The organism is Nocardiopsis sp. L17-MgMaSL7, from assembly GCF_003182025.1.
Classification (GTDB): domain Bacteria; phylum Actinomycetota; class Actinomycetes; order Streptosporangiales; family Streptosporangiaceae; genus Nocardiopsis; species Nocardiopsis prasina.
The window spans coordinates 1-54559 of the sequence record NZ_QGTF01000022.1; the positions used below are offsets into that span (position 1 = coordinate 1).

At 70.1% G+C, this 54559-nt stretch carries 56 protein-coding genes (1 of these 56 cut by a window edge); 33 read left to right on the forward strand and 23 right to left on the reverse strand.

All coding sequences use genetic code 11. The annotated features are described in order from the left end of the window. Nucleotides 1-272: 272 nt before the first annotated feature. From serB to BDW27_RS25340, 3 genes are all read right to left on the reverse strand, one after another. The gene (serB, locus tag BDW27_RS25330; protein ID WP_026129457.1) at nucleotides 273-1484 is read right to left on the reverse strand and encodes a phosphoserine phosphatase SerB; all 1212 of its coding nucleotides are present in this window, start codon (nucleotides 1482-1484) and stop codon (nucleotides 273-275) included. A 91-nt stretch (nucleotides 1485-1575) separates the two neighbouring features. Next, a complete protein-coding gene (locus BDW27_RS25335) occupies nucleotides 1576-2232 on the reverse strand; it encodes a DUF1707 domain-containing protein (protein ID WP_017545655.1) in 657 nt (218 codons plus the stop codon). Between the two features lie 138 nt (nucleotides 2233-2370). After that, nucleotides 2371-3141: a hypothetical protein gene (locus BDW27_RS25340; RefSeq protein ID WP_017545654.1), complete on the reverse strand. Its 771-nt coding sequence runs from the start codon at nucleotides 3139-3141 to the stop codon at nucleotides 2371-2373. 55 nt (nucleotides 3142-3196) lie between these two features. Between BDW27_RS25340 and BDW27_RS25345 the strand changes: the two genes are divergently transcribed. From BDW27_RS25345 to BDW27_RS25355, 3 genes are all read left to right on the forward strand, one after another. Further along, the gene (locus BDW27_RS25345) at nucleotides 3197-3982 is read left to right on the forward strand and encodes an ABC transporter ATP-binding protein (protein ID WP_110052119.1); all 786 of its coding nucleotides are present in this window, start codon (nucleotides 3197-3199) and stop codon (nucleotides 3980-3982) included. A gap of 271 nt (nucleotides 3983-4253) precedes the next feature. Next, on the forward strand, nucleotides 4254-5180 hold the full coding sequence (locus BDW27_RS25350) for an SPFH domain-containing protein (protein WP_017545652.1): 927 nt from the start codon (nucleotides 4254-4256) through the stop codon (nucleotides 5178-5180). Between the two features lie 179 nt (nucleotides 5181-5359). Beyond that, a complete protein-coding gene (locus BDW27_RS25355; protein WP_110052121.1) occupies nucleotides 5360-6118 on the forward strand; it encodes a sulfite exporter TauE/SafE family protein in 759 nt (252 codons plus the stop codon). Between the two features lie 43 nt (nucleotides 6119-6161). Here the strand turns inward: BDW27_RS25355 and BDW27_RS25360 are convergent, their stop codons facing one another. The 3 genes from BDW27_RS25360 to BDW27_RS25370 form a co-directional block, all read right to left on the reverse strand. Then, nucleotides 6162-6785, reverse strand: a complete 624-nt coding sequence (locus BDW27_RS25360; RefSeq protein WP_017545650.1) for an HD family hydrolase — start codon at nucleotides 6783-6785, stop codon at nucleotides 6162-6164. A gap of 205 nt (nucleotides 6786-6990) precedes the next feature. Beyond that, complete coding sequence (locus tag BDW27_RS25365; protein ID WP_110052123.1) at nucleotides 6991-7887, reverse strand: S9 family peptidase; 897 nt, start codon at nucleotides 7885-7887, stop codon at nucleotides 6991-6993. Next, nucleotides 7881-8471, reverse strand: a complete 591-nt coding sequence (locus BDW27_RS25370; protein WP_026129456.1) for a TetR/AcrR family transcriptional regulator — start codon at nucleotides 8469-8471, stop codon at nucleotides 7881-7883. The genes BDW27_RS25365 and BDW27_RS25370 overlap by 7 nt, the downstream gene beginning before the upstream one ends. Nucleotides 8472-8930: 459 nt before the next feature. Between BDW27_RS25370 and BDW27_RS25375 the strand changes: the two genes are divergently transcribed. Beyond that, nucleotides 8931-10391 carry an aldehyde dehydrogenase (NADP(+)) gene (locus tag BDW27_RS25375; RefSeq protein WP_110052124.1) on the forward strand — a complete coding sequence of 487 codons (1461 nt, stop codon included), beginning with the start codon at nucleotides 8931-8933 and terminating at the stop codon, nucleotides 10389-10391. 55 nt (nucleotides 10392-10446) lie between these two features. Here BDW27_RS25375 and BDW27_RS25380 read toward each other — a convergent pair whose 3' ends face one another. Then, nucleotides 10447-11076, reverse strand: coding sequence for a hypothetical protein (locus BDW27_RS25380; protein ID WP_110052126.1), 630 nt, complete (start codon nucleotides 11074-11076; stop codon nucleotides 10447-10449). Between the two features lie 164 nt (nucleotides 11077-11240). Here BDW27_RS25380 and add point away from each other — a divergent pair, with 164 nt between their 5' ends. Further along, nucleotides 11241-12269: an adenosine deaminase gene (add, locus tag BDW27_RS25385; RefSeq protein WP_110052128.1), complete on the forward strand. Its 1029-nt coding sequence runs from the start codon at nucleotides 11241-11243 to the stop codon at nucleotides 12267-12269. Nucleotides 12270-12344: 75 nt separating this feature from the next. On the opposite strand, the gene BDW27_RS25390 is transcribed toward add, so the two are convergent. Beyond that, a complete protein-coding gene (locus BDW27_RS25390; RefSeq protein WP_110052130.1) occupies nucleotides 12345-13517 on the reverse strand; it encodes a DUF418 domain-containing protein in 1173 nt (390 codons plus the stop codon). Between the two features lie 287 nt (nucleotides 13518-13804). Here BDW27_RS25390 and BDW27_RS25395 point away from each other — a divergent pair, with 287 nt between their 5' ends. Beyond that, on the forward strand, nucleotides 13805-14884 hold the full coding sequence (locus BDW27_RS25395) for a GntR family transcriptional regulator (protein ID WP_110052131.1): 1080 nt from the start codon (nucleotides 13805-13807) through the stop codon (nucleotides 14882-14884). A 199-nt stretch (nucleotides 14885-15083) separates the two neighbouring features. Continuing rightward, nucleotides 15084-16970 (forward strand): amino acid transporter, encoded by a 1887-nt coding sequence (locus BDW27_RS25400; RefSeq protein ID WP_233515928.1) that lies wholly within the window; start codon nucleotides 15084-15086, stop codon nucleotides 16968-16970. An 86-nt stretch (nucleotides 16971-17056) separates the two neighbouring features. On the opposite strand, the gene BDW27_RS25405 is transcribed toward BDW27_RS25400, so the two are convergent. Continuing rightward, entirely contained in the window at nucleotides 17057-18205 is a 1149-nt protein-coding gene (locus tag BDW27_RS25405) for a CapA family protein (protein ID WP_110052135.1), read from the reverse strand. 854 nt (nucleotides 18206-19059) lie between these two features. Between BDW27_RS25405 and BDW27_RS25410 the strand changes: the two genes are divergently transcribed. The 3 genes from BDW27_RS25410 (at nucleotide 19060) to BDW27_RS25420 (ending at nucleotide 21934) form a co-directional block, all read left to right on the forward strand. Continuing rightward, entirely contained in the window at nucleotides 19060-20091 is a 1032-nt protein-coding gene (locus BDW27_RS25410) for a chaplin (RefSeq protein WP_110052136.1), read from the forward strand. A 137-nt stretch (nucleotides 20092-20228) separates the two neighbouring features. Next, nucleotides 20229-21083, forward strand: coding sequence for an SURF1 family protein (locus BDW27_RS25415; RefSeq protein WP_199560765.1), 855 nt, complete (start codon nucleotides 20229-20231; stop codon nucleotides 21081-21083). A gap of 26 nt (nucleotides 21084-21109) precedes the next feature. Beyond that, the gene (locus BDW27_RS25420) at nucleotides 21110-21934 is read left to right on the forward strand and encodes a class I SAM-dependent methyltransferase (protein ID WP_199560766.1); all 825 of its coding nucleotides are present in this window, start codon (nucleotides 21110-21112) and stop codon (nucleotides 21932-21934) included. A 127-nt stretch (nucleotides 21935-22061) separates the two neighbouring features. Here the strand turns inward: BDW27_RS25420 and BDW27_RS25425 are convergent, their stop codons facing one another. After that, entirely contained in the window at nucleotides 22062-22961 is a 900-nt protein-coding gene (locus BDW27_RS25425) for a virginiamycin B lyase (RefSeq protein WP_110052138.1), read from the reverse strand. Next, nucleotides 22958-23866 carry an alpha/beta fold hydrolase gene (locus tag BDW27_RS25430; RefSeq protein ID WP_110052140.1) on the reverse strand — a complete coding sequence of 303 codons (909 nt, stop codon included), beginning with the start codon at nucleotides 23864-23866 and terminating at the stop codon, nucleotides 22958-22960. The genes BDW27_RS25425 and BDW27_RS25430 overlap by 4 nt, the downstream gene beginning before the upstream one ends. A 69-nt stretch (nucleotides 23867-23935) precedes the next feature. Between BDW27_RS25430 and BDW27_RS27930 the strand changes: the two genes are divergently transcribed. The 13 genes from BDW27_RS27930 (at nucleotide 23936) to BDW27_RS25495 (ending at nucleotide 31227) form a co-directional block, all read left to right on the forward strand. Further along, nucleotides 23936-24058, forward strand: coding sequence for a PARG family protein (locus BDW27_RS27930; RefSeq protein WP_233515929.1), 123 nt, complete (start codon nucleotides 23936-23938; stop codon nucleotides 24056-24058). Next, nucleotides 24055-24357 carry a hypothetical protein gene (locus BDW27_RS25435; RefSeq protein WP_233515930.1) on the forward strand — a complete coding sequence of 101 codons (303 nt, stop codon included), beginning with the start codon at nucleotides 24055-24057 and terminating at the stop codon, nucleotides 24355-24357. The genes BDW27_RS27930 and BDW27_RS25435 overlap by 4 nt, the downstream gene beginning before the upstream one ends. Continuing rightward, complete coding sequence (locus tag BDW27_RS25440; RefSeq protein WP_110052142.1) at nucleotides 24338-24823, forward strand: GNAT family N-acetyltransferase; 486 nt, start codon at nucleotides 24338-24340, stop codon at nucleotides 24821-24823. Before BDW27_RS25435 ends, BDW27_RS25440 begins: the two co-directional genes overlap by 20 nt. Nucleotides 24824-25406: 583 nt before the next feature. Further along, a complete protein-coding gene (locus tag BDW27_RS25445) occupies nucleotides 25407-26018 on the forward strand; it encodes a hypothetical protein (RefSeq protein ID WP_110052144.1) in 612 nt (203 codons plus the stop codon). 655 nt (nucleotides 26019-26673) lie between these two features. Next, a complete protein-coding gene (locus BDW27_RS25450) occupies nucleotides 26674-26925 on the forward strand; it encodes a Smr/MutS family protein (protein WP_110052146.1) in 252 nt (83 codons plus the stop codon). Between the two features lie 210 nt (nucleotides 26926-27135). After that, nucleotides 27136-27414 (forward strand): type II toxin-antitoxin system prevent-host-death family antitoxin, encoded by a 279-nt coding sequence (locus BDW27_RS25455; protein WP_026129452.1) that lies wholly within the window; start codon nucleotides 27136-27138, stop codon nucleotides 27412-27414. Next, nucleotides 27414-27692, forward strand: coding sequence for a type II toxin-antitoxin system RelE/ParE family toxin (locus BDW27_RS25460; RefSeq protein ID WP_233515931.1), 279 nt, complete (start codon nucleotides 27414-27416; stop codon nucleotides 27690-27692). The genes BDW27_RS25455 and BDW27_RS25460 overlap by 1 nt, the downstream gene beginning before the upstream one ends. 248 nt (nucleotides 27693-27940) lie before the next feature. Beyond that, the gene (locus BDW27_RS25465) at nucleotides 27941-28849 is read left to right on the forward strand and encodes a MerR family transcriptional regulator (protein ID WP_110052148.1); all 909 of its coding nucleotides are present in this window, start codon (nucleotides 27941-27943) and stop codon (nucleotides 28847-28849) included. Between the two features lie 337 nt (nucleotides 28850-29186). Beyond that, a complete protein-coding gene (locus BDW27_RS25475; RefSeq protein WP_110052149.1) occupies nucleotides 29187-29891 on the forward strand; it encodes a DUF5753 domain-containing protein in 705 nt (234 codons plus the stop codon). Between the two features lie 12 nt (nucleotides 29892-29903). Next, nucleotides 29904-30092, forward strand: a complete 189-nt coding sequence (locus tag BDW27_RS25480) for a DUF397 domain-containing protein (protein ID WP_110052151.1) — start codon at nucleotides 29904-29906, stop codon at nucleotides 30090-30092. A 216-nt stretch (nucleotides 30093-30308) separates the two neighbouring features. Further along, nucleotides 30309-30554, forward strand: coding sequence for a DUF397 domain-containing protein (locus BDW27_RS25485; protein ID WP_110052153.1), 246 nt, complete (start codon nucleotides 30309-30311; stop codon nucleotides 30552-30554). A gap of 49 nt (nucleotides 30555-30603) precedes the next feature. Further along, entirely contained in the window at nucleotides 30604-30789 is a 186-nt protein-coding gene (locus BDW27_RS25490; protein WP_110052155.1) for a DUF397 domain-containing protein, read from the forward strand. A gap of 201 nt (nucleotides 30790-30990) precedes the next feature. After that, nucleotides 30991-31227 carry a DUF397 domain-containing protein gene (locus BDW27_RS25495; RefSeq protein WP_017545625.1) on the forward strand — a complete coding sequence of 79 codons (237 nt, stop codon included), beginning with the start codon at nucleotides 30991-30993 and terminating at the stop codon, nucleotides 31225-31227. A gap of 42 nt (nucleotides 31228-31269) precedes the next feature. Here BDW27_RS25495 and BDW27_RS25500 read toward each other — a convergent pair whose 3' ends face one another. Beyond that, on the reverse strand, nucleotides 31270-32196 hold the full coding sequence (locus BDW27_RS25500) for a PfkB family carbohydrate kinase (RefSeq protein ID WP_110052156.1): 927 nt from the start codon (nucleotides 32194-32196) through the stop codon (nucleotides 31270-31272). A gap of 104 nt (nucleotides 32197-32300) precedes the next feature. On the opposite strand from BDW27_RS25500, the gene BDW27_RS25505 reads away from it, so the two are divergent. After that, a complete protein-coding gene (locus BDW27_RS25505) occupies nucleotides 32301-33092 on the forward strand; it encodes a VOC family protein (protein ID WP_110052158.1) in 792 nt (263 codons plus the stop codon). A 42-nt stretch (nucleotides 33093-33134) separates the two neighbouring features. On the opposite strand, the gene BDW27_RS25510 is transcribed toward BDW27_RS25505, so the two are convergent. From BDW27_RS25510 to BDW27_RS25525, 4 genes are all read right to left on the reverse strand, one after another. Next, nucleotides 33135-34706 (reverse strand): long-chain-fatty-acid--CoA ligase, encoded by a 1572-nt coding sequence (locus tag BDW27_RS25510; protein WP_110052160.1) that lies wholly within the window; start codon nucleotides 34704-34706, stop codon nucleotides 33135-33137. Beyond that, nucleotides 34691-35665, reverse strand: coding sequence for an amidohydrolase family protein (locus BDW27_RS25515; protein ID WP_110052161.1), 975 nt, complete (start codon nucleotides 35663-35665; stop codon nucleotides 34691-34693). The genes BDW27_RS25510 and BDW27_RS25515 overlap by 16 nt, the downstream gene beginning before the upstream one ends. 80 nt (nucleotides 35666-35745) lie before the next feature. Next, nucleotides 35746-36585, reverse strand: a complete 840-nt coding sequence (locus BDW27_RS25520) for an EamA family transporter (protein WP_017545620.1) — start codon at nucleotides 36583-36585, stop codon at nucleotides 35746-35748. A gap of 258 nt (nucleotides 36586-36843) precedes the next feature. Then, nucleotides 36844-37329 (reverse strand): Lrp/AsnC family transcriptional regulator, encoded by a 486-nt coding sequence (locus BDW27_RS25525; protein WP_026129451.1) that lies wholly within the window; start codon nucleotides 37327-37329, stop codon nucleotides 36844-36846. 185 nt (nucleotides 37330-37514) lie between these two features. Between BDW27_RS25525 and BDW27_RS25530 the strand changes: the two genes are divergently transcribed. Next, complete coding sequence (locus tag BDW27_RS25530; protein WP_110052163.1) at nucleotides 37515-38792, forward strand: CynX/NimT family MFS transporter; 1278 nt, start codon at nucleotides 37515-37517, stop codon at nucleotides 38790-38792. 256 nt (nucleotides 38793-39048) lie between these two features. Then, the gene (locus BDW27_RS25535; protein WP_199560767.1) at nucleotides 39049-40353 is read left to right on the forward strand and encodes an MFS transporter; all 1305 of its coding nucleotides are present in this window, start codon (nucleotides 39049-39051) and stop codon (nucleotides 40351-40353) included. A 426-nt stretch (nucleotides 40354-40779) separates the two neighbouring features. Here BDW27_RS25535 and BDW27_RS25540 read toward each other — a convergent pair whose 3' ends face one another. The 5 genes from BDW27_RS25540 to BDW27_RS25560 all read right to left on the reverse strand — a co-directional run bounded on the left by BDW27_RS25540 (nucleotide 40780) and on the right by BDW27_RS25560 (nucleotide 45502). Further along, a complete protein-coding gene (locus BDW27_RS25540; RefSeq protein ID WP_017545616.1) occupies nucleotides 40780-41508 on the reverse strand; it encodes an anti-sigma factor domain-containing protein in 729 nt (242 codons plus the stop codon). A gap of 8 nt (nucleotides 41509-41516) precedes the next feature. Then, nucleotides 41517-42110: a sigma-70 family RNA polymerase sigma factor gene (locus BDW27_RS25545; RefSeq protein WP_017545615.1), complete on the reverse strand. Its 594-nt coding sequence runs from the start codon at nucleotides 42108-42110 to the stop codon at nucleotides 41517-41519. A gap of 149 nt (nucleotides 42111-42259) precedes the next feature. Continuing rightward, the gene (locus BDW27_RS25550; protein ID WP_017545614.1) at nucleotides 42260-42925 is read right to left on the reverse strand and encodes a fasciclin domain-containing protein; all 666 of its coding nucleotides are present in this window, start codon (nucleotides 42923-42925) and stop codon (nucleotides 42260-42262) included. Nucleotides 42926-43021: 96 nt separating this feature from the next. Then, nucleotides 43022-44725, reverse strand: coding sequence for a molybdopterin-dependent oxidoreductase (locus BDW27_RS25555; protein WP_110052165.1), 1704 nt, complete (start codon nucleotides 44723-44725; stop codon nucleotides 43022-43024). Nucleotides 44726-44872: 147 nt separating this feature from the next. Next, nucleotides 44873-45502, reverse strand: coding sequence for a fasciclin domain-containing protein (locus tag BDW27_RS25560; protein ID WP_110052166.1), 630 nt, complete (start codon nucleotides 45500-45502; stop codon nucleotides 44873-44875). A gap of 272 nt (nucleotides 45503-45774) precedes the next feature. On the opposite strand from BDW27_RS25560, the gene BDW27_RS25565 reads away from it, so the two are divergent. Beyond that, nucleotides 45775-47367, forward strand: a complete 1593-nt coding sequence (locus BDW27_RS25565; protein ID WP_017545611.1) for an OmpA family protein — start codon at nucleotides 45775-45777, stop codon at nucleotides 47365-47367. A 69-nt stretch (nucleotides 47368-47436) separates the two neighbouring features. Here BDW27_RS25565 and BDW27_RS25570 read toward each other — a convergent pair whose 3' ends face one another. Beyond that, nucleotides 47437-48318, reverse strand: a complete 882-nt coding sequence (locus BDW27_RS25570) for an aldo/keto reductase (protein WP_110052168.1) — start codon at nucleotides 48316-48318, stop codon at nucleotides 47437-47439. Nucleotides 48319-48625: 307 nt separating this feature from the next. After that, nucleotides 48626-49309: a hypothetical protein gene (locus tag BDW27_RS25575; protein WP_110052170.1), complete on the reverse strand. Its 684-nt coding sequence runs from the start codon at nucleotides 49307-49309 to the stop codon at nucleotides 48626-48628. A gap of 295 nt (nucleotides 49310-49604) precedes the next feature. Here BDW27_RS25575 and BDW27_RS25580 point away from each other — a divergent pair, with 295 nt between their 5' ends. From BDW27_RS25580 to BDW27_RS25605, 6 genes are all read left to right on the forward strand, one after another. Next, a complete protein-coding gene (locus BDW27_RS25580) occupies nucleotides 49605-50603 on the forward strand; it encodes a LysR family transcriptional regulator (protein WP_017545608.1) in 999 nt (332 codons plus the stop codon). A 226-nt stretch (nucleotides 50604-50829) separates the two neighbouring features. Next, a complete protein-coding gene (locus BDW27_RS25585) occupies nucleotides 50830-51963 on the forward strand; it encodes an ABC transporter substrate-binding protein (RefSeq protein ID WP_110052171.1) in 1134 nt (377 codons plus the stop codon). Further along, entirely contained in the window at nucleotides 51960-52808 is an 849-nt protein-coding gene (locus BDW27_RS25590; RefSeq protein WP_017545606.1) for an ABC transporter permease, read from the forward strand. The genes BDW27_RS25585 and BDW27_RS25590 overlap by 4 nt, the downstream gene beginning before the upstream one ends. After that, nucleotides 52808-53707: an ABC transporter permease gene (locus BDW27_RS25595; RefSeq protein ID WP_233515932.1), complete on the forward strand. Its 900-nt coding sequence runs from the start codon at nucleotides 52808-52810 to the stop codon at nucleotides 53705-53707. The genes BDW27_RS25590 and BDW27_RS25595 overlap by 1 nt, the downstream gene beginning before the upstream one ends. Continuing rightward, on the forward strand, nucleotides 53704-54531 hold the full coding sequence (locus tag BDW27_RS25600; RefSeq protein ID WP_017545604.1) for an ABC transporter ATP-binding protein: 828 nt from the start codon (nucleotides 53704-53706) through the stop codon (nucleotides 54529-54531). Before BDW27_RS25595 ends, BDW27_RS25600 begins: the two co-directional genes overlap by 4 nt. Beyond that, nucleotides 54521-54559: the beginning of a hypothetical protein gene (locus BDW27_RS25605; RefSeq protein ID WP_110052173.1), read on the forward strand. 312 nt of this gene lie beyond the right edge of the window; only the first 39 of its 351 coding nucleotides appear in the window; it begins with the start codon at nucleotides 54521-54523; the stop codon falls past the right edge of the window. The genes BDW27_RS25600 and BDW27_RS25605 overlap by 11 nt, the downstream gene beginning before the upstream one ends.

Genomic DNA, 54559 nt, shown 5'->3' on the forward strand with positions numbered 1-54559 from the left:
TCCTTGCGCTGATGGTACTGCCCTGTTGTGGGGTGGGAGAGTAGGTCGCTGCCACGGTTTTTCTTGGTAGGGAGGGGAAGGGCTTGTCCTTTGGGACGGGTTCTTCCTCTCCTTTTTTGTTGGGGTTGTTTGTGCGTTTGTGAATTGTGGTTTTGGGGGTCGTGGTTTTCGGGTGTGGGTTGGGGTTATGAGGGATCTCCTGGGGTGGAGGTCGTGAGAGAACCCCCGGGGCCGAAGGCCACCGGGGGTCCGTGAGCGTTGACGCTCCCTGTTCAGCCGTGGAGGTCGGCGGCCTCGATCTCCTCGCGGGTGATGCCCAGGATGAACGCGATCGTGTCCAAGTAGGGGACGTTCACCGACGTGTCCGCCTGCTGGCGGACCACCGGCTTGGCGTTGAAGGCCACGCCCAGGCCCGCGGTCTGGAGCATGTCCAGGTCGTTGGCGCCGTCGCCCACGGCCACGGTCTGCTCAAGCGGGACCCCGGCCTCCTCGGCGAAGCGTTGCAGCGTGGTCGCCTTGCCCTTGCGGTCGATGATGGGGCCGAGCAGCTCACCGGTGAGCTCGCCGTCGACGATCTCCAGTGTGTTCGCGGCCGAGTAGTCCAGGCCGAGCCGCTCCACCAGGACGTCGGTGATCTGGGTGAAGCCACCGCTCACGATGCCGCACTCGTAGCCCAGCCGCTTCAGGGTGCGGACCAAGGTGCGGGCGCCCGGGGTCAGCTGGATCTCGTCCCGGACCCGGTCGATCGCGGAGGCGTCCAGGCCCTTCAGGAGGGACACACGCCGACGGAGCGACTCCTCGAAGTCCAGCTCCCCGCGCATGGCCTCCTCCGTCACCCGGGCCACCTCCTCCTCACAGCCGGCGTGGGCCGCGAGGAGTTCGATGACCTCGCCCTGGATCAGGGTCGAGTCGACGTCCATGACGATGAGGTGCTTGCCGCGGCGGTGCAGCCCGCTGGACTGCACGGCGACGTCCACACCCTGGGTGGCGGACTCCATCGCCAGCTCCGCTCGGAGCTGGTCCGGGTCGCCTCCGGAGATCTCCATCTCCACGGAGGTCACCGGGTAGCCGGAGAGCCGCTCGATCCGGTCGATGTTGGCGCCGGACCGGGCCACGCACGAGGTGATCGCGCCCAGGGCTCCGGGTCGCAGGGGTGCGGCGAGGACGGTGACGTGGAGCCGCTCCGAGGCGAACTCGTTCACGCGGCCGTTCCCACCGCCGTACTCGACCTCCATGTCGAGGTCGATCGCGGTCTTGTCCAGGGCGGAGCGGATCTCCTCGAAGACCCGCTGTCCGCTGACCCCGGGGGCGACCCGTTCGTCGACCTCGAGAACCGAGCCCAGGACCAGTCGGCCGCCCAGGACGACCTGCTCGAGGTCGACGATGGTGACGGGAAAGACGGAGAGGGTGCTCAGAAGGCGTGCGCTGATGCCAGGGCGATCGCGCCCTGTCATCGTGACCAACAACGTGGATTCATCACTCATGGCACCACCCACGGTACTCGGCCGTGGGGCGGAAGTGACGGGCAGGGTCTGGGGTTTTCGCAGCTAGTTCACTATGTGGACACCTTGGCGCCTACTTCTCGCGGCGACCCTTGCGCTTCTTCTTGACCTTCTTGGCCTTCACGTCCACCCCGCCCAGCATGCACGTCCCGGTCAGACGCACGACCGGCGCGTTCGGGTCCGTGACCTGGTCCGTTCCGTGGAGGTCGGTGCCGCCCAGAATCGCCGACGTGTTGTTGATCACCCGGACTCCGTGGGGCACCGTGATGTCCACCCCGCCCATGATGACGGCGATCTGGATGGTGACCTCGTGCTGGCTCAGCACCGCCTCGCGAAGGTCCAGTTCCACCCCGCCGCACAGCACCGACACGTTGGTGCGGGGCTCCACCAGCCACCGTCCCCGGCGCTCGCAGCCGCCGAAGACCGCCACCAGGTTCTCCGAGCCCTTGCTCTGTCCGGCCAGGTCACGGGCCTCGCTGCCGAGGATCTCCATACCGCTGTCGGGGTCGCTGCGGTCCAGGGAGGTGAAGCCGGGGTGGGAGATCCCTCCGGGGCCGGGCAGGTCGGAGATGATCGGGGACAGCTCCCCGATGGTCTTGGCCCTGTACAGGGTGTCCAGCCGCTCCTCGTGCTCGACCGGGCTGAGTCGTCCCTCGGCGAGGGCTTCACGGAGCCGTTCGGCAACCTGGTCCCGGTCCGCGTCCGAGGCTCGGATGTGCTCGGGTTGCATGATGACGGCTCTCCTCCTCAGTGGGTCGGCCACGAACGGCCTCTCCCCTTCAGTATCCGGCTGGTCGGTCCCGCCGTGGATCAGGTGAATCCCCTGGCTTCACCCCGAGAAATCCCGACACTCCTCCCAGGGTCCCATCTACGACGGGGACGAGCCATACCCGTGGTCGAGGGCCGCGTGGGCGGCCACCAGGGCGCGGCGGACCGCGGCGTCCAGCTCGCGCAGCGCCTGCGCTCGTGTGTCGGCCTGGTGGGCGTTGAGGCCGCGGCCGGACCCGGGTTCGGCCAGTTCCACGATCTTCGAGAGCCGCACTGCCTGCGCCGCGACCCGGTGCGCCCGCGCGGGGTAGCCGTGGGCGAGCAGCGGGGGACCCGAGTCGCCCAGGGCCCCTTGCACGGTGGGCGAGAAGCCAGCGACGTCGTCCACGGACTCCATCTGTTGGACCACGCGGAGCAGGGTGAGTTTCAGCTGCCGCTCGGCGTCGGGCAGGTCCGGTACCTGGGGAACGGTGGCGTTCGCCGGATACGGGGCCCACGAGACGCCCACGTAGGATGAACCACGCCGGTCGGCGGAGGGCACCAGCCCCACCTGCCGTTCGGCGAGCCGCACCAGCACCCCCTCCTGTGCCTCGATGGCGGCCTGGTTGAGTTCGGCCGGGCCCACCAGCCCGAACGGGTCACCCCAGGTGGGCAGCGCCAACCGGAACCCGGAAAGGCCCAGTCCTCGCAGGCGTACCAGTGCGGTCCGCAGCGGTACGCCGCTGTCGAACGGCAGGTCGCCTGGGGGTACTGTCCCGATCAGGTTGGGGCCGCTCCGGCGCTCGACGGCGTCGACGGCGTCGTCCAGGCCGACGTGTCCGGACAGCCAGGCGTTGCCCCAGGCGACGAGCGGTGCGGACGTCAGATGCATTACTTCAGGGTAGGGCGGCCCGTGCACCGGCGTGGGACGTGACGATAGGAGGATGATGGACGGGCGTGTTCTGGGCCTGAGCGGGGTCACGGTACGACGGGGTGGCGAGAGGCTTCTCGACGGCGTCGACTGGTCGGTGCTGGAGGGTGAGCGCTGGGTGGTGCTCGGCCCGAACGGGGCGGGCAAGACCACGCTCTTGAACGTGGCCGCCAGCCAGCTGCACCCCACTGAGGGCGGGGTGGAGATCCTGGGGGAGCGGCTCGGTGCGGTGGACGTGTTCGAGCTGCGGCCGCTGATCGGTTACGCGGGCGCGTCCGTGTCCGGCCGGATCGAGCCGGGGACCCCGGTCCTGGATCTGGTGGTCAGCGCCGCCTACGGCTACCTGGGGCGGTTCCGTGAGGAGTACGGGACGCCCGACTACGGGCGGGCGCGTGCTCTGCTGGGCCACTGGGGCGTGGCCGACCTCGCGGACCGGGTGTTCCACACGCTGTCCGAGGGCGAGCGCAAGCGGGTGCTGATCGCCCGTGCGCTGATGTCCGACCCGGAGCTGCTGCTCCTGGACGAGCCCGCGGCCGGTCTGGACCTGGGGGGCCGTGAGGACCTGGTGCGTCGGCTGAGCAAGCTGGCGGCCAACGAGATGGCGCCCGCGCTGGTGGTGGTCTCCCACCACGTGGAGGAGATCCCACCGAGCTTCACGCACGGACTGCTGGTCCGAGATGGACGGGTCGTGCAGGCCGGTCCGTTGGACGAGGTCATGAACGCGGAGAACCTGGGTGAGACGTTCGGTCTCCCGTTGAAGGTGGAGCGTGACGGAGACCGTTGGACGGCGAAGGCCGTCTAGCAAATAGGGGGCGTTTATATGCGCGGAATGTATTGTCCGTAAATCCTATTTCCGTCCGGATGTGGTCGGCCCGGAGGGGTATGGGGTAGCGTCAACGTTCAGTGAGCGGATCGCTCTATTTCGGCGCGCTTTGAACATCCCCCGGGGCGAGCCGCGAGGGTGCGGTCCGCTCGCACGCTGCCTGTCACCCCCGTCAGGAGATCCGGAGCTGCCGCAGATGCCGCTGTTGAACACCGTTACCCGGTTCGACGTCGGGAGGGTGGGTTAGCCCATGGCCCCGATCATCATCGTCGTACTCTTCGTCGCCGTACTTCTGATCATCTTCTGGCGAAGTGTGCGTATCGTGCCGCACTCGATGGAGGATGTCGTCGAGCGCTTCGGTAAGTTCCACCGAACGCTCAGTTCCGGCTTCAACATCGTGATTCCCGGTGTGGACCAGGTCCGTGAACGGATCGACCGCCGTGTCCAGGTGGTCAGTTTCCCGCCGCAGTCGGCCATCACCGAGGACAACCTGGCGGTCGAGGTCGACTCGGCGGTCTACATCCGGGTCGTCGACGCCTACCGCGCCACCTACGAGGTCGCCAACTTCATCCAGGCCGTCGAACAGCTCACGCTCGCGACCCTGCGCAACGTCATCGGTGGCATGAACCTGGAGGGCACGCTCACCTCCCGGGACCAGATCAACCGCGAGCTGAAGTCCGTCCTGGACGAGGCCACGCGCGACTGGGGCATCGAGATCAGCCGTATCGAGCTGAAGGGCATCGAGCCGCCGTCCTCCGTGCAGGAGGCGATGGAGATGCAGATGCGCGCGGACCGCGAGAAGCGCGCCCAGCTGCTCAGCGCCGAGGGTGAGAAGCAGGCCGCCGTCCTGCGGGCCGAGGGTGAGCGCTCCTCGTCCGTGCTGCGGGCGCAGGGTAGCGCGGAGGCGCAGATGCTCACGGCCAAGGCCGACGCGGACGCGCAGACCCTGCGGGCCCGGGGTGAGGCCGACGCCATCCACATGGTGTTCAAGGCGCTGCACACGAGCCGGGTCGACCCGGACGTGCTCGCCTACCAGTACCTCCAGAAGCTCCCGGAGATCGCCAAGGGCGACGCCAACAAGGTGTGGGTGGTCCCGGCGGAGATGGGCAAGGCGCTCCAGGGCGTCAGCACCGCCTTCGACCGCATCCAGAACGAGGTCGTGAAGCTCCCGAACTGACTGGAGCCGACCCGGACGCGTCCGGACACGAGGGGCCCCGCCGGTGATCGAACGGCGGGGCCCTCGTGTGTTTCCGGTCACCCCGCTGGTCAGGCCCCGGTCCGAGGGGCTTGCGACCCGGTCTCGTAGTCTGTTCTGGCCCTCGACGGACGGGGAGCGACGGATCGGGGGACGCCGCGATGGAACTCTGGGAGGCACTGGCCATCCTGCTCGCCGGTGTCGCCGCCGGCGGCATCAACGCCGTCGCCGGTTCGGGCACGCTGTTCACCTTCCCGGTGCTGCTCGCGCTCGGCTACCCGCCGATCACCGCGACCGTGTCCAACAGCATCGGCCTGGCCCCCGGAACGCTCAGCGGCACCATCGCCTACCGGCGTGAACTGGCCGGACAGAAGTCCCGGCTGATCCGGTTCGGCACCATGTCCTTCTTCGGGGCGATCACCGGCGCGCTGCTGCTCATCTACCTGCCCTCGGGCGTGTTCGAGTCCGTGGTGCCGTTCATGATCGGCGGCGCGTGCGTGCTGATCATCCTCCAGCCGCGTATCACCAAGTGGGTCCGGGCCCGCAGGCCCGCCTCCAAGAACGGCGGCGTCCTCATGCCGCTGGGCGCCTACGGAGCCGGTACCTACGGCGGATACTTCGCGGCGGCGCAGGGGATCATCCTGGTCAGCCTGCTCGGCGCGACCCTGGACGACGACCTCCAGCGGCTCAACGCCCTGAAGAACGCGCTCGCCACCATCGCCAACAGCACGGCGGCGGTCTTCTACATCGTGCTCGCGTCGCCCGCCTGGCCCGTGGTGGGCCTCATCGCGGCCGGGACGATCATCGGCGGCTACTTCGGGGCCAACTACGGCCGAAGGCTCAGCCCGACCGCGCTGAGGATGGTCCTGGTGGTCGTCGGCCTGACCGCCGCGCTCCAGCTGATCCTGGGCCGGGTCTGACCCCTCGGTGCCGGAGCTGGGCGGTCGGCCTGGGAGGGTTCGGTCAGCCCCGGAAGTAGCCGCGCCGGTCGGCGTCGTCGATCAGCGCGGTCGCGTAGGCGCCCAGGGCCTCGGAGCCCTCGGAGACCAGCTTCACCTTCTCCAGGACCTGGGCCTTGGTGACGCCGAAGCGCACCCACGCCCCGCCCTCGTTGTGCCAGTTGGCGAGCATGGGAGCCAGCCGGTCCACGGCGCGGGCGAACCGCGCCTCCGGGGTGACACGGGCCTCGAACTCGTCCCACAGTTCGCGGGCGCGGGTGGCCTGGTCCTCGGGGAGCAGGGGGAAGAGGCGGTCGGCGGCGGCGCGTTCGCGCTCGTCCTGCGTCTCGGTGTTGACCTGGTCGAAGAGGAAGGTGTCGCCCGCGTCGATCTCCACGATGTCGTGGATGAGGAGCATCTCGGCGGCGCGGTCGATGTCGGTGCCCTCGGGAGCGTACTCGGCGAAGGTTCGGGCGGACAGGGCCAGATGCCAGGAGTGCTCCGCGGAGTTCTCCCGCCGGGAGCCGTCCACCAGCAGGTTCTGCCGCAGGACGCGCTTGAGTTTGTCCACTTCGAGGATGAAGCGCAGTTGCGCGTTCAACCGCTCGTTGTCGACCCCGCTGGCAATGACCGGTGCCGGTTCCGTCACGTGGTTCGCCCTCCTGATGGATGAGTCGAAACGGATCAGGTGGGACCGCGGACGCGGTCGCCACTGGATGATCCCATGGAACGTGTGCTGACTGTCGCGGTGGCGTCCGGGAGGCGGCCGCGGAGGAAGGCCGCGGGGTGGTGTGGGTGAACGTCGTCCGTCCGCGCGGCCGCACGGGCGCGGCGGTGGCCCGGACCGCCGGCGTTCAGGGGCGCGTGGGTGCCTGGACCTGCCTGGAAGCGGTCAGGTGCAGGTGGAACCACTCGGTGAGGGCGCGGTCGGTGAGGACTCCGGCGGGGGTGAGCGGGCCCGGTTCGAGGCCGGGCTCCGGACCGATCGCGTGGGCGAGGTCGGGGACCACGATGTGACGGAGCGCATGTTCGGAGGCGTGGGCCGTGCCCGGCCGGGCGAGCGCGTCGTGGAGGGCTCGGCCGTGCTCGGGAGGGCAGACCTCGTCCAGGCCCCCGTTGACGATGAGGATGGGGACACCGGTGCGGGAGAGGGCCTCGGCGCGGGCGGTCAGGTCCAGCCAGTCGCGGGCCCGCTGGGCCTGGGCGCTCCACTGGTAGGGGACGCCCGTGCGGAGTTCGCGGGCGTGCACCGGTTGCGCGGGGTCCACGACGGGGTTGATGATCGCGGCCGCGCCCACCGGGAGCCGGTTCCCGGCCAGGGCCAGGACGGCGGCTGTGGCGCCGGCGCCCACTCCGACCAGGCCCACGGGGGTGTCCGCGACGGGGAAGACCGCTCTCAGTTCGTCGGCGACGCGGGGCAGTTCGGCGGCGGCCTCCTCGACCACGGGACCGAAGAGTTCGAGGAGGTAGTCGTGCTCGCCGCGCCGGTTGATCTCGGCGACACCGCCCTCGGGCAGGCGGGCACCGAACTGGGGGAGGCCGAGGTGGACCCGCCAGGCCGGGAGGGACGCCATGGGGACGGCCCCGGCCAGGGCGGCCTGGCTGCGCGGCGGTTCGAAGGCGTGGAGGCCGATGACGAGCGGTGCCGGGGTGTCGGTGGCGCTGGCTGGGGGCAGCGCGAGGAAGGGGACACCCGCGACGGTGCCGGTGACGGGTGCGGTCGCGGTGTGAGCTGTCGAGTCGACTACCAAGAACGGTCGCCCCCGTCGGGTTCGGAGAAGTGGGACAGGTAGCTGCTGACGAGTCGCTTGGCCTCGTGGACCAGGGCGGGGTCGCCTTCGGGGTTGTCGCGGAAGGCGAGCTTGAGGACGGCGTCGGCGGCCTCGACCGCCACGTGGATGGCGCGGTCGAGGGCGGCGTCGTCGGGGATGCCGGTGACGGAGACGATGATCCTGCGCAGTCGCACGGAGATCACACGGTTGTTGTCGCTGCCGCCGTTGAGCAGACGCGGGTCGACGATGTCGCCGAAGTGCAGGCTGCGAAAACCCGGCACGTTGCGGTGCATGTCGATGTACTCGTCGACGATGGCGTCGACGGCGATGGTCCAGTGGGTGAACGAGGCGTCGGCCAGCCGCTCGGTGACCCGGGCGCTGAACTGGTCGAGGAAGCGGAGTCCGAGGGCCTGGGTGATGGCCTTCTTGTCCGGGAAGAACTGGTAGACGGAGCCGATGGCCACCCCGGCGCGTTCGGCGATCCGGGTGGTGGAGAGGTTGTCGTAGCCGACCTCGTCGAGGAGGTCGGCGCAGCAGTCGAGCATGCGCTGGACCCGAACCATGCTGCGCTGTTGGGCCGGGAGCCTGCGCAGGGGCGCCTGCGCGAAGGCGAGTTCGTCGTTGGCGACGCTGGCGGGCCCACGGCCCTCACGCGTCGCGGCCCCGTTGTTCGCACCGGGAGCCCGTCGTGCGCGCGGGGGCGTTGAGCTTCGGGAATTAGTCGTCACGAAACCTATGATGCCTTTCCGGAATCACCTGGTTCCGGGGAAATTCCAGTTTCGTGCGGAGGAACCTCGTCCGGGGGCGGCCAGCGGCCGTGTGGTCGGCGTTCTTCCAGGTGGGAGTGGGTGTCAGGGGGTGGAATCGAAGTTGTCCCATTGGTCTGTTGTGTCGCCCCATGTCGCTTTGGGTAGTCGCGATGTCGCGTCGTGAATGGCAGGACCGTGCCCTGTGCGGGCGGTCATGGCATCGTGGGGCCCGTGCCCGACGCCGCGCACGCATCCCTCCAGGAGGTTCTGGCCATGACCACCGCAGCCCCCGACACCACCCCCGAGGAACTCGACTCCGTACTGGAGCGCGCGGCCGCCGCCGCACCGCTCTACGCCGCCCTGCCCGCCACCGAACGCGCCCGCGCGCTGCGGGGGGTGGCCGACGCTCTGGACGCCGCGGCCGACGCCCTGGTCCCCGTCGCGATGGCCGAGGCCCACTACCCCGAGGCGCGCTGCCGGGGTGAGCTGGGCCGGACCACCTTCCAGCTCCGCCTGTTCGCGGACGTCCTGGAGGAGGGCGAGTACCTGGAGGCGATGCTCGACCCGGCGGACCCGGACTGGGGCACGCCCCGTCCGGACGTGCGGCGCCTGCTGGTTCCGCTCGGCCCGGTGGTGGTCTTCGGGGCCAGCAACTTCCCGTTCGCCTTCTCCACTGCCGGGGGCGACACCGCCTCCGCTCTGGCCGCCGGCTGCCCGGTGGTGGTCAAGGCCCACCCCGGCCACCCGGAGCTGGCCCGACTCACCACCGAGCTGGTCATGGCCGCCCTGGCCGACGCCGGGGTCCCGGAGGGGGTCTTCGCCCTGGTGAACGGCTTCGAGGCGGGCAGGCGCGCGGTCACCCACCCGCTCACACGGGCGGTGGGCTTCACCGGGTCCATCCCCGGCGGGCGCGCCCTGTACGACCTCGCCGTCTCGCGTCCGGAACCCATCCCGTTCTACGGGGAGCTCGGCAGCGTCAACCCGGTCTTCGTGACCCGCGCGGCGATGGCCGCCCGTGGGGAGGAGATCCTGGACGGCTACGCGGGTTCGGCCACGATGGGCTCGGGCCAGTTCTGCACCAAGCCCGGGGTGGTGTTCGTCCCCGAGGGCGCCAAGCTGGACGCGCTGGTCGCCGACTTCGAGGGCCGGGCCGCGGCGCCGCTGCTCAACGACCGGGTGGCCGAGGGCTTCGCCCGGGGTGTGGACGCCCTGTCCGCGCACCCGGCCACAGAGGTGCTGGTCCGGGGACGTGAGGGCGCCGAGGGGTGGTCACCCACCCTGCTGCGCACGGAGCTGGACTCCCTGCTGGAGCACACCGAGGACCTGCTGACCGAGTGCTTCGGGCCCGCCACCCTCGTGGTCACCTATCCCGACGAACGCCGTCTCCTGGAGGTGGGCGGGGCCCTGCACGGGCAGCTCACCGTCACCGTCCACGGGGAGGAGGACGACCCCGTGGCCCCGGCGCTCCTGGCCCTGGGCGCCTCCGTCGCGGGGCGGGTGATCTGGAACGGCTGGCCGACCGGGGTGGCGGTCACCCACGCCATGACCCACGGCGGCCCCTACCCGGCCACGACCGCGCCCGCGCACACCTCGGTGGGCAGCACCGCGATCCGCCGGTTCCTGCGGCCGGTCACCTACCAGTCCGTTCCGCAGCCGCTGCTGCCGCCGGAACTGAGGGACGGCAACCCGTTGTCCGTCCCGCGGAGGGTGAACGGCGGGTTGCCGTCGAAGTGAGCGGATCCCGTTGGCGGGGCGGCCGGGGCCCACGGGCGCCGCGCCGTCCCGGCGCTCAGGAGTGGGTCGCCTCGTACGTGCGGCGGAAGGCCGCGACCCGTTCGTACCGCGCCATGGCGCGGCGGTAGGCGGGGACCACCAGCAGCACCAGCACGACGGCGGGTGCGAGCTGGACCAGCGTCCGCGGCTCGAAGCCCGGTCCGATGATCTCCGCGAGGGGCCGGACCGTCACGAAGGTCAGGAACACCACCAGCGGGACGAGGTGGTGACGGGGGTCGCTCCCGTACCCCGTGTGGGTGGACATCCGGTGGGCCAGGCGGTTGATCTCCCGGTCCGGGCCGAGCTCGCCGGTCTCCGCCTGGAGCCGGGCGGTGGCGTAGCGGACCGGGTCGGTCTCGGCCACCTTCGGAAGACTCCGGGCGTAGAGGGCGAGGAGCCCGGCGACCACCAGCGCGCCCACGAACATCGCGACAGTGACCCCGGCCAGCAGCCAGCCCGGTGCGCCGGTCGGGTCGGCCAGACCCGGAGCGGCGGAGACCAGGGCCAGGAGCGCGACGATCGCCCCGGCGACGAGTCCGCCGCCGAGCGCGAAGCCGACCGGACGGTTCCTGGCGTGGACGCGGACACGGGCGCCGAGGACCTGGGCGCCGGTGGGTCGGGGCGGTGCGGCGTCGGGCGCGGTCATCGTCTGCTCCTTGTGGACTGTGCGGTGAGGTTCCAGAACCTACGCGGGCAGCAGGGGGTGCCACCATGCTCTTTGGTCAGCGTTCGAGAGCGGAGTTCCCCAACTTTCGTCAGGTTGCCCGTCCCCGGTGGCGACCGGGCGGGCCGTGCTCCTAGGTTGGCGCCATGGACCAGAACCCCACGTCAGACCTTCGTCCGCTCGTCCGTGACCTGCCCAAGGTCGAGCTGCACGTCCACCTGGAGGGCTCGATGCCCGCCGAGACCCTCTTCGAGCTGGCCACCAGGCACCGGGTGGCGGACCTCCCCGGCACGCTGGAGGAGCTGCGGGAGTGGTACGTCTTCACCGACTTCCCGCACTTCGTCGAGGTCTACCTGGCCTCGGTGCGCACCCTGCTGGACGAGGCCGACTTCGCCCTGCTGGCGTCGGTGGTCGCCGAGCGGCTGGCCGCGCAGAACGTGCGCTACGCGGAGGTGCACGTGAGCCTGTACGCCCACCTCATGCGCGGTGTCCCGGCGAAGGTGGTCTTCGACGGGATCGAGCACGCGCGTGTGCGGGCCGAGCGCGAGCACGGCATCCAGCTGCGGTGGATCCCCGACTTCCCGGCGGACTTCGGGGTGGAGGCGGCCGAGAGCACTCTGGACGCGGTGCTCAGGGAGGGGCCGTCCAGCGTGGTGGGGTTCGGGGTCGGCGGGGTGGAGTCCCCGCTCGCCCCGTACGCCGAGGTGTTCGCCCGGGCCCGCGCGGCCGGGCTGGCCAGCCTCCCGCACGCCGGTGAGCAGGCCGGGCCGGAGCGGGTCCGGGAGGCCCTGGACCTGTTGGGCGCCGAGCGGATCGGGCACGGCATCGACTCGATGAAGGACCAGGCGCTGGTGGAGCGGCTGGTGGACGCGCAGATCCCGGTGGACGTGAGCCCGACCTCCAACATCCGCACGCGCGTGGTGGAGCGGATCGAGGAGCACCCGCTGCCCGCCATGCTCGACGCGGGTCTGCTGGTCACCCTCAACAGTGACGACCCCACCCTGTTCGGCAGCGACCTGAGCGGGGAGTACGGGATCGCGCACGACCTGGTGGGCGCCCAGGGGCTGGTTCGCCTGGCCCGCAACGGCGTCCACGCCTCCTACCTGGGCGCGGCCCGCAGGCACGCGCTACTGGCGGAGATCGACGCCGTCGCCGAAGGGCACGGAGCGGCCTGAGGGCCCGGAAGCGGGCCCGGGGGCGCCGGGCCCGGAGCCCGGCGCCCCCGGGAACCCCGGGCCCCGACCCCGGGTTCAGCTGGAGGGCCCGTAGGTGAGGCGGCGCAGCACCGTCTCGGCCGGACCGCGCTGACCACGGCGGCGCATGAGGTCGGCGAGGACCACGGTGGTCGCCCACACGGCCACGGCCACACCGACGCCGACGGCCGGGGACGTGAGCTGCACGTGGAGCGTGTAGGAGGAGAACAGCACCGCCCACACCACGGACTGTGCCAGGTAGAAGGTCATGGAGCGCTGGCCCAGGGCGGACAGTGCGACGGTCACCCGACCCCGGGAGTGGTTCGTGCGGACGGCCACCAGGGCGATGAGCGCGGCGTAACCCATGCCTCCCACGTACCCCGTCACCTGGTGCAGGGGTGCGACGAGCAGCATGTCCAGCGCCGTGGGGTCGGTCCACACACCCGTCTTCGTCAGGGCGAAGGGGATCGCGCCCAGCACCGCGACGGGGACGCCGACCAGCGCGGTCGTGCGCAGCAGGCGAAGGTGCTCGTGCGGCTTCTCCAGGACACGGTGCCGGGCGGCGAGCACGCCGATGAGGAAGGGCACGACGGTGCTCAGGAACATCATCACGATGAGGACCGGGTAGACGGTCACCCGGAAGAGGAACTCGTTCACGAGGCCGTCGGGCATCAGGGGGAAGCCCAGGCCGGACACGGCTCCCTCGGCGGCGACCAGGGCGTGGGCGGTCGCGGCCAGGGGCAGCCAGGCCAGGGCCATGATCACCAGAGTGCGGTCGCGGAACCGCAGCACACCGACCAGGAGCAGGGACACGGCGCCGTAGACGGCCAGGATGTCTCCGGGGAAGAGCAGCACGCCGTGGGCGAGGCCGAGCACGACGAGCCAGAAGCCGCGTCGGCGCAGGAGGGCCCGGGTCCAGCGCCACTCGCGTCCCTGCTCGGTGCGGCGGCGGTGGATCTGCGCGAGACCGTAGCCGAACAGCGCGGCGAACATCGGGTAGGCGCGCAGGTCCACGAACATCACCGTGCCCGCGGTGGCGATCCGGTCCAGGACGCTCGGGGTGGTCTCGGTGCCGCCGATGAACACGGTGAACAGGTGCGTGTGGGCGAGCGCGATGACCAGGAGCATGATCCCGCGTGCGAGGTCGGGGGCGAGTGAGCGGCGGTCCGGTGCGAGGGGACGGTTGGCGGTGTCCGGCACACCGTGTGTGGACACGGGCGTCTGGGTCATGGTGGTCTCCGGGGGCCGTGGTGGATGCGGCGCACGTGGTGAACGCTGTACGCGCTCGGCCCCGACGTGTGTGACCCGGCGGGTAGTGCACCTTGTGCGTACACTATAAACACGAAAATTCCCCAGGGGAAACCCAGTTTTTGGTGGCGAAATGAGTGGATGCACTAGTGCACTAGGGGGTCGATTCGGGGGTGTCGGCCGAAGGTGCCGTGTGCGCTGCGGTGTTCCAGGGGCAAAGTGCACTAGTACACTTGTGAGGCATGGTGACGTGGCCGGAAGAGGACAGCATGGATGCTGAGGACGGGCTCTCGCCCTACGAGCGGATCGTCGCCGACATCCGCGCCGACATCGACTCGGGGGAGCTGCCGCCCGGCGGCCGGGTTCCCTCCACCCGGGAGATCACCCGGCGGTGGGGCGTGGCCATGGCCACCGCCACCAAGGCGCTCTCGGTCCTGCGCCGGGAGGGTCGGGTGGAGGCGGTGCGGGGCGTCGGGACCGTCGTCAGTCGCGCCCCCGCTCTGGGAGAGGCCGCGCCCGGGACGGAAAACGGACCGGCGACCGATCCGTCGCCCGATCGCGAACCCCAACACCCGTCCGACCGCGAACCCCAGCACCCGGCCGGACCCCGGGTGGCGGAGGCGCGTGGCACGCGGGAACCACGGGAGCGTCCGCGATCCACCCCGAGAGTGGAACGCGGCCCCCACCCCGAGTCGGGTCTGGCCCGCGAGGGCATCGTCCAGGCCGCGATCGCCGTCGCCGACGCCGAGGGCCTTGAAGGCCTGTCCATGCGCCGGGTCTCGGTCGAACTCGGGGTGAGCACCATGGCCCTGTACCGGCACGTCGCGAGCAAGGGCGAACTCCTCACCGAGATCGTCGACCACCTTTTCACGGTCCACGCCCTGGCCGAGCCCCCGCCCTCCGATTGGCGGGAGGCCTTCGAGGTCGCCCTGGTGCGTGAGTGGGAGATTTACCGCAGGCACCCCTGGGCCGCCCGGCTGACGGTGATGGCGGGCGGGGTCGTCACCCCGGCGCTCCTGAGGAACGGTGAGTGGATGATGCGGGTGATCGTCGCCCGGGGCCGCACCCCCGACGAGGCCCTCGAGATCCTCACCATCGTGTCCGCCTACACCTCCGGTATGGCGCTCCAGTCCACGCGGGTGGCGTTGGAGGAGCACGAACACGACATGGACGCCGAACACTGGTGGCGCTCCCGATTCCCGTTGTTCCAGCGGTTCGCCGCCGAGGGCAGCTTCCCCACCATGTTGAGCGTCTCCGGCCCGCCCGACGTCGACGGCATGTTCGCGTCCGGCATGCGGCGCCTCCTGGACGGGCTCACGCCCTGGATGGAGGGCACCGGCGCCCCCTGAACCGCCCGGCGTCTCCGCGCAGGCACCGACACGCCCGCGACCTGCCCCCTTTGGACCGCCTCCCCCCGCAGACTTGTGCGCGTACGTGTCGGTCGGGGGAGGCGTGTTGGAGCAGGACGCCACGCGGAACGGGTACCACTGGGAGGCCCCCTGCCGGGGGAATCGGCGCGGGGGGTGGCGGGCCGCCGTGGGACGGTGGATGACGTCCCACCAGGTGGACGAGGTGGGCGGTGCCGGGTCGCGGCCGCGCGCCGAACGCCAGCACTCGTGGTGGAAGGTCATGTGTCTGACCGGCGTGGACTACTTCTCCACGCTGAGCTACCTCCCCAGTATCGCCATCCTCACGGCCGGGGCCCTGTCGCCGGTCGCCACCTTGCTGATCGTGCTGCTGACCCTGTTCGGCATGCTGCCCATCTACCGCCGCGTGGCCGAGCGCAGCCCGCACGGGCAGGGTTCGGTGGCGATGCTGGCGCACCTGCTGCCGGAGTGGCGGGGCAAGTTCCTGGTCCTGTGCCTGATCGGCTTCGTGGCGACCTCGTGGATCGTCACCATCACCCTGTCCACCGCCGACGCCACCGCGCACCTGGCGGCCAATCCGTACACCCCGCAGGCGGTGGCCGACCACCCGGTCCTGGTCACCCTGGTGCTCCTCGCCCTGCTGGGTGCGGTGTTCCTCGCGGGGTTCAAGGAAGCGGTCCGGGTGGCGATCCCCCTGGTGGTGCTGTTCCTCGCGTTGAACCTGGTGGTCGTGGTGGCGGCCCTGGCGCACATCGCCGCCCACCCGCAGACCCTGGCCCAGTGGGAGCTGTCCCTGACCGGCGACGGCCTCTGGTCCACCACCGGTGTGGTGCTGCTCGCCTTCCCGCTGCTGGTCCTGGGGCTGTCCGGGTTCGAGACCGGTGTGAGCATGATGCCGCTGGTGAGTTCGGAGGGCGCCGACCACGAGGAACGGATGCGGGCCCGCATCGCGGCCACCCGCAGGCTCCTCACCACCGCCGCGGTCATCATGAGCTTCTACCTGCTGGCGACCACCTTCGTCAGCGGGGTGCTGGTCTCCCGGTCGGACGTGGAGGTCGGCGGTCCGGCGGCCGACCGGGTCATGGCCTACCTGGCGCACGACCTGCTGGGGCAGGGGTTCGGCACCGTCTACGACGTCTCGACGATCCTTATCCTCTGGTTCGCGGGGGCCTCGGCCATGGCCGGGCTGATCAACATCGTGCCGCGCTACCTGCCCCGGTTCGGGATGGCCCCGGCGTGGGGGACCGCCGTCCGGCCCGTGGTGCTGGTGTACACGGCCGTGACGATGGTGATCACGATCGCCTTCGGGGCCAGCGTGGACGCGCAGTCCGGTGCCTACGCCACGGGCATCCTGGCGATGCTGGTGACATCGGCGGTGGCGGTGACCATCATCGTGCACCGCAGGCGGGCGCTGGCGGCGACGGTCGGGTTCTCGGTGCTGACCGTCGTGTTCGGGTTCGCGCTGGTGGACAACATCGTGAGCCGGCCGGACGGCCTGGCCATCGCGCTGTTGTTCGTGGTGGCGATCATCGTCGTGTCGCTGGTCTCGCGGGCCCTGCGCAGTACCGAACTGCGTGCGCACTCGGTCGACCTGGACCCGACCGCCCGGCGGTTCGTCCGGGAGGCGGCGCGGCACGGCAAGCTCCTCCTCTTCGCGAACCGGCCGCGCTCGGGGGAGGCGGACGAGTACGCGGCGACCGAGGCCGAGCAGCACCGGCTCAACCCGGTGTCGCTGAAGATCACCCCGCTGTTCCTGGAGGTGCGCGTCCACCATCCCTCGGACTTCGAGGGCACCCTCACCGTGCGGGGGACGTGGGTGCACGGTCACCGGGTGCTGCGGGTGAGCAGTCCCGCGGTCCCCAACGCGCTGGCGGCGGTGCTGCTGTGCGTGCGTGATGCCACGGGGAGCATCCCGCACTGCTACTTCGCCTGGTCCGAGGTCTCTCCGGTACGGGCTTTCTTCCGCTTCCTGGTGTTGGGTTCCGGTGGCACCGCCGGTTTCACCCGGGAGATCCTGCGGGAGAACGAGCTGGACGCCGACCGTCGGCCCGTGGTGCACGTGAGCTGACCCAAGGGGGCGGGGCTGGTGTCCCCGGCCCCTCGGGAGGGTCCGGCTCGTGACTCCGCGACCCGGTCAGGCGCCCGCGGGCCCGGTCAGGCGGGGGAGTCGGCCAGGGGGAGTTCGCACTGGGCGCGCATGTCCACCCAGGACCGGTGGGCCCGGTCCGCGCTCTCGCCCTCGTAGGGAACCGGGACGCCGCCCTGGATCCGGGCGGGGGTCCAGTCGGCCTCCGTGACGTCGCCTTGGTCGAAGGTGAGGGTGAGGACTCCGGTCTCGGCGGTCGCGCCGCCGAAGTTGTAGAACACGAAGTTGCTGAGTCCGTAGTGGACGTAGGCGCCGCGCTGGTAGCCGCCGGGGGAGAGCACGTGCGCGTGGCCGCCGACCACGGCGGCGGCGCCCGCCTCGGACAGCTCGTCCGCCAGCTGCGGGGCGTGCGGGAGCGGGCAGTGCGCGCCCTCCAGTCCCCAGTGGAGGAAGACCACGACGTTGTCGTGTTCGGCGGCGGCCTCGGAGACCGCGCTGACCATGCGTGCGCGCATCTCGCCCTTGGTGGAGGCCAGGCCGGGTTTGCCCTCGCCCGCGGTCCACTCGGGGATGAGGTGGTCGTCGATGACGTCGGTCGCGCCGAACAGGGCGATGCTCTGGCCGTCGACCTCGGCCACGTGCGGCGTGTAGGCCTCGTCCGCGTCCCGGCCCGCGCCCACGAGGGCGACGGGGGAGGCGTCCCCGTTGTCGAGGGTGTCGAGCAGGCCCTGCTCCCCGTAGTCCATGCCGTGGTTGTTGGCGACGGTGGCCACGTCGACACCGGCCGCGTCCAGGGCCTCCAGCGAGCTGGCGGGCGCACGGAAGACGAAGTCCTTGCCCGGTACGGGTGTGCCGCCCTCGGTGACGGCGGTCTCCAGGTTGACCATGGCGAGGTCGGCGGCGGACAGGTGTGCGGAGATCGGATCCAGGGCGGAGGCCGGGTCGTCCAGGCGGGAGCGGAGCAGTCCCTCGAACATCACGTCACCGCCGAAGGCGACGGTGAGGGGTTCCGGCTCCGGCTCCGGCTCAGGCTCCGGCTCCGGGGCGGAGGAGGGCCGGGGGTGCGCCGGTCCCTCGGTGCCGGGGGCGAGGGACCCCGCGCCGAGTTCGCCGTGGTCGCTCGCCGAGGAACAGGAGGCGACGAGGGGGAGGGCGAGCGTCGCGGCCCCGACCGCGATCGACCTGCGGATTCGTGGGCGCGGGTGTTCTGGGTTCATGCGTGCTCCAGTGAGGGAGCGCAGAGTGCATGTCCTTCCGGTAGGACGCGACCCGGCTGGCTCCGGTTGGTCCCGTGTGGGCGGTGCGCGCGGCGGGTCCCTGGCCCCGCGCCGATCGACTACGTATTGCTTTGGCTTGATCTCTGAGGGTGATGTCCTTTGGGTGTGTGGTGCCGCTGGTGCGAGTGGGGTGATGGTGCTTCGGGTCAGGTTAAGTCGCCCTGACCAGCGCCTATGGGTCTTTTGTGGCTCGTGGCGCGTCGCCGTGGGTGGCTGGTGGAACTCGGCGGTGGTGGTTGCGCTCGCGGCTCCGGGGAGGGTCGTGAAAAGGAGGGACTATTCGGGCATAAAGTGCGATCCACATAATTGTGTGCGCAGGGTATGAGGCGCTGAATGACTCGCCCGAAACGAATCTACGAAGTCGGTTAGTTCCTCTTTGTTGGGTGCGTTCGATGGGGTCTCTGGGTTTCGAGTGGCGATTGTTGTCGCGGATTCAGAGCCCAGCGAGTTGAAACGAACCCACCTGAACAGGAAGAATGACTCTACGTAATATCCCATGGGCGTAGGGTGTTCATGATTCGCGGCAACATTTCCGGAATGGGCCTGCGCGGACTCCTTGGCTGCTAACGTTTCGGTCCGTTGGCAGTTCCGGTCGGAAAGTACTTTGTGAGAACCGGGCCGACACCCATGTCTTCAGCAAGTGGGCCACCCCGCCGTCCCGACGTCTTCGTGGACGGGTCCGCTCGCCGTGTGACCCGGGGCGACCGCATCGACGGTCGCCGGGCTCGGGCTCACGGCTCGCGCTTTTCGGCGCATCCCCTGGCAGCACATCGTGAAAGGGTCCAAGCCGCACCATGCGAAACACGTTCCGTTACACCTTCGCCACCGCACTGACCGCGGGGCTGGTCCTGGCGCCCTTCAGCGCCGCGTTCGCCGACGTCCAGACCGACGGCTCCGGCGGTGTGGCCAGCGGAAACCAGATCGTCGTCCCCGTCGACGTCGAGGCCAACCTGTGCGGCAACTCCCTGGCCGTCCTCGGTATCTCCAAGGCCACGTGCACCAAGGTCTCCGAGGTCCTCTACGAGAACAGCGGGCAGGGCGCCAGCACCGACGGTTCGGGTGGTGTGGCCAGCGGAAACCAGCTCGTCGTTCCGGTGGACGCCGCCCTGAACGCCTGCGGCAACTCCGTGGCCGTGGCCGGGATCTCCGAGGCCGAGTGCAAGGAGGTGGTCGAGGTCCTGGAGAAGGAGGCCGAGGACGCTCCCTCCACCCTGACGACCGACGGTTCGGGTGGCGTGGCCAGCGGCAACCAGATCTCCGTCCCGGTGGACACCGCCATCGAGATCTGCGGCAACTCCATCGCCGTCCTGGGCGCCTCCAGCGCGCAGTGCACCACGATCATCAACATCATCCACGCCTCCCCGGACAACGAGGGCGCTCCCTCCGCCGCCACGAGCGGCGCCGGCGGTGTGGCCAGCGGCAACCAGGTCTCGGTGCCGGTCAACGCGGCCGTCGACATCTGCGGCAACGCGGTGTCCGTGCTCGGCATCGCCGAGGCCTCCTGCGTGGAGACCATCTCGGAGAAGCCCGAGGAGCCGAAGACCCCGGAGGAGTCCGAGAAGCCCGAGGAGCCGAAGACCCCGGAGGAGTCCGAGAAGCCCGAGGAGCCGAAGACCCCCGAGGAGTCCGAGAAGCCCAAGGTTCCGGAGAAGAACGAGGAGACCGACGAGAAGCCCGCTCCCCCGCAGGAGGCCGGTGAGGAGCTGGCGGTGACCGGTGGCGCCCTGGGCGGTCTGGTGGCCGCCGCCGTGGCCGCGATCGGCGCTGGTGGCGCCGGCCTGTACTTCGCCCGCAAGCGCAGGGCCGCCACCGCCGACGACGAGTAGTCGGCCCGCCCGGAGCACCGGGCCAGGAGCGCGGACGCGACGCGCCCGACCCACGGGGTCGCCGGGAGACCGGCGGCCCCGTCCGCGTGTGTGGGGTCGGTGCGGGGCGGCCGGGAACGTCTCATAACCTCGAAGACGTGCTCAAAGTCCTGTTCTCCTCACGCATGCTGGCCTTCCACGCGCTGGTCGTGGTCCTGGTGCCCGCCTTCGTCTGGCTGGGGTTCTGGCAGCTGGACCGGGCCGAGCTGCGCAGCGCGGCGGTCAACCTCCAACGGGACAACGTCGCCGCGGACCCCGTGGCCGTGGACCAGCTCGCCTCCGTGGGCGAGGACGTCGCGCCGTCGGACCGCTGGCGCACTGTCGAGGCCACCGGCACGTGGGACCAGGAGAACGAACTCCTGCTCCGCAACCGGGACGGCTCCCAGGGAGTGGGATTCCACGTGCTCACCCCGCTGGTCACCGGGGACGGTACGGCCGTCCTGGTCAACCGGGGGTGGATCGAGCGCGGCGAGAACGCCCAGGACACCCCCGACGCTCCCCCGGTTCCCGAGGGCGAGGTCCAGGTGACCGGGCGCCTCCAGTTCGGCGAGACGGAGGAGAACACCGGGCTGCGCGAGCGCGACGGTATGCCCGAGGGCCAGATCATGTTCGTGGACATGGGCCGGCTGGCCGAGGAGCTGCCGTACCCGATCTACGGCGGGTACGTGGAGCTCACCGCCCAGGACCCCGTGCCCGAGGAGGCGCCCGAGCGGATCGCCCTGCGCGAGGAGAACACCGGCATGAGCGCCTCCTACGCCTTCCAGTGGTGGGTGTTCAGCGTCGTCGCCGTGGTGGGCTGGGTCGTCCTGATCCGCCGTGAGCTCCGCGACGCCCGCGAGGCCGAGGAGAACGGTCCCGGGAGCGGGGACACTGGTGACGGAGACGCCCAGGACCCGGAGGGGCCCGCTGGCCCGGCCGAGCCCGCGCAGAGCGCTCGGCCGAACCGGACCTGAGCCGCGTCAGCAGCCCGAGGAGCAACGTGGACGATCAGATGGACTACCCGGCTCCCGGTTGGGTGGAGCGGCGTGCTGTGGCGGGCGACGAGAGCGCCCGCGCCGGTCGGCTGTGGTGGGACGGTGCCGCTGACGCCTACCAGGCCGAGCACGGCGACTTCCTCCGTGACGTGGGGTTCGTCTGGTCGCCCGAGGGCGTGGACGAGGCCGATGTGCGGCTGCTGGGCGGCCTGGACGGCAAGCGGGTGCTGGAGGTCGGCTGCGGTGCCGGGCAGTGCGGCCGGTGGCTGCGGGCCCAGGGCGTGCGGGAGGTCGTGGGGTTCGACCTGGCCCGGCGGCAGCTCCAGCACTCCCGGAGGATCGACGAGCAGACCGGGCACCGGCTGCCCGCGGTGCAGGCCGACGCGCAGCGGATGCCGTTCGCCACGGGCTCCTTCGACGTCGTCTTCTCCTCGTTCGGGGCGTTCCCGTTCGTGCCCGCCGCCGAGACCGCGCTGGCCGAGGCCGGGCGGGTGCTCAGGCCCGGCGGGCGGTTCGTGTTCTCGGTGACGCACCCGATCCGTTGGTGCTTCCCGGACGACCCCACCGAGCGGGGGATGACCGTGCGGCAGAGCTACTTCGACCGCCGCGCCTACGTGGAGGAGGACGACGAGGGCCGGGCGGTCTACGTGGAACACCACCACACCGTGGGCGACTGGTTGCGGGGGATCGTGGCGGCGGGGCTGGAGTTCCGGGACATGGTCGAGCCGGAGTGGCCCGAGGGGAACGACCAGGTGTGGGGCGGCTGGGGGCCGGTGCGCGGCCGGATGATCCCGGGGACGGCGATCTTCTCGGCGGTCAAGCCGGGGTAGCGCACCCGCGTCAGCCGCCCGGGTACGCGGGCGGGACGGAGTCGGGAATCTTCGGCCCGGGGATGAGGAGTCCTCTGGGGGATCGGGCCTGGGATGGGGTCCGTGAGGCGCGATGGACGCTCGGGGCTCAGGGGCGGAGAGAGGCGATGGTTCCGATCTCCAAGGCCGTCCACACCGTGCCGTCCGGAGCGAGCGTGATGCCGTGAGGCTCGCTGGCGGGGGTGGGCAGATCGAACAGGGAGATGTCGTCTTCTGGCGTGATGTGGCCGATCCGGTTCGCGCCCCACTCGGTGAACCAACATCCGCCTGCGGGATCCGCGGTGATCGCGTGGGGGTGTGAGTCGCGTCGAGGCAGGGGGAACTCCCGGACCTCTCCGTCCGGTGTGAGGCGGCCGATCTGGCCGGCGGCGATCTCCACGAACCACAGGGCGTGGTCAGAGCCCCGGGTGATGCCGACCGGGCCCGCGTCGGCGGTCGGGAGGGGGTGTAGTTCCACGTGCCCGCCGGTACTGATGCGTCCGATGGCGTTGGCCTGGTTGAGGGTGAAGTACAGGGCACCGTCGCGGCCCGAGGCGATGAACGAGGGGAACCCTCCCCGCATCGGTAGCGGGAACTCGGTGACCTCCCCGTCCGTGGTGATACGGCCGATCCGGTCGGCGTTCGTCTCGGTGAACCACAGTGCTTCGTCGGGCCCGGTGGTGATACCGAAGGGGCTGGCGTCCGGTGTCGGTAGTGAGAAGGAGTCCGTCCTGCCGTCGGACGTGATCCGGCCGACCCGGTGGTCCCGAGCGCGAGTGAACCAGGCCGCGCGGTCCGGTCCCAGGGTGATGACCGAAGGCCCGCACATGGCGGAGTCCAGCGGGTGGAGGGTCACGGAACCGTTCGGCCTCCTGTGGGCGATCTGGCCCTGGTGGACGAGGGTCACCCACAGGGAGCCGTCGGTGTCGGAGGCGATGCCGTAGGGACCCGCACCCGGCTCGGCCAGCGGGTGTTCGCGCACGGGACGCTGCTGAGGGCTGTCGGTCACGTGGGCTCTCCGGATTCCGGGGCGGGCAGGCGGTTCACGAGGTCCAGGATGATGCGGGCGAGCTCCTCGGGTCTGGCCATGGTCACGTTGTGGTGCCCGCGCATCTCCACGAGCGTCCGCTCCGGGCGGGCCGCGACGACGGCCCGCACTTCCTCCCGGCGTCCCGCGTAGAACCCTTCCTCGGGGAGCACGATCGTGAGCGGGCAGGTGACGCGTTCGTAGACGTCCAGGCTGGGGTGGATGACGGCCTCCGGTGCGACCGCGCTGATCACCGCGACCTGTTCGGGTGTGGGCCGTCGCAGCCGCGTGCGGTCCCCCTGGGTGAAGGAGCGCTCCAGAACCTCGCGCACCAGACCGGGGCGGGAGCCCCGGTTCAGATCGTCGTCCTGCGCCTCTCGAACGCACTGGTCGATGTACGCGTGCGCCTCGTCAGGGGTGGCTGACCATCCGTAGCGGAACTGTGCGCGCAGTGCCTCGCCCGCTGCCGGAGTGGTCCACTGCGCCTGGTCCGCCACGGCCTTCTCACGGGTGTTCAGGACGAGGCCGTCGACCACGCACACGGCGGCGGGCCGGAGCAACCCCGCGGCGGCCACGGCGGTGACGGCGTAACCGCCCAGGGAGTGCCCGACCAGGACGGGGTTCTCCCAGCCCAGGGCCCGAGCGGCGTCGGCCAGGTCGCACCAGTACTGTTCGGCGTTCTCGGAGTCGACAGCGGTGCGCCCGTGTCCGCGCAGGTCCACGGCGACGACTCGACAGCGATCGGTCAGATGCGCCGCGACGTCGGTCCAGGCTGCCGCGTTGTGCCCGCTGCCGTGGACCAGGAGCACCGGTGTGCCCTCGCCGCCGAAGTCCAGCCCGGCCAGGGTGTCCCGGCCGAGGTCGAGTGTGATCTCCCGGATTCTCACCGGACCATCCTGGGCTCGGAGCACAGGACGTGCAACCGCATTCTCCTGTGTCGCGGTGGGGGTTGGGGGATGACCGCAAGGGTCTCGGCCTCGATCCGGTCCTGTGGGCGAGCGCTCCACGACTCGCTGATCCGCTGTCCCGAGTACTACGACCACCACGTGGCGGAGCGGAGTCTGCTCTCCAGCGGGTGATCTGGTCACCGAGCGTTCCGGTGCTCCGCGACCACCGCGCGGGTTGGCCGTCCGAGCCGGTGCCGGTGGACTTCCTCACCGCGGCCGCGCCTAACCACGGCAGGCACGCGGGTGGTGTTGGGGGCGTGGGGTTGTGGGGTGTCGGCAACCGTCCCGAGGTGGTGGCCGCCGCGTTCGCCAAGCACCTCAAGGGGGACTTCGCGGGGGTGTTCGATCGGGTGGTCTTCGCGGTGTCGGACCGGGATCCCGGGGTACGCAGACCCTTCGAGGAGGCCTTCGATGAACGCATGGAGCGGTGAGTTCGAGAGCCGGGGACCCGGTGGGGTCACGGTTCGGAACGCGGTGCCCGACGACCACGGGCGGATCATCGCTGTGTGCGACGAATGGTGGGGGAGGCCGGTCGCGCACATCCTGCCGCGCCTGTTCCTCGACCACTTCCGCATGACGTCCCTGGTCGCCGAAGACGACGAGGGGATCGCGGGTTTCCTGGTGGGGTTCCCCAGCCCGGCTCGTGCGGCGGAGGCCTACGTGCACTTCACGGGTGTGGCCCCGAGACAGCGGCGCTCGGGGCTGGGCAGGGAGATGTACCGCCTGTTCACCGACGCCGCCAGGGCCGACGGGCGTTCCCTGGTGCGCGCGGTCACCTCGCCTTCCAACGAGCGCTCGATCGCGTTCCACCGGTCCCTCGGGTTCGCGGTGACCGGCCCGTTCGAGGACTACGACGGCCCTGGCCACGACCGGATGTGCTTCGCGCTCCAGCTGTAGGCCGGGGCCGGGGTTGTCGGTGTCGCGTTCCGGGGGCGGGGCCTTGAAGACGTGGACGCTCTGGGAACGGGCGAGGTCCATGGGCTCAGTGGGGCCGATGAGATTGCCGTCCACGCGTGTGTGGGGTACAGCCGTCCGGTTTCTGGATGCTGCGATTTCCGGTCGCAGCCTGCTGTGGGCGGTGTTGCGGACCGGGTGCCCTGAGCCCGGTCCGAGCCCTGAGCGTCGGGACAGCTGGGATCGGTGCCGTTCGGCGGAGGCACGGAGGGCGTCCGGACGTCGGGGAGGGTCCCTGTGCCGGAGGGGCGGACGACTCCAGTGGTCTTCCTGGCGAGCCTGGACATTGGGCTTGTCGAGTCCAGGCAATGCGGGTGCACACAAACAGAAGCGGGACGGCCTGGATCCTTGCGGTATGTCATGAGTTGGACGCCTGCGATCCCGCAGATCAGCGTGAACTTGTGACTCAGAGTGCTGAAAGGGCAACGATGAGATCGTCCTCCCTTCCTAGGGCAGACGAGGGGATTCCTCTCCTCATACCTCTCACAACGCTGGCCCCTCAGCCACGCTGGAAAAGAGCACCACGATGGCGTACGTCCACTACCACCAGGACAACGGCTTCGACAAGAAGAAGGTGATGCTGCCCGGCGGCACCCCCTTCGTCCTCTACTGGAACTGGGACGACAAGGGCATCTTCTACCCGCTCGCTCTGCTCGGCGGCACCGGCGGCGACCGGTACGACTTCAGCTTCAAGGACGGTGTAGACCCCTCCAGCGTCCTCCAGTTCCGGTTCGACACCGCCGCTGACCAGCTCACCGAGACCAAGCTGGAGGACACCAACCTGGAGTTCCGACGCGGCCGGTCCGGCTCCTGGGAGCGCGCGGTCCAGCGCAAGGGACAGGACTTCTACATCGCCGCCCAGGGTTCGTCCGAGAGCATGGTCGGTATCGAGGAGGCCAAGGTCTACGACGACCAGATCCGCTTCGCACTGCGGATGGACATCGCGGGCAGGGGCGACTCCTGGATCTCCGCGCACGACACCGGCAAGAGCATCCGCATGCGCGACGACAGCGACCTCCGGGGCCACCTCGTGGCCTACCGGCGAGGCAACGTGAGCGACGACGCCACCGGCGGCAGCGGCATCAGCGCCAAGCTCTACCCGCTCTCCTGGGCGCAGCTCATCGACGAGATCAAGTAGTCCAGCGACAGTGAACACCGGGCGGCCGGGCCCCTGCTCGGCCGCCCGTTCAGGACCGGTTCACCCCTGGGCGGCGACCTCAGGCATTCGTTCGGTTCCGCGTGGACCCGGATGCCACGATCCCGGTGCCGGATGGTGTCGGACGGTTCCGACGGAGCTGCGTCCTGGTGGCCCTTGCCTGTGTTCGGTACCCTGTGCCACGATTCATCCACGAAAAGGGACGGCGTGGTCCGTCGTCGCCGCAGGTATCGCCGCCCTCGCGCTGGCTCTGGTCAGCGCCTCTCCCGCCCACGCCGCCGAGGAACCCCTCGCCTGTGGCATGTACCGCTTCGTCGAGAACCGAATCCGATGGTCGGCGGCCACGCTGTTCCCGAAGAGGACCGGCGCAGACAGGACCTCAGCAAGGACCGGTGCCTGCGCCAGGAGATTCAGAAGTTCCGGAACAGCTCGGACCAGGACGTCAGATCAACGGCTAGTGCGCCCCCGACAACGAACACGACCTGCCGCCGTCCGAGAGCCAGCTCCTGAGTAGTCAGTGTGGGTGCCGACTGCTGTCAGTGGCCCGAGGGGGCGGCCGCGTTCAGCATCGGGCTGAGCACCGCGGGGTCCTCGCCTCCTTGCGCGTATGATCCGGGCCATCGGAGAAGGGGCGGGAGTGCGACTCAAACTCGATCTGCACGACATTTTCAACAAGGGCGTCAGCATTGACAAGGCCCTGAACGACATCATGGACGAGGCCGAACGGAAGCGGGCCAAGACCATCGAGATCATCCCGGGCAAGGGCTCGGGGCAGTTGAAGAAGCGGGTGCTGCGCTTCCTCAACCGCAAGGACGTCAAGGCCCGCTACCACCGCGTCGAGAAGGACTCCAAGAACTTCGGTCGCCTGTTCGTCCACTTCAAGCACTAGGAGGCCCGGGGGCGGCGGAGGATCTCTGAGTGCTAGAAGTGGACGAACAAGCAGCCAGGAGTCCTGCAACGACCACACCTTCCCCGAGCATGCGTCTGCCGTGGGACTCATACCGTGACCAGGTGCACGTCGTCCGTGCCGATTGCGTCCACAGCGTCAAACAGAGTGGCTAACTTAGCCAAGTTGGCGAATTTGGCGTATCGTGGGGGCATGAGTACTGAGCCAATGGAGCTGTCTGTCGCGGATGCCCGCAACCACTTCTCCCAGCGCGTGAACAGGGCGGCCTTTGGTGATGAGATCACCTATGTGACCAGGGGGCGCAAGCACGAGCGTGTAGCCGCGATCGTTCCGATCGAGCTGGTCGAGGCCTACGAGGAGCTGCTCGATCAGCAGGACGGTGCCGTCGCACATCAGAGGTTGGAGGAGATCCGGTCGGGTGACGCCGAGGTTGTGTCCGCGGAGGACGTGGCCAAGGAGCTCGGCCTGTGATGGATGGGCAGTCGCGTTCCTACGATGTGGTGTTCGACAGCCGGGCCAGTAAGGAACTCGGCAAGTTGGACAAGCCCGTAGCGCGTCGCGTGTACTCAGCCGTGATGGCTCTGGCTGAGGAGCCCCGTCCGGACGGGTGCCGTCAGCTCAGCGGTTACCCAGGTCTGTGGCGTGTCCGGGTGGGCGACCACCGGGTGGTCTACTCGATCGATGATGGTCGCCTGGTCGTCGTGGCCCTGCGTGTCGCCCATCGTCGTGAGGTCTACCGGAATCTCTGAGCAGGACTTCCGTAAGTGCGTTCAGCCAAGAACTACGGTCGCCTGTTCGTCCACTTCAAGCACCAGGCCGTGATCCAGGTTCGGGTTCCGTACTCTTCACGCGCGAATCGCGCCTGCCTGCACGGACGCGGCATCGGGTGAAGGGCGCGAGGCGTTGGCGCGGGGCGGTGCGCAGGGGTTGCACCTTCCGTAGCGGCATGTGGTCCAGTGGACTCAAGTCCCGAGTCCTTGAGGAAAGGTCCCCGCTCATGCAGGTGTCTCTCATGCCACCCCGTCAGGTCAAGATCGGTGACGCGGCGGCCTTCGTCGGCATCACGCCACGGGCGATTCGCCACTACCACGAGATCGGTCTGCTCCCCGAGCCTGAACGGGGCGGCGATGGCCGCCGCCGTTACGGGCACGAGGACATGATCCGCCTGCTGTGGATTCGCAGGATGGCCGATGCCGGGATCGCCCTGGACGACATCCGCGACTCCTTCGCGACCGATACGACTTCCGGTGGCGCCGACAGCGGAGGCGGTATCGCGGGCACCCTGGAGCGGTTGGAGGAGACCCTCACCGAGCGGGAAGCAGAACTGCGGCGGCAACGGACCGCCGTGCAGCGGATGCGCACCGAAGGCAGCCGGATGGGCCTGCTCTCCGACTTCGTCACCGAACGCCTCAGGAGCCTGCCCGAGGGCTCCCTGCGCCAGGCGGACCTGGACACTCTGCTGGTTACTGAGCGGATCCTCGGCCCGCTCGGCGCGGCCGTCCAGGCCACCCGCTTCATCGCCCTGGCCACGCATCCCACTCTGCGGGAGGACGCTGACCGCATCGATGCCGCCGAGGAGGCCCTCGACGACACCGTCGCCGTCGACGATCCACGGGTGGCCCAAGTGGCCGCCGAACGGCACAACTTCGAAAGCGCACTGAATGCCGTCATCGAGGAGTCCGGCCTGGACAAGGACGACGATGCCCTCTTCGACGCCTGGGACACTTTGCACCCTCCCGCCGATGACGGCGAGGACGAGGCCCACCTCAGCACTGGCAGGAGGGAGGCAGGATCCATGAGCGCGTTCGAAGCCCTCGGCAAGATGCCCTACGACTTCTCCCCGGCCCGCCAACGCTGTATGGAACTGGCCGTGGAACTGTCCGTCCAAGGCTCACCCGCTACCTGAACCGTGAGGTCGCCTGGTCCTCGCGCCTGTGGGGGTGGCTGGGGCCCGGCGGGTGCCGGGCCCCAGCCTCTCGTCGGTTCAGGTTGGGATGCCGATCTCGTGGGTGAGGGTTCGGCTGAGGGTTTCCAGGGTGGTCAGGCCCAGGAGGAGGGTGGAGCTGATGGCGGTGGCGGGCCATCCCCACCGCCATCAGCGGGGTGCTCGGTGGCGGCCCCGGGGGAGGGCGGGTTCTGGTTCGGCCTGTGCGGCGTCGGCTGCCCATTGGGCCTCTTGGGCCTTCTGTTCGCGTTGTTGGCGGGCCACTTTGACCCAGTGCGGGAGGGGTCCGTGTTGAAGCATGTACGCCACGCGGGGGTTGTCGCTCATCCTGTTGGACTACTACGAAGTCGAGGACCCGGCCACGCGGAAGGCCACCATCGACCTCGCGCGACAGTCCCGCGAGCGTGGTTGGTGGACCAAATTCAAGGACGTGTTCGGTACCGACTCCTTGGTTGGCTTCGAGGAGGAGGCTTCTGTCATCTCCACCTGGCAGCCCGTCGTCATCCCGGGCCTGCTCCAGACGGAGGGCTACGCAGAGGCCTCCGTGCGTGCCAGCCTGGCCCGCCCGTCTAACGAAGTCGCTCGCCAGGTTGAAGCACGCATGGCCCGGCAAGACGTCCTTGAAGGTGAACAGCCTCCGACTGTGTGGGCTGTGATCGATGAATCCGCTCTGCGCCGGATGCCTACGGAGGACGGTGTCGCTGCGGGGCAGATCAAGCATCTGATTGACGCAGCGGAGAACCCTGATAACGGAGTCACTATCCAGGTACTTCCGTTCACTGCCGGGCTCCATCCCGGAGTGTCAGGACCGTTCGTCGTCTTGGATTTCCCCGACGAGATGGACGCACCGATCGTCTACCTCGAATCGAGGACAGAGGGGCTGTTCCTAGAGGAGACGGAGGAGGTCGGTGAGTACCGGCACGTGTTCGATCATCTCCAGGTCACAGCCCAGTCACACACGGAGTCGATCCGCACCATGAAGAAGATCCACGACGCTCTGTAGAAAGCAGCCGACATGCATTCATCCACTCAGCTCAACTTCCGCAAGTCGAGCTTCTCCAGCACCAACCGCGACTGCGTCGAGGTCGCTGACTTCCAGGGAGGCTCTGCGGTGCGAGACACCCAGAATCGCGATGACGGGCACCTCGCCTTCGCGCCCCAGGAGTGGGTCGCTCTACTCAGCACTGCGCGCACCAACCGGTAGCCCGTACAAAGGATGAGGGCCCTGACCGTGATGGTCGGGGCCCTCTGCATTCATCCAATCCGAATTCTACCCCGCACTCCTGCGGGCGGGAAGCAGGCTCCTCTGTCCACAGCTGGACAGGAGTTCGGGACATTCTTCTCTGCACACGGGGCGTTGAAGCGGGCAGGACTGTGCATGAGTCAGTCAGTGCCCTCACTCCCAGCGGAGGCCCCCAAGATGCACCCTCACATCGACGAACTCACCTTCCACAAGTCCAGCTACAGCGCCAACAGTGCCAACTGCGTCGAGGTCGCCCGCTTCCGCAAGTCCTCCTACAGCGGGGGCCGCACCGACAACTGCGTGGAGGTCGCTGACCTCCCCAGCGGCGCCGCTGTCCGCGACACCCAGAACAGGAACTTCGGCGCGCTGTCCTTCCCGTCCTCGGAGTGGTCGGCCTTGCTCTCCATCACCCGCACTGGATGACGAGCGGATGTTCCGTGTCTCAGAGATGATCACCCGATAGGAAGAGCCGATGTACTCGTTCCCTGCTGAGGCCCCCTGGCGCACTTCGTCCTACACGCAGCAGCAGAACTGCGTTGAGGTCGCTGACGCGCCAGGGTTGTCTGCTGTCCGAGACACCAAGAATCGCCAGCAGGGTCACCTGGCGTTCGCCTCCCCGGAGTGGCACGCCTTTGTCGCGGGAATTCGACAGAGCTGACCTCAGGCGGAACGCAGGCCCCTAGGTGAAACCAGGGGGCCTACGTGTACTCGTTCCAAGACCACTTTACCCCGGAGTGGCGGGCGGCCATTGTCCACAGCTGGACAGTGTCTCGGGACGTTTTCCTCTGAGCACGGGTGTGGAAGCGGGCAGGACTGTGTATGAGTGAGTCACTGCCCACCCCCAGCGGAGGTTCCCAAGATGCACCCCCACATCGACGAACTCGCCTTCCACAAGTCCAGCTACAGCGACCGCAACAACTGTGTGGAAGTCGCCCGCTTCCGCAAGTCCTCATACAGCGGGGCCCGTACCGAAAACTGTGTCGAGGTCGCTGACCTGCCCACCGGTGCCGCCGTCCGAGACACTCAGCACAGGGAACTCGGCGCGCTGGCCTTCCCCTCCCTCGAATGGTCCGCGCTCCTCCGCGTCGCTCAGTAGCCCGAACACGAACGACCCCGACCGTGGTGGCCGGGGCCTTTCTCACTCCCGAGCACTCAAAAACCCCTCCAGTTCCTCCCGAGTGGGCGAGGTGGCGGGGCCGGGCCGGGTCACTGCCAGGGCAGCCCCCGCGTTGGCCCGGCGGGCGGCCTCCCACGGCGAACTACCCGAGGCCAACGCGGCGGTGAACACACCTACATGCGCGTCGCCCGCGCCGTTGGTGTCCACGGCCTCCACGGCGAACCCCGGGACTCGGACGGGCTCAGCATCCCTCGTGGCGACCAGACAACCCTCGGCGGAGTCGCGCAGCACCACCACCCCGTCGGGTGCCACACGTTTCACCAGCATCGCGGCGGCGGCGTGCAGGTCAGCAGTCCCGGTGACGGTGACCGCCTCGGCAGCACTCAGGCTGAGCACGTCCGTCCGTGCCAGCACCGTCGCGAGAGTCCCGGTGGGAACATCACCCACCACCGGCGCCGGGTCCAACACCAGCCTCACCCCCTGCGGAAGCTCACCGATCCAGGTGACCAGCTCGTCGGCGCGCTGCCCGGGCAGCAGCGAGTACCCCACCGTGTAAACGAAGTCGCCCTCCGCGGGGCGCAGGGCGCGCAGGTCCGCCAAGGGCAGGTCCGTCTCGGCACCCAGGTGCGTGACGAAGGTGCGTTCCGCCGAGGAGTCCACCAGTGCCACGCAGAAACCGGTGTCGCGGGGCCGGGGCGGGTGCGCGCACACCACCCCCGCGTCGCGCAGCGCGGCCCGGACCAGGTCACCGTGGGGACCCTTCCCGTGCGCACCCCCGTAGACCACCTCCATCCCGGCGCGCGTGGCGGCGGCGATCACGTTGAACCCGCCTCCGGGTACCGTGCGGGCGCTGCTGGCGAAGGTGTCACCACCCGGCTCGGGCAGGTGTTCGACGGTCATGACGACGTCGATGATCACCGGTCCCACATGGTGCAGGCGAACGGACATTCCTGGGTCCCTCCATCGTTCTGTTGTCGAGACTTTGCCCTGATCATCCCCGGTATGTCAGTGCTCTGGAGGACACTCAGGAGGGAGCCACGACGGGAGGCAGCATGATCACCACCGACTATGTGGTCGGTTCGCCCTGCTGGGTCGAACTGACCACCGCCGACGTGGACCGGGCGGTCGACTTCTACGGCCGGGTGTTCGGTTGGACCGCGGAGTCGGCCGGCCCGGACACCGGCGGCTACATGTTGATCAGGCACGAGGGTGCCCTGATCGGCGGACTCGGCCCGAAGATGTCCGATGACCAGGCCGTCACCTGGTCCCTCTACTTCAACACCCCCGACCTCGACATGACCTTCCAGCGCGCCCGGGAACTGGGCGCCACGCCCTACGTGGAGCCCATGGACGTCATGGGCCTGGGCAGGATGGCCGTCGTGGGCGACCCGCAGGGCGGGTCGGTATCCCTCTGGGAGGCCGGAACCCTACCGGGCATGGAGCGGACCGACGAGCCGAACACCTTCATGTGGGCCGAGCTGTGGACGCCCTCCGCCGAGGGCGCCAGGGAGTTCTACAGCGGCCTGTTCGGGTGGGAGTTCGACGCCTTCGACCTCGGCGACGCGGGCGTGTACTCGATCACCCGCCCGGCGGGACTGGGCGACGACCGGAGCTTCGGCGGGATCATGGGCGTCGACGCCGACAACCTGACCGCCACCAGGGGCGCGGCCGACTGGCATCCCGTCTTCCACTCCACCGACTGCGACGCCACCGTCGCGGAGGTCACCGCTGCGGGCGGACACGTCTACATGGGACCGGAATCCACCGCGGGCGTGGGACGGCTGGCGGCGGTCGCCGACCCGTTCGGCGCCGGGTTCGTGCTGCTCAGCCCGGACCCCGGGTAGGACCGACGGGCCCCGCTCGCCAGGCGGAGCGGGGCCCGGCCGCTACTGGCGCGAGACGGCGGAGGCGCCGCCGCGCAGCACGAACTTCTGGATCTTGCCGGTGGCGGTCTTGGGCAGCTGCTCCACGAACTCCACCTGGGTGGGCGCCTTGAAGTGCGCGAGATGCTCACGCGCGAAGGCGATGATCTCCTCCTCGGTGGCCGAGGCACCCTCGCACAGCACCACGGAGGCGCGCGGGGTCTCGCCCCAGCGCTCGTGCGGCACCCCCACGATCGCCACTTCCAGCACCGCGGGATGCCGGAGCAGCACCCCCTCCACCTCGACGGACGAGATGTTCTCGCCGCCGGAGATGATCACGTCCTTGATCCGGTCCTGGATCTCCATGTAGCCGTCCGGGTGGGTGACGGCGGCGTCTCCGGTGCGGAACCAGCCGTCGCCCATGGCCTGTTCGGTGGCCTCGGGGTCGTTGTAGTAGCCCTTCATCACCACGTTGCCGCGCACGGTGATCTGGCCGACGGTCGTCCCGTCCCAGGGCACCTCGTCGCCGTTCCCGTCGACCACGCGCAGCTCGCCGGAGGTGATCAGCTCGACCCCTTGGCGGGCCTTGACCGCAGCGCGTTCGCGCACGTCCAGGTCGCGGTGCTCGGGACGCGGTTCGCAGACCGTGATGAAGGGCGTGGTCTCCGTCAGGCCGTAGACGTGGGTGACGGTCCAGCCGAAGTCCTCCTCCAGCCGTTCGATGGTCTCGGCGGCGGGCGAGGCCCCGGCCGTCACCACGTGCACCCCCGGCGCGACGGTGCCACGTACGGCCTCGGGGGTGTTGGAGAGCATGATCAGCACCGTGGGCGCCGCGCACAGCCAGGTCACCTCCTCGGTGCGGATGAGCTCGAACACCCGCGCCGGGTCCATGGCGGGCAGGCACACGTGGGTGCCCCCGGCGGCCGTGACCGTCCACGTGTAGGTCCAGCCGTTGGCGTGGAACATCGGCAGCGTCCACAGGTACTTCTCGCCGAGCCCGATCCGCAGGTGCAGCAGGGTGCCCACCGAGTTCATGTACGCGTTGCGGTGGGTGATCATCACACCCTTGGGGCGCGCGGTCGTGCCGGAGGTGTAGTTGATCGTGAGCAGGTCGGTCTCCGCGATCTCCGGGCGCGCGAAGTCGGGGGAGGCCGCCGCGACCAGGGACTCGTAGTCCTCCCACCCGTCGCGGACGCCCTCCAGGGCGACGAAGCGCTCCACCCCGGGCATCCGGTCCCGCACGCCCTCGACCGTTTCCAGCTGGTCGGAGTGCACGCACAGCACCTTGGCGCCGGAGTGGTTGACGATGTAGACGAAGTCCTCGGCGGTCAGGCGGAAGTTGACCGGGACCAGGACCGCGCCCAGCTGCGGGACCGCGTAGAACGACTCCAGCTGCGCGTGCGTGTTGGGCGCGATGTAGGCGACCCGGTCGCCCTTGGCCACGCCCATGTCCTGGAGCGCGGACGACCAGCGGTCGCAGCGGTCGAAGAACTGCTCGTAGGTGAGCCGGAGGTCCCGGTCGACCAGCGCCTCGCGGTGCGGGTGCAGTCTGCGGGTCCGGCGGGCGAACTCCAGGGGAGTCAGGGTGAGTTCCATCGTGCCCTCTCTGTGTGGTGCTGCCTGGTGTCGGCGACCGGCTGGGTACGGCCGGGGCGGGTCGGGAGGTCGAACAGTGCGGCGGCGTTGTCGTGCAGGACTCCGCGTAGCCAGTCCTCCCCCAGGTCCAGTTCGACCAGGCTCCGGATCTGGTCGAGGTAGCTGTACGGGATGTTCGGGAAGTCGGTACCCAGGAGCACGCGGTGACCGAACTCCCGGAGGCGGGGCAGCTCCTCCCGGGGGAAGGGCGACCGCCGCTCCGTGAACGGGGTGAACGTCATGGTGGTGTCCAGGTGGACGCGGTCGTACCCCTCGACCAGGTCCAGGAACGCCGAGTACTCGGGCGCGCCCGAGTGGGCGACCACGGCGGTCAGCGCCGGGTGCTGGCGCAGCACCTCCGCGAAGGGGCCGGGGCCGGTGAAGTTCCCGGGGGTCGGTCCGGAGCCGCAGTGGACGACCACGGGGGTACCGGAGTCCGCGAGGGCGCCCCAGACGTCGGAGAGCAGGGGGTCGCGCGGGTCGTAGGCGCCGACCTGGAGGTGGGCCTTGAAGACGCGGGCACCGGATCCGATCGCCTCGGCCACGTAGCCGGCCGCCTCGGGCTCGGCGAAGAAGGTGGCGCTGCGCAGGGAATCGGGGTGCCGGTCGGCGAAGTCGGCCGCCCAGCCGTTGAGCCAGGCGGCCATGGCCGGCCGGTGGGGGTAGGAGAGCGCGGTGAAGCCCAGGACGCCGAACCCGCGCAGGAGGGCGACCCGTTCGTCCTCGGCCACCCGGTAGCGGGGGTTGAGGGGCCAGACGCCATCGCCGAGGGCGTCGAAGTAGGCCTGGACCTTGCGCAGGACGTTGTTCGGCATGAAGTGCGTGTGCACGTCCACGAGGCCGGGGAGTCCGAGCCCGCCCCAGATCCGGCGGATCGCGGTCTCCTCGTCACCCTCGGGGGCAAGTGAGATTCCAGTCACATGCGCCAGCCTACGACCGATCCGAACCGCGCTCGGGGCTGGGGCGGGCCCACTGGTCAGTGACGGTCCCGCGCGCTGGGTCAGAGGGTCAGGAGGAGGACCCCGGCCACGACCACTGCCGAGGCGACGATCCGGACCGCACCCACGCGTTCCTTGAAGAACACCAGGCCGATCAGCGCCGCGAAGACGATGCTGGTCTCCCGTAGGGCGGCGATCCCGGCGACGGCTCCCGACAGCTGTGCCCACAGGACCAGCCCGTAGGCGCCCGCGCTGACCGCGCCGCCGAACAGGCCGACCTTCCAGATCGGCCTCAGCTGCTCGGCCAGGTTCCTCCGCCGGGTGGCCAGGGCCACGAGGAAGAACACCGGTCCCTGGAGCATCATGATCCACGTGATGTACCCCAGCGGATCCTGGGTCAGGCGCACCCCGTAGGCGTCCACCACGGTGTAGGAGGCGATCGCCAACCCGGTCGCGAAGGCCGCCAGGAGCGCGGGCACGTGGTGCCGCCGGGGCAGGCCGCCCGCGAACACCAGGATCATGAGCCCGGCCGAGATGACCAGGACCCCGACCAGCTCCTGGAGAGGCAGGCTCTCGCCGAGCAGGAGGACCCCGATGAGGGCCACCACCCAGGGCGCGGTGCCGCGGGCCAGGGGGTAGACCTGCCCGAAGTCGCCGGTCCGGTAGGAGAGCATCAGCAGGGTCAGGTAGAGCAGGTGCGTGCCCAGGGACGCCAGGAGGAGCGGCCAGGCCTCGGGCGGCGGCATCCCGACCACGAACAGCAGTGGGAGGGTCACGAACATCCCGCCGAGTCCGATCAGCGCGAAGCCGAGCAGGCGGTCGGTTATCGCGTGCGCGATCGCGTTCCACGCCGCGTGGAGCAGTGCCGCCACCAGCACCGCGACGACGATAGGTGTGGTCATTGGATGTCTCGCAGAGGGTAAGGGGGACCCCGCAAGGCTAGCCCCCGCTCTCCGTGCGTCCCCGTGGGCACCCCGGCCCGGCCTCTCCGGTCAGGCGAGAACGCCCTGTGCGGGTTGTGTCCGACCGGAGGACTGCGGGCTCACGAGAGACGCTGCGTGCCCCCGCCCTCCGTGCGTCCGGGAGGCGGCCCCGGCCCGGCCTCTCCGGTCGGGTGAGGACGCCCTGTGGGGGCTGCGCCCGACCGGAGGGTCGCGGGCTCACGAGAGGCGCTGCGCTCGGGCGTTGGTGGGTGAGATGTGGCTGTTGCGCAGGTGCTCGTAGACGATCGAGGCGCGCACGTCGGCCACCTCCGGCCGCTCGGTCAGCTTGTCCACCACGAAGGCGTACAGGCTGTTGTTGTCCGGCAGGGCCACGTGCACCAGGAAGTCCTCGTTCCCCGAGGTGACGAAGACCGACAGGGTGTCCGGCAGGGCGCGGACCCAGTCGCGGAAGGCCTCGATGTTGTGGCGCGAGGGCTTCACGACGCTCACGGTGATGAGCGCCTGGACGGGGCGTCCGATGAGTTCGAGGTCCACGTCCAGGAGTGAGCCCCGAATCACACCTCTTTCTCGCAGTGCGCGGGTCCGATCCAGCGTCGTCGTGGGCGATGCGCCGACCGCCGCGGCCACGTCCCGGTTGGTTTTTCGTGCGTCTGACTGGAGTTCGGCCAGGATCGCCGTATCTAGTTCGTCAAGATCAGCCATGACCAGAGTTTACCCGTACTTAATACGGGTTGTTGTGTTCGACTCCGAAGCATGCGTAACATCTGAGCGAAAAGGTCGTATTTGGCTCGCCAGGAAGTGATCCTTCCCGGAGGCACTGTCGCCCGCCGGTCGGCCAGCACTGGTGCAACGTCGCACCACCGCAACACAAAGGGACGTCCGTCACCGTGAGACCTTCCTCTGTCGTGGCCGTCGCCGACCGACCGTCGGTACGCCCGGAACCGCGGGGCCGCCTCCTGGCCCTGCTCGCCATCGTCTGCGCGGCGCTCAACCTGCGCCTCGTGGTCACCTCCCTGTCCCCCCTGCTGACCACCATCGGCGAGGAGTTCGGGTTCACCGCCACCGTCGTGGGTGTCTTCGGCACCCTGCCGCTGGTGGCGTTCGCCGTGTTCGGCCTGGTCACCCCGGCCGTCATGCGCCGCCTGGGCCCCGAGGCCACGGCCGCTCTCAGCATGCTCCTCGCCGGTGTGGGCCAGGTGATGCGCGCCTTCGCGCCCGACACCGGAACCCTGCTGGTACTCACCGGGATCGCGCTCACCGGAGCCGCCCTGGGCAACGTCGTGCTGCCGCCGCTGATCAAGCAGTACTTCCCGGACCGGCTCGCCGCCCTCAGCACCGTGCAGATGGTCTCCATCCACCTCGGTGCCCTCTTCCCGCCCCTGGTCGCGATCCCCCTGGCCGAGGTCGCCGGGTGGCGGGTGGCCCTCGGCGTCTGGTCCTTCCTGGCCCTGGCCGCCGCGATCCTGTGGACCGTCCAGTGGCGGCGGCCCGGCAGCGCGCCGCGCGCCGCCGTCCCCTCCGGAGGGCCGTCCCTGGCCCGCCCGATCTGGCGAGTGGGCATGGCCTGGCGCATGGCGCTGCTGTTCGGCATGGTCACCTGGAACGTCTTCACGCTGTTCACCTGGCTGCCCGCGCTGCTCGACGAGGCCGGGCACGGCCCCGCCCTGGCCGGGAGCCTGGTCTCCCTGATGGTCGGCACCAGCCTGATGTTCGGCCTGGTCGCGCCGATCGTCACCCTGCGGGCCGCCAACACCTTCCCGATCGTCGCCCTCGGGCTGGTCGGCTACGGCGTGGGCTACCTCGGTGTGGCCGCGGCCCCCGGGTACGCCGCGCTGTGGGTGCTCTTCCTCGGCATGGGCACCAGCCTGTTCGTGGTCGTCATGACCATGATCAACGCCCGCAGTTCCACACCGCAGGGCGCGGCGGCCCTGTCCGGGTTCGTGCAGGGGGCGGGCAGCGGTATCGCCCTGGGCGGCCCGTTGCTGTTCGGTCTGTTCAACGAGCTGACCGGCGGCTGGACCCTCTCCTACACGGTGATCGCTGGCGGTTCGCTGGTCGTGGGCCTGGTGGTCGCCTACGTGGAACGCACCCCGTGGACGATCGAGGCGGCCGCCCAGCGGCGTCGCCCGGACCGCTCACCCGACCTCCCGGGCGTCCGTTCCTGAAGGGGCGGCCAGTAGTGGCCAATTCGTCGGATATGCGAAACATGTGTCCACTCAAGCTCGCAATGCCCACAACAGGCGCATAATGTCTGTCTGAGTAACTCACCCCCCGAAAGACCCTCCTTCGTGATCCCCGCCGTTCCCTCCTGACGCCCGAGACCCGCACGCACACCGTGACGGGGGCGCCCCGGGCAACGCTCGGAGCCGGGCCGCGGGGCACCCCCGGGATTCACCGGGTATCACGACGGGGTCGGACACCATGACGATCGAACAGCGGCACCCCTCCCCGCCCCCGGACACGGCGTCCCCACCGGGCCCCGGGACCGTGGCGCCGGGGGACGGATCGGCCCCGCTCCTGCGCAACCAGGACTTCCAGGCACTGTGGTCGAGCCGGTTCCTCGCCGGGCTGGGCAAGGAGAGCGGCGAGGTCGCCTACCCACTGCTCATGCTGACGCTGGCCGGATCGGCCGCCGAGGCCGGGTTCGTCGGCGCGGCCCAGGTGGCCACCACCATGGTCGCGGCCGTGCTCGGCGGCTCCCTCGCGGACCGTGTCAACCGCCGCGCCGTGCTGCTCGTGTGCGACCTCGGCCGCCTGCTGCTCCTCGTGGCCTTCGCCGGAACCCTGATCGGCGGGCACGCCACCGTGCCGGTGGTGGTCGCCGTGGCTGTGATGTCCTCGGCGCTCATGGGTGTCTCCAACCCGGTCGCCATGGCCGCGATCAAACAGCTCGTGCCGCCCGCGCAGATGGCCGACGCCGCCGCGCAGAACCAGATCCGCTTCTTCACCACGACAACTCTGGGCCCGCCCGTCGCCGGGTTCCTCTTCAGTCTGGGACGGGCCTACCCCTTCCTGGCGGAGGCCGTCCTCTACCTGGTGTCGGGGGCGCTGACCCTGCGCATCCGGCGCCCCATGCAGGCGCGGCTCGACGGCGCGGAACGGATGAGCCTGCACGGAGCGGTTCGGGGCTTCGCCCTGCTGGCCCGGGACCCGATCCTGCGGCCGATGCTCGCGTGGATCGTCTGCTTCAACCTGGCCTTCACCCAGACCGGTGCGTTCCTGGCGCTGATCGCCACAGCTGACGACCGCGGCGCCTCCCACTTCGTGGTCGGCCTGACCGTCTCCCTCGCGGGCACGGGCGGGCTGGTCGGCGCGTTGGCCGCAGGGGTGGTCGTGCGCCAGGTGAGGCCCAGCGCGATCTTCCTCTTCACCGCCTGGTCGGCTCCCGTCTGCGCGCTCGCTCTGCTGGTCGCTCCGGGCGTGCTGTCGCTCGGGTTGATCGTGGGGTTCGTGTTTGCCGCCGTGCCCAGTGTGAACGCGGTGTTCTACAGCTACGTCGCCACCTCGGTCCCCGACCGCTACCAGGGGCGGGCACTGGGCGCGGTGACGTTCATGGCGCTGCTGTCCCAGCCGGTCGGGATCGTCGCGGTCGGACTGCTCTTCGACCTCGCGGGGCCGATCCTCGTGTTCCTGATGATGGCGGTGGTGTCGGCCCTGGCCGCCCTCCTCACGCTCGGGCCCACCATGCGCGACCTGCCCCGGCCGGAGGAGATCGCGCGGAGGTGAGCCCTGCCCTGCCGCTGTGCGTGGAGATGGTTTTGCCCGGAACTGCTTGCGGAGGTGACCCCTGCCCTGCCGCTGCTCGTGGGGTGGGTCCCGCCTCGGCACCGTTCACGGAGGTGAGTTCTGACCGGCACCGCTCGCGGAGGTGAGTCCCGCCTCGGTACTTCTCGTGGGGCGGGTCCTGTCCCGGCCGGAGGAGATCGCGCGGAGGTGACCCCTGCCCTGGCACTGCTCGTGGGGTGGGTCCTGCCCCGCCACCCCTCACGGTCGTGGGAGGTGGCTGGGTGGGGGAGGCCGCGGAGCACGGGGACCAGATCCCGCGACGTGCCATGGCCCCTCGACGCGCTCCGGACACGACGCGGCCCCCGCCTAGGGGACGGGGGCCGCGTCCGGACTTCGGACGCCGCACGTTGGCGGCGCCGATACCGGTCAGCCGGTGACCGGCATCGCCATCACCGGGTCGGACGTGGGCTGCTCGGAACCGCCCTCCGGCTCGACGGTCACCGCCACGCCCTCGGTCCCCTCGTCCGGTTCCGCGAGGACCGGCAGCACGAACCCGGCGTCGTCCACGGAGAGCACGCCCGCCGAGTACACGCTGCCGTCGTCGCGGGTCAGCCAGAGCTGGTAGTCCTCGTCGTGCAGGTCGTCCAGCCCGTGCGCGCTGAACACCAGGTTGCCCAGGTCCTCGGAGTGCACCACGGTGACGCTCACGCCCTCCATGGGCTCGGCGCTGGTGGAGACCGCGTCCGGCGCGGAGATCACCGCCGCGATCCGCTGTTCGTTGGTGCGGAGCTCGTCCACCTGGCGGCCCTGGTCGAGCACCACTGCCCCCAGCGCGATGATCGCGGCCACGCACGCCGCCAGCGCCAGACCCAGCATCCACGGCCAGGCGCGACGCACGCGCGGCTCGGGCAGACGCTCGGGAGCCGGGGCGAGCTGCCGTGTCCGGGCGACCTCCTCCAGCACGCGTGCCCTGAGTTCGGCGGGCGGGGCCTGCGCGGTCGCGGCGGCCAGCCTCGCCGAGGTCTCCTTGAAGCCCCGCACCTCCTGGACACAGGAGTCGCAGTCGGCCAGGTGGTCCTCGAACCGGACGCTCTCGTTCGGGGAGAGGGCGTTGAGCGCGTAGGCGCCCGTCAGTGTGTGCGTGTCCTGCCCCATCGTCCCTCTCACCAGTCCACCCCCAGACAGTCCCTGAGCCTTATCAGCCCGTCACGCATGCGCGTCTTGATGGTCCCCAGGGGCGACGACAGCAGGTTGGCCACCTCACGGTAGGAGTATCCGCCGTAGAAGGCCAGCCGTACCGACTGTTCCTGGAGCTCGGTCAGCGTGTCCAGACATCGGCGCACGCGTTCTCGTTCGAGCCGGTTGGTGGCCTCCTCGGCCACCTCGTCGTAGGGCCTCTGGGTGTCGGCCGCCGCGGCCCGGGCCTCCCGGTCGGTGCTGGCCTGCTCGGACCGCACCCGGTCCACGGCCCTGCGGTGGGCGAGGGTCATCACCCAGGCCTGGGGGCTGCCCCGGCGGGCGTCGTAGCGGCAGGCGCTGCGCCACACCTCCACGAGCACCTCCTGCGTGACCTCCTCCGACTGGGCGGGGTCGCGCAGGATGCGGCGCACCAGCCCGTACACGGTGGGGCTGATCAGGTCGTAGACCCGGCCGAAGGCGTGTTCGTCGCCGCGCGCCACGAGGCGCAGCAGCTCCTCCAACCCGGGCGGATCGGCGTCGTGGACCGCGTCGTGCGGTGCGGCGGCTGCCCTGTCCATCCGGACCCTTCTCGTCTCGGTGATGTGGTGCTGGTTCGTTGCGCGACCGGGCCTGGGGTGGGGCCGCGGTCAGGTTCCCGGTGGGGGACCCGGACGGCCCGGCCTCAACGCGCGGACCGCCCGGGTGTCCCTCCCGGCGTAGCCTCTCACTAGGAGGGCATCAGCACCGTGTCAACGATGTAGACGGTCGCGTTGGAGGTCTGCACGTTGCCGCAGACCACGCTCGAGTCGCCGTTGACGGTGTAGTCCTCGCCGGAGCCCTCGGTGGTGACGTCGTCGCCCTGGAGCGAGGTGAAGGTGCCGTTCTCAAGGGCCTCGGGGGCCTGCTCGCCCTCGACCACGTGGTAGGTCAGCACCTCGGTGAGCTGCTCCTGGTCCTCCAACAGGGCGTTGAGGTCCTCCTCGGGGATCTTGTCGAAGGCCTCGTTGGTGGGCGCGAACACGGTGATGTCCTCGGCCGAGTTGAGCGTGTCGACGAGGTCGGCCTCGCCCACGGCCGTGACCAGGGTGGACAGCAGCGGGTTGTTGGACGCCGCCGTGGCGACGGGGTCCTGGGCCATGCCCTCGAAGCTGCCGTCACCGTCCTCGGGCACCTCGGCGCAGCCGGGGCCGAAGTTCTCGCCCGCGGTCTCGGTGCCCTCGTCCGTGTTCTCGTCGGTACCGGTGTCCTCGGTCTCCTCGGCGCCGCCGGCGTCCGTGTTCTCGCTGCCGGAGTCGTCCATGCCGCCACAGGCGGACAGGCCGAAGGCGAGCGCGGCGGCCGCGGCGGTGGCGGCGAGCTTGTTCCTGCGGGCGGTGGCGGTCATGCGGTTCATCGTGAGTCTCCTTTGTTGCTGACTGCGTTCTCGGTCTGTGTGGTGGCCGTGCGCGGAGGGTCCGGCGTGCGGCGGTGCGCGCTCGGAGCCGTCTCCTCAGGTGGCCGTGAAACGGATGCGGTGCCAGCCCGTGGCGCCGTCGGGGATCGGGTCAACCCGCTCGGACGGCTGGGTGAATCCGGTGGCGTCGGTGGCCCTGACCTCCACCGCGTGGTTGCCGGGGCCGACGGTGGTCTCGGCGACCCACTGGACCCAGGTGTCGATCCCGGGGACCTCGGCGAGTTCGGCCTCCCACCAGTCGCCGTCGTCCACCCGCACCTCCACCCCCGCCACCCCCGTGTGCTGGGCCCAGGCGACCCCGGCCAGGACCACCTCGCCGGACTCGACCCGCCCCAGAGGGGAGGGCACGTCGATCCGGGACATGGTCTTGATCGGTGCCCTCACGCCCCAGCCGCGCTGGGCCCAGTAGGCCTGCTCGTCGGCGAAGCGGGTGAGCTTGATGTCGGTGACCCACTTGGTGGCGCTGACGAACCCGTACAGGCCCGGCACCACCATGCGGGCGGGGTAGCCGTGCTCGTGGGGGAGCGGTTCCCCGCCCATGCCCACGGCCAGCAGGGCGTCGCGGCCGTCCATGACCACCTCGGTGGGGGTTCCGCAGGTCCAGCCGTCGCTGGAGGTGCTGAGGATCTGGTCCGCGCCCGACCGCACCCCGGCCTCCCGCAGCAGGTCCGCCAGGGGGAAGCCGAGCCAGCGGGTGTTGCCGACCAGGTCCCCGCCGACCTGGTTGGACACGCACGCCAGGGTGATGTCCGCTTCGACCAGGTCGCGGGAGAGCAGTTCGTTCATGTCGATCTCGAAGGGGCGGTCCACCATGCCGTGCACGCGCAGCGTCCACCGGGCGGGGTCGGGCCTCGGGACCGTCAGGGCGGTGTCGATCCGGTAGAAGTCCGTGTTGGGGGTGGTGAAGGGTGCCAGCCCCGGGACGCCGAGGTCGACGCCGGACGGAAGGGCGGGCAGCGGGGACGCGGGGGCGGGCAGGGCCAGCTGGATTCCGGTGCCCGCGCCGCCCAGGAGGGACGGCAGCGTGCGTCCGAGGGCGCCAGCGGTCCCGGAGGCGGCCAGGACCCCGGCGGCGGTGAGGACGAAGCCCCTCCGGCCGGGTCCCGCGTCCGGGCCCGCCTGGGGGACGCCGGGGGCGTCACCCCTCGCACGCGGCCCCCGGTTCGGTTCGGTGTCCTTCTCGGAACCGGCCTCGGCGGCGCGGTCCGTGTCGGTCTCGTGCTTCGGCTCGGCGTCCGGTCCCGACCCCTGGGCGCGGGACGGAGCCGGGCCCAGGCTCCTCAGCAGCAGAGCGAGGGCGACGGTGCCCGCGACCCCGCCGACGACCACGGCCGTGGCCGCCCCCAGGTCGTCGGCGCGGCGCAGGGCCACGGCGGCTAGCCCCACCGCCGTGAACAGCCCCAGTCCCACGTATCCGGCCACAGGGCGGCGCGAAGCCACGACACCCAGTGCCGCCCCGGACAGGATCAGTACGATCAGCACTCCGATGACCAGCACGGCCTTGTCAGCCGTGCCGAAGAGCGCGATCGCCCATGACATGAGGAACTGGGGACTGTTGTCGACGAGCGCGTCGCCGACCGTCACCACCGGGGACGTCACGCGGAGGAGCCCGGCGGCGAGTTCGCCGAAGCCGAGCGCCGCCCCGACGACGAGCAGGCCGAGGCCCGCTCCGACGCCCCAACGTCGTCCGTCGCGTGGCGGGTGCTGTTCCCCGCGTGTCCCGGTAGTCACGTGGGGCATTCGGGGCCGGGAGGGAACCGGATTGGTGGACGGGGAGGTTTTCCGAGATTTCTCCCCCGGGATCCCGGTGCGCCCCTCCGCTCGACGCCGGGGGAGCTGCCATCCGGGGTGAGCCGTTCCGCGCCGTCCGGGCTCCCGGGCCCCGGATCAGGACGGCATGAGGAGCATGTCCACCACGTGCACGGTGGCGTTGGCGGTCCGCACGTCCGCGCAGTCCACGGTGGCGTAGCCGTCCACGGTGTACTCAGCCCTGGAGCCGGAGACACGCACCTGGCCCCCGTTGAGGGAGTCGAAGACGCCCCCGTCCAGTTCCGAGCTGTCCACCTCGCTCGCGACCACGTGGTAGCCGAGCAGGTACGCCAGCCTGCCGGAGTCTTTCAGGAGGTCGTCCATCTGCCCGTCCGGGTACATGTCGAAGGCGTCGTTGGCGGGGGCGAACACGGTCACGCCCTCGGCGTTGTCCAGTTCCTCGCTGAGCCCGGCCCGTTCCAGGGCGTCGGCCAGGTTGCCCAGCACCGGACTGTCGGCGATCGCCGTGGCGAACGGCTGGTCTGCCATCGCGTCGAGACTGCCCCCACCCTCCGAGGGGAAGTCCGAGCACCCGGGGCCGAAGGGGCCGTCCGTGCTCCCGTCCCCGGCCGCACCCTCTCGCCCGCTCTCCTGCCCCGACTCCTGGGCGCCCTCGCCATCGGTGTCCCCGTTCCCGGAACCACAGGCTCCGAGAGCGAGGGCGAGAGCCACGGCCGTCGTGACCGCGGCCAGCGTGGATCCGCGCATGCGTCTCTCCTTCGGGAGATGTCCCTCCGTAGCCAAGTCACGACGCTACGTGTCGGTAGGGTGCAGTGCGGCGCCCGACTCACTGCACCCGCGCACGAACGCGGTGCCGGTGGAGCGGCCGCCCCCGCGCCATAACCGAAGAAACCCCCATAGGGGTCACCCCTGGCCAGGGAGGTTGACCGTGCTCCTACGGGGACGCAGTGGTCGGTTCGACCCCGCGAGTGCAGGAGGATATTGCCCGTACGTCTCCTCAACGATCGGAGTTCCCCCACATGGCGCGGAAGACGCCCCTCACCGTGGTCGCGCTCATGGTCTCGGGCAGCCTCCTGCTCAGCGGCTGTACCCCCGTGTCCGACTGGTGGTCAGAGACCTTCGGCGACGCGTCGGGCCCGCCGGAGGTGAGGGAGGAGTTCCCCTACGTCCGAGAGGGCCGGATCTTCCAGGACACCGGACAGGACGCCGAGATGCGCTTCTCGATCACCGGCCTGGAGCGCACCGACGACTACACGGTCATGCACTACGAGGTCACCTACCTGGACGACTTCGCCGGGCCCAACCGGAACCTGAGCATGGCGCACACGCTGGTCGACCCCCTGACCGGCCGCGTGTACCGGCAGTTCCTCGACGAGGGGGGACTCAAGTACGGCTCCGAGAGCCCGAACGAGGACGGCCTGTACCCCGTGCACGACGGGGTCACCAACGAGTACACCCGGTACTTCCCCCGCATCCCCGACGAGGTCTCCCAGGTGACCTTCGTCGGCAGCGGTCTCGGTGCGATGACCGGCATCACCATCCAGGACGTGGACGAGGAGAGGGCGGACCCCGAGAACCCCAACGGGCCGGACCACCTCAGCCTCGACGACCCGCCCGGGCGCGGTGAGAACCTGACCTTCGCCAACCGTCGTCCCGACGAGGACGCGGTGGCCGACGAGGGTTGGGTGCAGAGCTTCGTGGACTCCGAGATCGCCTCCACCACCCGTGACGGCGACCGGGAGATCATCTCCCTCCACTCGGACGTGATGTTCGAGTTCGACCGCTCGGACCTGACCGAGACCGCCGCCGACGTCGTGCGGCGGGCCGCGACCACGCTGGCCAACAACGTGGACCCCGACGACCCCACCATCACGGTCATCGGCCACACCGACGGCATCGGTGACGACTCCTACAACGACAACCTGTCCGTGGAGCGCGCCGAGACCGTGCGCGACCTCCTCGCGGAGGAGCTCGGCACCGACTACAAGCTGGAGGTCGAGGGCCGGGGCAAGCGCGAGCCCATCGCCCGCGAGGGCGGTCCCGACGACGAGGAGGCCCGCGCCCGCAACCGCCGTGTCGAGTTCTCCTACGTCTTCAACCCCACCGTGGAGGCCACCGAGGACGAGGAGTACGACGACGACGGCCTGGGCGTGGCCCAGCGCAACGTCACCTGGCCCGCGCCGTACAGCGACGACCCGGGCTCCGTCGTCGCCGAGGGGGAGGAGGGCGGTATCCGCCTGGAGATCCACCCGCTCCGCCGTGACGGCGCGTACGTCATCGGTACCGTGGCGATGACCAACACCACCGACCAGCCGCTCACCCCCGAGCTCGGGGGTTCCGAGACGGTCGCGGGTGGCCCCGAGCAGTTCAACAAGGGCACCCTCGGTGGCTTCCAGCTCTTCGAGCCGGACAACGGCCTGGTCCGCTACGTGGCCCAGATGGACTTCGGCGACGGCCGCTACAGCAGCTTCGCCGAGGAGGTCCACATGATCCAGCCCGGTAACACCCACGAGCTGGTCGCGGTCTTCCCCGCTCCTCCCGTGGACGTGAAGGAACTGACCCTGCGGGCCGGCCCGTTCGGTGAGTTCGAGGAGATCCCGGTCGACTACTGACCCGGGATCCGCGAGGGGCCGCCGACGCACCGTCGGCGGCCCCTCGTCGTGTTCGCGCCCTGTGCGGGGTCAGACGGCGAGGAGCCTCCTGATGTGCTCGCTCTCCGCCTCGGAGAGGCTCACCGAGGCGGCCGCCATGTTCTCCTCAAGGTGCTCGACCCGGGAGGTGCCCGGGATCGGCAGCATCACCGGCGACCGGCGCAGCAGCCAGGCCAGTGCCAGCTGGGCCGGGGTCACGCCGCGCTCGGCCGCCATGGGGGCCAGCGGGGAGTCCGGACGCGCCAGTTCCCCGCGTGCGATCGGCGCCCAGGGCAGGAACGCGATCCCTTCCTGCTCACACCGCTCCAGCACGTCCTCGGACCTGCGCTGGCCGGGGTTGTACTCGTTCTGCACCGAGGCGATGGGTGTGGTCCTGCGGGCGGTCCGGAGCTGCTCCCTCGTCACCCCGGTCAGCCCGATGTGGTGGATCTTGCCCTCCTCGCGCAGTTCCACGAGCGCGCCCAGCTGCTCGGACAGCGGCACCTCGGGGTCGATCCAGTGGAGCTGGAGCAGGCCGATGCGCTCCAGGCCCAGGTTGCGCAGGCTCGACTCCACCTGCCGCTTGAGGTGCGAGGGCGTCCCGTTGGCCTCCCACTGCCCGGGGCCCGAGTGCACCATGCCCACCTTGGTGGTCACGAGGAGGTCCTCGGGATAGGGGTGCAGGGCCTCGCGGATCAGCCGTTCGTTGACCTCGGGGCCGTAGGAGTCGGCGGTGTCGATGAGGGTGACGCCCAGCTCGACCGCGCGTCGCAGTACGGCCAGCGCCTCGTCGCGGTCCTGGGGCTCTCCCCAGGCCCCGGGGCCCGCCAGTTGCATCGCGCCGAATCCGAGGCGGTGCACGGGGAGGTTCCCGCCGAGGGCGAAGGTGCCGGACAGGCGGGCGAGATTCGGTGTGGTGTGTACGTCGGTCACGAGGGTTCCTTCCGGGCGGCGCGGGGCCGCGTGACAGGGCGGAGGGGGATCGGGCCACGACGTGCGAGGCCAGGCTCGCTGCGGTGTTGCGGGAAGAATCCCAGCAGGTGGCGGCGGTGGCAAGGAACCCGTGAGCGCGTCGGAGAGGTCATGCGGATTCCGGTTGGCCGCGGCGGTGGGTACGTCCGCGGACGGTGCTTTTGCCCGTGCGACCCCCTCGGCCGCCCCGGGCGGAGGGCGCCGGTGGAGGGCAGGGAGAACGCGAAGGGGGCCGCCGACGTCGTCGGCGGCCCCCTCAGCGGCTCGGTCAGTCGCGGATCTGGCCTGCGGCCTGGAAGACCACGCGCTCCAGGTCGCCGCGTTCGACGTCCTCGAAGTAGGCGATCGCGGTCACGTGGAAGTCGCCGGGCAGCTGGAGGTACAGGTGGCGGCTGGAGCCGTCCACCGTGCCGACGTACTCCAGGTCCGCGCCGAGGTCGTCGGAGTCCTCCGTGTGGTAGGTGTCCACGTCCACGTCGACGTCCACCTCCCAGTTCATCTCCGCCTCCGCGCCGGGGACCTGGACGACGTCCGGATTGGCGCTGGGGTCGGCGCCCGAGGTGAACACGAGGGTGAACGACGGCGTTCCGGGCTCGGTGCTCCCGTCGCTGAACGTGCAGGAGAGCTGTTCGGCGTTCTCGATCCCCTCGATCTCCCCGCTCTCCTCGGTCAGCACCTGGCCCGGCGCGAGGTCCCCGACGATCTGCGCGGCGCCGGCCGCCTCGCAGGACTCGGGGAGACCGTAGGCGGACGCCTCCTCTTCCTCCGGCTCTTCCTCGGGGCTGGGACTGGCGCTCGCCTCCTCCTCGGGGGAGTCCGAGCCGCCTGACGACATGCTCAGGTCCAGGTCGAGGTCGACCACGTCGCAGCCGACGAGGACGACACCGCCGATCACGACTGCGGCGACGGCCGTGCCCAGGCACGAGAGGGGTGATGACGGGATCAGGCGCATGGGTGGCTTTCGGTTCGGGGTGCGCCGGGCTGGAGGGGGCTCCGGCGGGGGACACAGGGAAACCTAGCAAGTCCGGCGCCCCGGGGAGGCCCTCCCCACCGGCCCGGTGGAGGGTGGGACGATCAGGCCTCGGTGTCCGGTTTCTGGAATGTCAGAATCAGCATCGTTAATAGTCTGAAAAGGGAGTGGCTGCTGGTGCCGGAGCGATCGAGGACCGATTTAGAGTCCGATTTCCCATTTGGGGAGGTATCGTGAGCCCCCCTTCATCCCCTAAGCAACCGGAGCACTCCTCGACATGCTGGACACGGACATTCGCCTGGAGTGGTTCGTCTCGTTCCTGGCGGTGGTCGAGACCGGCAGCTTCGTGTCCGCCGCGGAGTCGACCCGCAGGTCGCAGCCGCGAGTGAGCCAACACGTCGCCGCGCTCGAACGGGAGATCGGCCAGCCGCTCTTCGACCGCAAGAAGCGCCCCGTCCAGCTGACCGAGGCGGGCGGTGCCCTGGCGGTGCAGGCACGCAACGTCCTGCGCGCCCTGGAACGGGCCGAGTCCGCCATGGCGCCCTGGCGCGGCGGTACGCGGGGCATCGTGTCCCTGGGCTCCTACCCCAGCGCGAGCGCGGCCTTCGTGCCCGCACTCCTCCAGTCCCTCGCGGTCAGCGACCCGGACATCAAGGTGGTGCTCACCGAACACGCCACCCTCGAACTGGACGATGCCCTCGCGGCGGGCGGCATCGACCTCTACCTCAGGCCCATGACCCCCGAGCCCACTTCGGCCTCTGTGGTCAGCAGGCCCCTGTGGGCCGAACCGCTGGTCGTCGTGCACGCGGAGGACCATCCGCTCTCCGACGTCCCCGACCCCGTCCCCATGGCCGTCGTGGCCGAACACCCCATCGTGGTGATAGGTCGCCTCGACGCCCCCGAGACGGCGGAGTTCGAGTCCTTCCGGGTCTTCCAGGAGCACGGGCTGACCATCAGCCCGGTCCAGGCCACCAACCAGCCCCAGACCCTCGTGTCGCTGGTCGCGCACGGGATCGGCGTGGGGGTCACCAACTGGCTGGCCGCCTGGAGCGCCGACACCAAGGGGGTCCGCGTGCGCCCCCTGGAGGGTGCTCCCCGGCGCCGCGTGGCCGTCTGCTGGGACTCCACCCGGGCCCTCACCCCGGCGGCGCGCAGAATTCTCCAGGCTGTAACCGAAGCGCCCCGACCTGCGGGAACGCTGCCGACAAGGACACAGAACGCACCGCGGAGCGAGGAGCAGGGAGTCGGGACCTGGGCTTATTCGCTTTCCGAATAAGGGTATAAGCGAATGGAACTTCACGACCAGGGGCAAATCCAGGTACGGTCGGCAAGCGAAAGCATGAAAGTTCCGGACGACTCCTCGTCCTCCGGAGCTTCGCACGCCCTCCAGCCCCATTCCCTCACCGCCGCGCGGGCGGGTCCCAGGTGCATCTCCTACCAGCGGGAACGGCACGTGCAAGCGTTCGTGTGAGGGCGCACACCCTGTCACCGGAAGAACCCTCATGCAGCGATTTCCGCTCACTCCCCTTTCCCTTGTCTGCTCCGCAGTCCTGCTCGCCACGGCGTGCAGTGGCGGTTCCACCGTCGACGAGGACGTGGAGGGAGCCAGCGGCTCCGTCAGCGGCTCCCTCAACGCCGGATACGTGTCCGCGATCGACCAGATCGGCCTGCCCGTCGGCACCGAGGTCGGCTACTTCGAGGACCACGGTCTGGACGTGACCCTGGCCGACCCGTTCCCCACGGGCGTCGACGCGATCAACGCGCTGGAGGCTGGTGAGGTCGACATCATCCAGGTCGGCGTCCCGGCCCTGGCCGCCGCCGGCGAGGGAGTCGACCTGGCCCTGGTCGGCAACTACACCGGTTCGGCCGTCCAGCGCAGCGTCGACGAGACGGCGGCCATCGTCGCCGCCGAGGACTCCGGCATCGACCCGGATGACCTCTCCACGCTGGAGGACGCCAAGATCGGCACCACCTTCGGCTCCATCAACCACCTGTACCTGCTGGGCCTGCTCAAGGACCTGCGCATCGACCCGGACGACGTCGAGATGGTCAACACCGCGCCGCCGGACATGCCGGTCGCCCTGGAGACCGGCGGCATCGACGCCGCCGTCATCTGGGACCCGTGGCCGATCACCATCACGGACCAGGTCGAGGGCTCCGAGGAGATCCTGCGCGGCGGCGGGTACATCCCCTTCATCGGCTACATCGTCACCACGCCGGAGTACCTGGAGGAGAACGGCGAGCTGGTCGAGGCCTTCCTCACCGCCCGCGCCGCCACCGACCAGTGGATCCGTCAGAACCCCGACGACGCCGCCGACTCCGCGGCGCGCTGGCTGACCGGCACCGAGCCGGAGGTCGCCCAGGCCGCCATGGAGTACAACATCGCCCAGCTGGACGGCCGCTTCTCCGCCTGCAACTACCTGGCGCTGGACACCGTCGCGGTCCTGCTTGAGGAGCAGGGCCAGCTGGAGTACGAGACCGACATCAACGACCTGTTCGTTCCGGGTCCGATCCTCTCCGTCGAGGAGAACAACCCGGAGCTGTTCGACGATCTCCCCGAGGTCCCCAACACGGCCGAGATCGAGTCCGACCACACCTTCATCCGTGAGGTCGACCAGGAGGCGTGCGCCGTATGACGCACGGCCCGACGCGCGGTTCCGGACGCACCGCGCGATCCGGTACGGCCGCCCCACGCCGCGGCCGTACCGGAGACCGGGCCGCCGGTTTCCTCTGGTTCGTGCTGCCGCTGGTCGCCCTGGTCGGAGCCTGGGCGGCCGCGGTGGCCGTGACCGGGGTGCCCAAACGGGTTTTCCCCCAGGTCACCGATGTGGCCGAGGCCCTGCGGTCCATGGCGGTCAGCGGCGAGCTGGTCCGGCACCTGAGCGCCAGCCTGTACCGGGTCCTGGTCGGCGCGGTCATCGCGATCGTCACCGCCATCCCGTTCGGGATCGCGCTCGGCGCCAGCCGTGTCCTCTCCGCCTTCTTCACGCCGCTGCTGCGGTTCTCCGTCGCACTCGCCGGGATCGCCTGGATCCCCGTGGCGACCCTGTGGCTGGGGTACGGCGACGGCGCCGTCATCTTCATCGTGTGGAACGCGATGTTCTTCGCGCTGGCCTACAACACCATGCTGGGCGTGCGCAGCATCCCCGGTGAGCTGTTGAGGTCGGCGCGTTCGCTGGGCGCCGGTCCCTGGCGGCTGTTCTGGGAGGTCCTCCTCCCCGGAGCGCTGCCGAGCGTGGTCAGCGGCCTGCGGATCGGCCTCGGCTACGGCTGGCGGGGCCTGGTCGCGGCGGAGATCATCGCGACCAGCGCCGGTCTGGGCTACGCGCTGTTCCTGGCCCAGACCTCGTTCTCCACCGACGTCATCATCGCCTCGATGGTGATCATCGGTGTCCTGTGGCTGTTGATGGACCGACTCCTGCTCGCCCCCCTGGAGCGGAACACCGTTGAGCGGTGGGGCATGACGGGGGGTGGTCGCTGATGCGGTCCCTCACTGAGACTTCCGGCGGGACCGTCCAACCCGCCGGAAACAGAACAGGCGACGCGCCCGCGCGGGCGGTCCGTCGGCGGGCGCCCCTGCACCGGCGCGTGTGGCTGCGGCTCACCCGCAGCCCCGCCTTCCGCACGCTCGGACCGTTCGTGCCGGTGATCGCCCTCTGGTGGGCCCTCGCGGAGAGCGGGCTCTTCCCACAGGCGTTCTTCGTGGGTCCCGACCGGGTGGTGCTGGAGTTCGTCGAACTGGTCCGCAAGGGCATCCTGGTCGGCTACCTGGGCGACTCTCTGGAGCGCCTGGCCTACGGGGTCGGGTTCGGTCTGCTCATCGGTCTCCCGATGGGCTTCCTGACCGCCCTCTTCTGGCGGCTGCGCAAGGCCGTGTGGCCGATCCTGCTGTTCTTCCAGGCGATCGCGGACATCGCGTGGCTGCCGATCGTCATCGTGTGGTTCGGGTTCAGCCTGACCGCCGTCACGTTCGTCATCGTCTACACGATCGTCTTCCCGCTCATGCTGAGCGTGGTCTCCGGGGTCGAGCAGGTCCCCAAGGAGCTGATCCGGGCCGCGCGCAGCCTCGGAGCGGGCAGGGTCCGGGTGTTCTTCGAGGTGATCCTGCCGGGCGCGCTGCCGTCCGTGGCCACCGGTGTGCGCACCGGCCTGGGCTACGGCTGGCGGGCGCTGGTGGCGGCGGAGATCATCGTCGGCACCAGTGGGATCGGTTTCATGATGTTCGACGCCCGCCGGGTGGGCGACGTCAGTCAGGTGTTCCTCGGCATGGTCGTGCTCGGGGTGCTCTGGTACATGCTCGACGCGCTGGTCCTGGCGCCGTTCGAGCGGGCCACCGTGGAGCGGTGGGGGTTGGTGCGAAGCATGGAGGACGACAGATGACCGCTTTGGTGATCGAACACCTGGAGAAGGTCTTCACCGACTCCTACACCGGGGACGAGGTCGTCGCGATCGGCGACATCTCGTTCACGGTGGAGCGCGGCGAGTTCGTGTCGGTCCTCGGCCCGAGCGGCTGCGGCAAGACCACCGTCCTGAACACCGTGGCGGGGTTCGCGAACCCCACCGGCGGGACGGTTTCGGTGGACGGCCGCGAGGTCAGCGGGCCCGGCCCCGACCGGGGCGTGGTGTTCCAGGGGCACGCCCTGTTCCCGTGGAAGACCGTGCTCGGAAACGTGGTCTTCGGGCTGCGCATGAAGGGCATGGGACGCCGCGAGCGGGAGGAGCGCGGCCGCGAGTACCTGGAGCTGGTGGGGCTGGCCGGGTTCGAGAACCGCTACCCCCACGAACTGTCCGGCGGCATGCGCCAGCGGTTGGGCGTGGCCCGCGTGCTGGCCAACGAGCCCGCCGTGATGCTCATGGACGAACCCTTCGCGAGCATCGACGCGCAGACCCGGCGCAGGCTCCAGGAGGACCTCACACGGATCTTCGAAGAGCGCCGTCCCACGGTGTTCTTCGTGACCCACGACATCGACGAGGCGGTCTTCCTCTCCGACCGCGTGGTGGTGCTGTCCTCACGGCCCAGCACCGTCCAGGAGATCGTGACCGTGGACCTGCCCCGCCCGCGCACCTGGCAGGCGGCGGTGGACCACCCCGGCTTCCGGGAGACCGTCGCGCGGATCAACGGGCTCCTGGCCGTCGACTCCGACCGGAGCCGCGACGGCGCCGGGCCACAGGAGAGTGACGGGAGCACCGCCGATGTCGGCTAGGTCCTTCGGGTCGAGGGCGGTACGCAGC

Excerpts from the sequence above, each read along its gene's own strand:
- serB (WP_026129457.1), bottom strand. The coding sequence starts at position 1,484 with ATGAGTGATGAATCCACGTTGTTGGTCACGATGACAGGGCGCGATCGC.
- BDW27_RS25335 (WP_017545655.1), bottom strand. The coding sequence starts at position 2,232 with ATGCAACCCGAGCACATCCGAGCCTCGGACGCGGACCGGGACCAGGTT.
- BDW27_RS25340 (WP_017545654.1), bottom strand. The coding sequence starts at position 3,141 with ATGCATCTGACGTCCGCACCGCTCGTCGCCTGGGGCAACGCCTGGCTG.
- BDW27_RS25345 (WP_110052119.1), top strand. The coding sequence starts at position 3,197 with ATGGACGGGCGTGTTCTGGGCCTGAGCGGGGTCACGGTACGACGGGGT.
- BDW27_RS25350 (WP_017545652.1), top strand. The coding sequence starts at position 4,254 with ATGGCCCCGATCATCATCGTCGTACTCTTCGTCGCCGTACTTCTGATC.
- BDW27_RS25355 (WP_110052121.1), top strand. The coding sequence starts at position 5,360 with ATGGAACTCTGGGAGGCACTGGCCATCCTGCTCGCCGGTGTCGCCGCC.
- BDW27_RS25370 (WP_026129456.1), bottom strand. The coding sequence starts at position 8,471 with ATGGTTCGGGTCCAGCGCATGCTCGACTGCTGCGCCGACCTCCTCGAC.
- BDW27_RS25375 (WP_110052124.1), top strand. The coding sequence starts at position 8,931 with ATGACCACCGCAGCCCCCGACACCACCCCCGAGGAACTCGACTCCGTA.
- BDW27_RS25380 (WP_110052126.1), bottom strand. The coding sequence starts at position 11,076 with ATGACCGCGCCCGACGCCGCACCGCCCCGACCCACCGGCGCCCAGGTC.
- add (WP_110052128.1), top strand. The coding sequence starts at position 11,241 with ATGGACCAGAACCCCACGTCAGACCTTCGTCCGCTCGTCCGTGACCTG.
- BDW27_RS25390 (WP_110052130.1), bottom strand. The coding sequence starts at position 13,517 with ATGACCCAGACGCCCGTGTCCACACACGGTGTGCCGGACACCGCCAAC.
- BDW27_RS25395 (WP_110052131.1), top strand. The coding sequence starts at position 13,805 with ATGGATGCTGAGGACGGGCTCTCGCCCTACGAGCGGATCGTCGCCGAC.
- BDW27_RS25400 (WP_233515928.1), top strand. The coding sequence starts at position 15,084 with ATGACGTCCCACCAGGTGGACGAGGTGGGCGGTGCCGGGTCGCGGCCG.
- BDW27_RS25405 (WP_110052135.1), bottom strand. The coding sequence starts at position 18,205 with ATGAACCCAGAACACCCGCGCCCACGAATCCGCAGGTCGATCGCGGTC.
- BDW27_RS25410 (WP_110052136.1), top strand. The coding sequence starts at position 19,060 with ATGCGAAACACGTTCCGTTACACCTTCGCCACCGCACTGACCGCGGGG.
- BDW27_RS27930 (WP_233515929.1), top strand. The coding sequence starts at position 23,936 with ATGACCGCAAGGGTCTCGGCCTCGATCCGGTCCTGTGGGCGAGCGCTC.
- BDW27_RS25440 (WP_110052142.1), top strand. The coding sequence starts at position 24,338 with ATGAACGCATGGAGCGGTGAGTTCGAGAGCCGGGGACCCGGTGGGGTC.
- BDW27_RS25445 (WP_110052144.1), top strand. The coding sequence starts at position 25,407 with ATGGCGTACGTCCACTACCACCAGGACAACGGCTTCGACAAGAAGAAG.
- BDW27_RS25455 (WP_026129452.1), top strand. The coding sequence starts at position 27,136 with ATGAGTACTGAGCCAATGGAGCTGTCTGTCGCGGATGCCCGCAACCAC.
- BDW27_RS25460 (WP_233515931.1), top strand. The coding sequence starts at position 27,414 with ATGGATGGGCAGTCGCGTTCCTACGATGTGGTGTTCGACAGCCGGGCC.
- BDW27_RS25465 (WP_110052148.1), top strand. The coding sequence starts at position 27,941 with ATGCAGGTGTCTCTCATGCCACCCCGTCAGGTCAAGATCGGTGACGCG.
- BDW27_RS25475 (WP_110052149.1), top strand. The coding sequence starts at position 29,187 with ATGTACGCCACGCGGGGGTTGTCGCTCATCCTGTTGGACTACTACGAA.
- BDW27_RS25480 (WP_110052151.1), top strand. The coding sequence starts at position 29,904 with ATGCATTCATCCACTCAGCTCAACTTCCGCAAGTCGAGCTTCTCCAGC.
- BDW27_RS25485 (WP_110052153.1), top strand. The coding sequence starts at position 30,309 with ATGCACCCTCACATCGACGAACTCACCTTCCACAAGTCCAGCTACAGC.
- BDW27_RS25490 (WP_110052155.1), top strand. The coding sequence starts at position 30,604 with ATGTACTCGTTCCCTGCTGAGGCCCCCTGGCGCACTTCGTCCTACACG.
- BDW27_RS25495 (WP_017545625.1), top strand. The coding sequence starts at position 30,991 with ATGCACCCCCACATCGACGAACTCGCCTTCCACAAGTCCAGCTACAGC.
- BDW27_RS25500 (WP_110052156.1), bottom strand. The coding sequence starts at position 32,196 with ATGTCCGTTCGCCTGCACCATGTGGGACCGGTGATCATCGACGTCGTC.
- BDW27_RS25505 (WP_110052158.1), top strand. The coding sequence starts at position 32,301 with ATGATCACCACCGACTATGTGGTCGGTTCGCCCTGCTGGGTCGAACTG.
- BDW27_RS25510 (WP_110052160.1), bottom strand. The coding sequence starts at position 34,706 with ATGGAACTCACCCTGACTCCCCTGGAGTTCGCCCGCCGGACCCGCAGA.
- BDW27_RS25520 (WP_017545620.1), bottom strand. The coding sequence starts at position 36,585 with ATGACCACACCTATCGTCGTCGCGGTGCTGGTGGCGGCACTGCTCCAC.
- BDW27_RS25525 (WP_026129451.1), bottom strand. The coding sequence starts at position 37,329 with ATGGCTGATCTTGACGAACTAGATACGGCGATCCTGGCCGAACTCCAG.
- BDW27_RS25535 (WP_199560767.1), top strand. The coding sequence starts at position 39,049 with ATGACGATCGAACAGCGGCACCCCTCCCCGCCCCCGGACACGGCGTCC.
- BDW27_RS25540 (WP_017545616.1), bottom strand. The coding sequence starts at position 41,508 with ATGGGGCAGGACACGCACACACTGACGGGCGCCTACGCGCTCAACGCC.
- BDW27_RS25545 (WP_017545615.1), bottom strand. The coding sequence starts at position 42,110 with ATGGACAGGGCAGCCGCCGCACCGCACGACGCGGTCCACGACGCCGAT.
- BDW27_RS25550 (WP_017545614.1), bottom strand. The coding sequence starts at position 42,925 with ATGAACCGCATGACCGCCACCGCCCGCAGGAACAAGCTCGCCGCCACC.
- BDW27_RS25555 (WP_110052165.1), bottom strand. The coding sequence starts at position 44,725 with ATGCCCCACGTGACTACCGGGACACGCGGGGAACAGCACCCGCCACGC.
- BDW27_RS25560 (WP_110052166.1), bottom strand. The coding sequence starts at position 45,502 with ATGCGCGGATCCACGCTGGCCGCGGTCACGACGGCCGTGGCTCTCGCC.
- BDW27_RS25565 (WP_017545611.1), top strand. The coding sequence starts at position 45,775 with ATGGCGCGGAAGACGCCCCTCACCGTGGTCGCGCTCATGGTCTCGGGC.
- BDW27_RS25575 (WP_110052170.1), bottom strand. The coding sequence starts at position 49,309 with ATGCGCCTGATCCCGTCATCACCCCTCTCGTGCCTGGGCACGGCCGTC.
- BDW27_RS25580 (WP_017545608.1), top strand. The coding sequence starts at position 49,605 with ATGCTGGACACGGACATTCGCCTGGAGTGGTTCGTCTCGTTCCTGGCG.
- BDW27_RS25585 (WP_110052171.1), top strand. The coding sequence starts at position 50,830 with ATGCAGCGATTTCCGCTCACTCCCCTTTCCCTTGTCTGCTCCGCAGTC.
- BDW27_RS25590 (WP_017545606.1), top strand. The coding sequence starts at position 51,960 with ATGACGCACGGCCCGACGCGCGGTTCCGGACGCACCGCGCGATCCGGT.
- BDW27_RS25595 (WP_233515932.1), top strand. The coding sequence starts at position 52,808 with ATGCGGTCCCTCACTGAGACTTCCGGCGGGACCGTCCAACCCGCCGGA.
- BDW27_RS25600 (WP_017545604.1), top strand. The coding sequence starts at position 53,704 with ATGACCGCTTTGGTGATCGAACACCTGGAGAAGGTCTTCACCGACTCC.